The organism is Acidocella facilis ATCC 35904 (assembly GCF_000687875.1).
GTDB classification, from domain to species: domain Bacteria; phylum Pseudomonadota; class Alphaproteobacteria; order Acetobacterales; family Acetobacteraceae; genus Acidocella; species Acidocella facilis.
In genome coordinates, this window is sequence record NZ_JHYG01000003.1 from 112,166 (window position 1) to 168,043 (window position 55,878).

The following is a 55,878-nucleotide window of genomic DNA, read 5'->3' on the forward strand; positions in this document are numbered from 1 at the left end:
GCGGGGATATCATCTTCCGCGGCTACCGGGATGGGGTGGTCAGCCTGAAGATGCAGGGGGCCTGCGCCGGCTGCCCCTCCTCCACCGCGACGCTGAAGCATGGCATCGAGAACATGCTCAAGCACTATATTCCGGAAGTGACCTCGGTTACACAGGCGGCGTAACCTTAAGGAGGCACAATGGCTCTGGATGACGCGGCGCTGGCGGCGCTGTTTACCAACGCGCGCACCCATTCATCCTTCAGCGCCGAGCCGGTCTCCGACGAGTCGCTGAAAGCGCTCTATGATCTGGCGAAATGGGGGCCGACCTCGGCGAATTGCTCGCCGGCGCGGTTCCTGTTCGTGCGCACGCCGGAGGGCAAGGAGAAGCTGCGCCCTTGCTTGTCGGGCGGGAATATCGAGCCGGTGATGGCCGCCCCGGTGACGGTGGTGGTGGCGTTCGACCCGCATTTTTATCTCAAGCTGCCCGAGCTTTACCCGGAGGCGGATGTGAAGCCCTGGTTCTCCGGCAATCCGGACCTGGCGGAAGAGACCGCGATGCGCAATTCCTCGATGCAGGGGGCGTATGTCCTGCTGGCGGCGCGCGCCATGGGCTTTGCCACCGGGGCGATGTCCGGCTTTGACCGCACCAAGCTGGACCGGGTGTTTTTCAATGAAAATGGCTGGAAGTCGAATTTCCTGATCAATCTGGGCCATCCAGCCGGGGAAGAGCTGCCAGCGCGCCGGCCGCGCCTGGGCTTTGGCGAGGCGGCTGATTTCGCGTGAGTCTGATCGCGCTTGACGCGTCCGGCCCGCGCGCCGTGCTGGCGCGGCTGGCGCCGGACGGGGCGGTGCAGGCGCGCTGGAGCGCGCCGCTGAAACCCGGCCTGATCGAGACGCTGCCGCTGCTGCTGCAGGAGGCGGCGGCGGGCCAGGAGATAACGGACATCGCCATTTGCACCGGGCCGGGCAGCTTTACAGGCTTGCGCACCTCCATCGCGCTGGCGCAGGGCTTTGCGGCGGGGCGCGGGGCGAGGCTCTGGGGCATCGGCGCGGCGCAGGCTTATGCGCAAGGCGCGCCGGATTTGCGCCGGGCTTTATGGATTGCGATTCGCGCCCGGCGCGGGCGGCTGTTTCTGCTGCGCGACGGGCAGGCGCTGGCTTGCGCGGATGATGAGCTTCCCAGCCCGGACCAGCCGGTCGCCCTTGGCGGGCCGGAGGCGCCTTTGGCCGCCGCCATCCTGGCCGCGCGCGGGGCGGATGTGGTGCTGACCGAGCTGCGGCTGCTGGAGGCCGAATGGGTGGGCCGCGCGGCTTTGGCGCAGCGCGCGGCGGGGCAGGCGCCGGCCCCCGCCTTGCCGCTTTATGTCGATCCGCCGGAGGCCAAGCTGCCGGCCGCCGGGTTGCGCCCGGCCCCGCTATGAGCGCCATCTTCCAAGCCGGACCGGCCCAGGCCGCGATCATGGCGGCGCTGCACGCCCAGGCCTTCGCGCATGACCCGTGGGACGAGGCGGCCTTTGCCGCGCTGCTGCCGCAGCCGGGGATGCTGGCGCTGCTGCATGAGGCAGGCGGGCTGCTGCTGATCCGCCAGGTGCTGGATGAGGCGGAGATCATCACCATCGGCGCCGCGCGCAAGCGCCAGGGCATCGGCCGGGCCTTGCTGGCGGAGGGGCTGGCGCGGTTGCGGGCCCTGGGTGTCGCCACCTTGTTTCTGGAGGTGGCGGTGGAGAATGAGGCCGCCATCGCGCTCTATGCCGGGTTCGGCTTTGTGGAAAGCGGGCGCCGCCGGGCCTATTATGAGACTGGTGGGGATGCGTTGATGATGCGGCGTGACGAGCCGGGCGGGCAGTCATGAAAGCTTATCTTTGTCCCGCCGCCGCGTTGAGGGAGAGTGATCCATGGACCAGATGAGCCGATCCGAGCAGAATGCCGCGCCCTTCCGGCGGGCAGTGGTGGATCTCGGCTCCAACTCGGTGCGGCTGGTGGTCTATGAGGGCGAGCTGCGCAACCCGCTGCAGATTTTCAACGAGCGCGCGGTGCTGCGGCTGGCCAAGGGCATGACCAGCACCGGGCGGCTGAAGGATGAGGCGCTGGCGCAGGCGGAGACGGTGCTGCACCGCTACGCCGCCATCGCCCGCGCGATGGGGGCAAGCCCGGTGGAGGTGCTGGCCACCTCGGCGGTGCGCGATGCCGAGAATGGCCGCGATTTCGTGCAGGCGGTGATGAAGCGCCTGCCGGATCTGCGGATTTCCGTGCTCTCCGGCGAGCAGGAGGCGGCGCTTTCGGCCGAGGGCGTGCTCTGCGGCATTCCCGGCGCGGATGGGATTCTGGCGGATCTGGGCGGCGGCTCGCTGGAGCTGATCCGGCTGCAGGCCGGGCAGGTGGGCGAGGCGGCGACGCTGCCGGTGGGCGTGATCCGGCTGGCGGAGCGGGCGGGCGAGGATATCGGCCGGGCGCGGGCGGTGATGATCGAGGCGCTGCAGAGCGTGCCCTTCACCGCCGAGGCGGCGGGGAAGGATCTGTTCCTCTCCGGCGGCGCCTTCCGGGCGCTGGCGCGGATTCACATCGCCCAGACCGGCTATCCGCTGAATATCGTACATCATTACACCATCAACCGGGACGAGGCGCGGGATCTGGCCGGGGTGGTGAGCGAGGGCGGGCGCAAGCTGATCGAGCGCATGCCCGGGGTGCCGCGCCGGCGCATCGAGGATCTGCCCTATGCGGCGGTGATTTTGCGCCGGCTGCTGCGCGCAACCGGCGCGGCGCGGGTGGTGTTTTCCGCCAATGGGCTGCGCGAGGGCTGGTTCTCCCGGCTGCTGCCGGCGCAGATCCGCGCCGAGGACCCGCTGCTGGCGGCCTCGCGGGATCTGGTGCGGGGCATGATCCGGGATGTGAATCTGCCCAAGGCGCTGGTGATCTGGACCCAGCCTTTGTTCCCGGACGAGACCCCGGCGCAGAAGCGGCTGCGCGAGGCGGCGTGCTGGCTTTCGGACATTGGCAGCCACGAGCACCCGGAATATCGCGCCGAGCAGGCCTTCATGCGGGTGCTGCGCCAGGCCGGGATGAGCCTGGACCACCATGCCCGCGCCTTTCTGGCGCTGGCGACGGCGGTGCGTTACGAGGCGCCGCCGGAAGCGGGCTTCCTGGCCCCGGCGCGGGCATTGCTGGATATGGGGGCGGCGCAACGGGCGGAGACGCTGGGGACGGCGTTGCGCCTGGCTTACACGCTCTCGGCGGGCACGCCGCATCTGCTGGCGGGCACCGGGCTGGAGCTGACGCCGGGCCGGCTGATGCTGAGCCTGGCGGCGGCGAACGGGGTGTTTGCCGGAGAGGCGGTGCTAAGGCGGCTGGAGCGGCTGGCGCTGCTGCTGGGCCGCGAAGCGGATACCGTTATTCAATAGAGCAAAAGTTTTTGGTGCAGCTTTTTTCAAAAAGCTGCGAAAAACGCTGGGGGGTTCGCAAGAACGCCCCCAGATACGCCGACCTTACGGCTCGGAGGCGAGGGCCGGGCTGCCATGGCTGGAAGAGCCGAGGCTCGGCCCGCCATTATCGCTCAGCATCTCGATGCGGCCGGTGATCTGGCCGCCATCCTCAACCTGCAAACGGCGGCAGCGGGCGGTGCCCAGCACCCGGCCGGTGGCGCGCACGATCAGCGTGGCGCGGGCGACCAGCGTGCCATCGATGGTGCCGGCGACTTCGGCGTCGTCCACCTCGACCTCGCCCTTGAACACACCGCCCGGGGCGATGGAGAGTTCATTGGCGTTGATCATCGTGGCTTCGACCGTGCCTTCAACCACCAGCCGCTCGGCATCCTGCACCGTGCCCTGCACGGAAATGCCACGGCCAACGACCAGGGTGCGGCGCTCGGCGACCTCACGGCTGGGGCTACCCATCAGCGGGCGCGGGGCGGCGGCCGGCATGCCGGACGGGGTGGACGGGGTGGCGGGGACCGGCGGCGGCGCGAAAGGTGAGCGGGCCATGGGAGACTCCTTGAAGCTGGGGGGAATGAAACTGCTGGCCGGGGAGGTGTCTTCATCCGGGGGAAAGATCGAGGAGGGTTCCTCTTCCACCGTCGGCGCGGGGTTAAGCGGTTTTGGCTCTTCCATTTTGCGCTTGTTGAACACAAATCCTCCGTGCTGGCTCGTCGCGATAATGCCGGGCTAGCATGCGCGTTAAAGGCGAACAACAGCTTTGCTCATTTGCCGCTGCGGTGTGGCGATGCTAACCCGTCCGCGCTGTAATCTGTTGCGAATGTCTGGGGGGCTTGCCGAATGGCCGTGTCACAATTCGATATCACCGGCATCGGGAATGCCATCGTCGATTTTCTCCTACAAACTGATGAAGAATTTTTAAAACGCCACGACATGCCAAAGGGCGCGATGTCGTTGATCGACGCGGATACCGCCACCAGGCTGACCGGTGCGATGCAGGGCGGGCACACGGCGTCCGGCGGCTCGGCGGCGAATAGCTGCGCGGTGGCGGCGGCGCTGGGGGCCCGGGTGGCGTTTCTCGGCAAGGTGGCGAAGGATGAGATGGGCGAGGTGTTTCGCCGCGAGATCGCCGGTGTCGGGGTGCATTACGCCACCCCGGCGCTGGAGGCGCCGGTTCCCACCGCGCGCTGCCTGATTCTGGTGACGCCGGATGGCCAGCGCACGATGAACACCTATCTCGGCGCCGGCGGCGAGTTCGCGCTGCATGACATCGACGAGACCATCATCGCCGCCTCCAAGGTCACCTATCTGGAAGGCTATCTGTTCGATCCGCCGGCGGCGCAGAGCGCCTTCATCGAGGCGGCGCGCATGGCCCGCGCGGCGGGGCAGGAGGTGGCGCTGTCGCTCTCCGACGCGTTCTGCGTGGATCGCCATCGCGAGGGCTTCAAGCGGCTGATCGCCGAGGGGGTGGATATTCTCTTCGCCAACGAGACCGAGATTTGCAGCCTCTATGAGGTGAACAGCTTCGAGGAAGCCGCGACCAGGGCGGCGCTGGATGTTAAGATCGCGGTGCTGACCCGCAGCGAGCAGGGCAGCCTGATCCTGCGGGGCGAGGAGAGCGTGTTGATCCCGGCCGAGGAGGTGGCGCTGGTGGACAGCACCGGGGCGGGCGATGCCTATGCCGCCGGCTTCCTCACCGCCTATACGCGCGGCGAGGGGCTGGAAGCGGCCGGCAAGCTCGGCACCAAGGCGGCGGCGCTGGCGATTGCGCGCATCGGCGCCCGCCCGCCGGCGCATGAGCTGCGGGCGCTGCTCGGTTGAGCTGGCAGCTGCTGGTGCTGGCCCTGGCGGGGTTTCTCGCCGGGGCGCAGAACGCGGTGGCGGGCGGCGGCTCCTTCCTGACCTTCCCGGCTTTGCTCTTCGCCGGGCTGGACCCGCGCGCGGCGAACATCACCTCCACCATCGCGCTCTTCCCCGGCCAGGCCACCACCGGCTGGACCGGACGGCACATGGCCGGGGGGGCGGCGGGGCTTTCGCTGCGGACCCTGTTCACCGTCTCCGTCATCGGCGGGGCGATCGGCGCAATTCTGCTGCTGGCCACCCCGGTTTCGGTGTTCACCCATCTGGTGCCCTGGCTGATCGCCTTCGCCACCTTCGTCTTCATCTGGGGCAGTTTTTTCCGCAAGCCGCGAAGCGAGGATGAGGCGCCGCCGATCTCCCCGCGCATGGGCGTGGTGATGCAGTTCATCATCGCCATCTATGGCGGCTATTTCGGCGGCGGCATCGGGATTTTGATGATGGCGGCGCTCACCGCCGTCGGGCTCGCGGTGCGCCATGCCGGAGCGACCAAGAATGTGCTGGCCGGGGTGGTGAATGTCGCCGCGGTGGTGATTTTTCTGGTCGAGAGCAAGCAGAACTGGCTGCTGGTCGGGGTGCTGGCGGTCACCGCGATCATTGGCGGGCAGGTCGGCGTGCTGATTTTGCGGCATGTGCCGGAGAAGGTTCTGCGGGTTGTCGTCAGCCTGATCGGGATCGCGCTGACCATCGGCATGTTTTTGAAAGCCTGAGATTTGAGCTACCAGCTTCGTCCCTTCCGGCCTGCCGATACGCAAGGCGTGGTCGATCTCATCATCCCCATCCAGCAGGGCGAGTTCGGCGTCCCGGTGACGCTGCAGGACCAGCCGGACCTGCTGGATATCGAGAATTTCTACCAGCGCCAGGGCGGGTTCTGGGTGGCGGAAGCGGAAGGGCGGATCATCGGCAGCATCGCGCTGATCCGCTTCGGCACGGCGCAGGCGGCGCTGCGCAAAATGTTCGTCGCCGCCCCCTGGCGCGGGCGCGCCCATGGTGTGGGGCAGGCGCTGCTGGAGACGCTGCTGGCGCAGGCGCGCGGGCAGGGGATTGTGGAGATTACCCTCGGTACGGTGGAAATCCTGCGCGCCGCTTGCCGGTTTTATGAGAGGAACGGGTTTGTGGCGGTGGCGAAGGCGGATCTGCCGCCGGCCTATCCGCGCATGGCGGTGGATACGTTGTTCTATCAGCTCAGGCTGAGCTAGCGCGCTTTCAGTCTGATCGTAACCGGTCAGCGCGCTCCAGCTTTTTGTCTGTGGCTGTCCCAGATAACTTTCAGGCCTAATCCTTCAACGCCTTGAGGGATCAGCATTATTTCGATCATTGCAGGGTTTCGCCCTTTGCCCGTGGCGTCAAGGGCGCGCGGCTTCGCCGCGCGTCGCCGAAGGCGAGTAAACCCCTTGACGCCGCGGGCAAAAGGCGAAGAGACTCGGGATCGACATAATGGCCAGATGAATGAAGATCTGGGACAGCCTCTTTTGTTTTGGCGAGCAACATGATCCTGACTGAGTCCAGTCAGGATCATGTTGCTCCCGGCGCCGGCTCCAGCCCGAACGGCGCCACCAAGGGCGTCGCCACCGGCGCGCCGGTAAAGCGTATGGTGCGCGGGGCGGCGCTGATCGCCAAGGTCTCGGCGATGCGCAAACTCTGCTTGGCCACCGGCATTGCCGGGTCGTGCCAGGAGATGTCTGGCCGCAGCGCCAGGAATTCCGGCAGCAGGAAGGTGTAATGGGTGCAGCCCAGGGCGACCGCGTCGATCGCCGCGCCGCCGGCTTGCGCGAAGAGCGGGGCCACGGCGGGGGCGATATCCACCGTCGCGCCGCGAAACTTCTCCTCCGCCAGCTCCGCCAGATCCGGCGTGCCGAGCGAGAGCACCCGGCAATCCGGGGCGAATTTTTCGATCAGCCCGTTCAGATAAGGCCGGCGCACCGTCGCCTTGGTCGCCAGCACGCCGATGGTGCGGCTGGCGGAGGCGCTCGCGGCGGGTTTGATCGGCGGCACGCAGCCGATGAAGGGCAGCGGGAAGGCTTCGCGCAAGGCGGTCAGCGCGATGGTGGAGGCGGTGTTGCAGGCCACCACCACCGCTTCCGGGCGCTGCCGGGCGATCGCCTCGCCGAGCAAAGCGATCAGATGCGGCAGCAGGATCTCGTCCGGCTTTTCGCCGTAAGGGAAGAAGCCGGTATCGGCCAGGTAGGTGAGCGGCAGATCCGGGGCAAGCTGGTTCAGCGCCGCCACCACGCCCAAGCCGCCGATGCCGGAATCGAACACCAAAAGCGCCATCTCAGAAATCCCCCGGCTCGGCAAATTCCACGTCGCGGTGCACATGGATCGACATCAGCACGCCAAAGCCCAGCATCACCGCGGTCAGCGCCGAGCCGCCATAGGAGATCAGCGGCAGCGGCACCCCGCCCACCGGGATCAGCCCCATCACCATCGAGAGATTGACGAAGCAATAGAGGAAGAAATTGGTGGCGATGCCCAGCGCCACCAGCCGGCCATAGACATGCGAGCAGGACAAGGCGGTGTAATAGGCCAGCGCCACGATCATCATCAGCAGCCCCAGCACCGCGACCGAGCCGAAGAAGCCGAATTCCTCGGCGACGATGGTGAAGACGAAATCCGTCTGTTTCTCGGGCAGGAAGTTGAGCTGGTTCTGGGTGCCGTGCAGATAGCCCTGGCCGAAAAACCCGCCGGAGCCGAGCGCGATCTTGCTCTGGATGATGTTGTAGCCCGCCCCCAGCGGGTCGGAGCCGGGATTGAGGAAGATGTCGATCCGGGCTTTCTGATAGGCGTGCAGATGGTGATAGATCACCGGCGCGGACACGGCGATCACCACCACCACCAGCGCGAACCACCACCAGCGCACCCCCGCCCCCAGCATCACCGTGGCGCCGATGGTGCCGGTGATGACGGCGGTGCCGAGATTGGGCTCTTTCAGGATCAGCCCCATCGGCACCAGAATCGCCAGGATGGCGGGCATCACGAACAGCAGATTGCCGGTCTGCTCGGGTGTGGCGCGCTTGAAATAATGCCCGAGCGCCATCGCCAGAAACAGCTTCATCAGTTCCGAGGGCTGCACTTCCACGCCGCCCACGGTCATCCAGCGTTTCGCGCCCAGCCCGACATGGCCGAATTTCATCACCGCGATCAGCAGCAATATGCCGAAAATCCAGGCCGGCCAGGAGAGCTTGGCGATGAAGCGGATGTCCACCATGGCGATGCAGATCATCAGCACCAGCGCCCCGCAGAAGCGGATCAGCTGGCTTTGCGCGTAAGGCTGCGGCGAGCCGCCGGCGGCGGAATAGAGCGCCGCATAGCCCACCCCCGCCAGCGCGCAGACGCATAGCACGAACAGCCAGTTCACCCGCATCAGCTTGCGGGCGAGGCCGAAGGAGCGCTCCCGGAAGGGGCGGCGATAGCTCAGGCTGGCATGTTCGATCACGCTTTGAGTCCGGTCGGTACGGTCGGCGGGGGTTCCGGCGGCGGGTTGGCGAGCGGGGTGTCGCGCCCGGCCGGGTCGTGCAGGAGGGCGTAGGTCATCAGGTCATGGGCGATCGGGGCGGCGGTCTGGGCGCCGTAATTGCCGTGCTCGATCAGCACCGCGATGGCGTAGCGCGGCGCGTCGGCGGGCGCGTAGGCGACGAACCAGGCATTCGGGCGCTGCTCCCAGGCCATGGTCATATCATTGAAGTTTTTGGCTTTTTCGGCGGCGGTGTTGTTGTGCACCTGGGCTGTGCCGGTTTTGCCGGCCATCTGCACGTTGGGGATGGTCAGGCGTGCGCCATAGCCGGTGCCGGCGGGGTCGTTCACCACCTCGAACAGCCCCTGGCGGACCACCGCCAGATGCGCGGGATCGACATCCAGGGGCGCCGCGCCGCCGGGCAGCGAGTCCGGCTGCAGCGTGCCGCCGATCCGCCGGGTGAGATGCGGGGTGACGGCGAGGCCGGAGGCGAGGCGGGCGATCATCGTCGCCTGCGCCATCGGGGTGAGCTGGGTGTAGCCCTGGCCGATGCCCTGCACGACGGTATTGCCCTGGGCCCAATGGATGCCGTGCCGGCGCGCCCATTCCAAAGTCGGCACCAGCCCGGCCTGGGTGTGGGGGATGTCCGAATTGAGATCCACGCCCTGGCCCATGATCGTCGCCATCGCGGCGATCCTGTCGATGCCGGTATCCAGCGCGGTTTTATAGAAAAACACGTCGCAGCTGACCTTCAGCGCGGAGACGACATTGATGTTGCCATGGGCATCGTGATTGTCGCACCAGAAGATATGGTCGCCGAGCTTGAGGAAGCCGGGGCAGTTATGGATGGTGGTCGGGGTGAGGGCGCCGCATTTCAGCGCCGCCAGCGCCACGGTGGGCTTGAAGGTGGAGCCGGGCGCGAACAGCCCCGCCGTCGCCTTGTTGAGCAGCGGGTGTTTCGGGTCCTCCATCCAGCCTTTCCAGACATCGCTGGGCACGCCTTTGTCGAACAAGGACGGATCGAAGGAGGGGGTGCTGGCCATGGCGAGGATCTCGCCATTGGTCGCATCCATCATCACCACCGCGCCGGTCTGCGCCCCCAGGCTCTGCACCGCCAGCTGCTGCAGCCCGGCATCCATGCCCAGCGCCACGGTCTGGCCCGGGGTGCCGGCATCCTGCGCCACCACGCGCATCACCTCGCCATGCACGTTGGTTTCAGTCTGCACGAAGCCGGGATCGCCGCGCAGAGAGAGATCGTCGGCATCTTCCGCGCCGGTGCGGCCCACCCGCATGCCCGGCAGCGCCAGCACCGCATCCTGCTTCGCCTCCTGCTGGTTCGGCCGGCCGACATAGCCCACCGCATGCGCCGCCACCGGCCCCAGCGGGTAGGTGCGGCTGGCCCCTTCCTCGACGATGACGCCGGGCAGGTTCGGGGTGTTGACCTCGATCGCGGCCATGTCCGGCCAGTCCAGCCAATCCTTCAGCAGCACCGGGATATAGCCGGGATGGTCGGCGAGATCCTGGGTAATGCGGGCCTTTTCCTCGTCCGAGAGCGGCACCAGCCGGTAGAAATTCTCCAGCACCACGTCCGGCTCCGGCGCCATCGCCTTCATGAACAAGGCGCGCCAATGCTGCTGGTTGCCGGCGAGGATGGCGCCGAAGCGGTCGGTGATGATGCCGCGCTCGGGCGCCACCAGCCGCTCGGAGATGGAGTTCTGCTTGGCCATCAGCGCGTATTTGCCGTGCTCGGAGACCTGCAGATGATAGAGCCGGGTGGTGATGGCGGCGAAGATCGCCGCCTGGCCGGCGCCGATCAGCAGGGCGCGGCGGGAGAAGCCGGTGCGGTTCTTGGCCTGGCGGCGCATCTTCGCTCCTTACGCCTGTTCCACCGCCGCCGGGCCGCGATGGGCGCGGATCAGGAAGGCGGCCAGCAGCGGGTAGAGCCCGGCGGCCAGCAGCGCCTCCAGCAGCAGCGGTCCGAGCGGCAGCAGCCGCAGGGCGAGGGCGGACTCAATCGCCCAGGCCAGCCCGGCGCAGACCCCGGCCGCCAGCGTGAAGCTGGCCCAGACGATGAGAAACCGCGCCGGCACCAGCTTGCGGCGGGCGAGCAGCGTGCCCCATTGCAGCAGCAGCAACAGCACCGCCCAGACCCCGAAGGAGGAGAGGCCGAGCAGGTCCAGCAGCAACCCGCACAAGGCCACCAGCGGCGCGGGCAGGGAGCCCGGGCGGTAGAGCGACCAGAAATACACGCAGGCCATCGCATAGACCGGGCGCAGCGCCGCTTGGCCTTGAATGCCAAAGGGCATGCCGATGACGAACAGCCCGAACAGCAGCGTCACCACGGGGAATATCCAGCGCGAAATCGCGTCGATCTGGCGCCACAATTTCGTGGGCCGGCGCAGGGCGGAGCCGCGGGCCATGGCTCAGCGTTTCCGGTGATGCTTGGCGGCGCTGGCGGCGGCGGGTTTGAGATGCGGGATGGGGGTGAGGGCCGGCAGATTATCCGGGTAGCTGAACAGGCGCAGCACCCGCAGCGCGTCCAGATGCGCCAGCGGCAGCACCACCGGCTGGTTCTGCGCGTTGTAATGCACCACCCCCACCGGCAGGCCGGGCGGGAAGGCGCCGCCCTCGGCGCTGGTAAGCACCATCGCCCCTTCCGGCGGCGGCTGGTTCGGCGACCAGTACAGCAAAGACGGGTCCGGTCCGTTGGTGCCGGCCATCAGGGCGGGCGCGCCATTGGCGCCGATCGCCACCGGGATGCGGCTATTGATGTCGTTGATCAGCAGCACCCGGGCGGAGCGGTCCCCGGCATCCACCACCCGGCCGGCGAGGCCGCGCCCATCCATCGCCACGGCGCCGATGAGGCTTTGCGGGTTGCCATTGGCCGGCGGCACCAGCACCAGCACCGAGCGGGCATAGACGCCGCCGAGATCCGCCACCACCTCGCCGGTGGCGAATTCCGGCGTCGGGGTGGGGACGAAATGCAGCGAGGCTTTCAGCGCATCGTTCTGCGCCTGCAGCGCCATCGCCACCTCCTGCCATTGCAGCAGCTCGGCGTTCTGTTCGCGCAGCTGCTCGTTTTCCTGGCTCAGCGAGAAGAGATGGCCAATTTCCCCGGTGCCGTGCTCGGCCGCCTGGATCGGGCCGGAGACCAGCATATAGGCCGGCGCCAGCATGTCATCCAAGCCAGCGCGCAGCCGGTCGGAGAAATTCTGATCCGCCCGGCCGATGAGAACGCAGCCGAGCGAGACCATCAGCATCACCGGCAGGGTCAGACGCGACAGGGCTTGGCGGAGCGGGATCGATAATCTGATCACCGGAAACCTATCTGCAAAAAGAGGACAATGACCGCCTAGCCCTTACAGGCAAATGCGCGGGACGCACAGTGGGAATGCGCGGATTCAGCCAGGGCAGCGCGTTTAAAACATTAAAAATTGTGTCTGGCGGGCGTGGCAAAGGGTCAGCGATTGTTGAAGAAACACCCGCTAGCGCCAAAAACTTTCGATAGCGTTAATTTGCCGGCGGGGTCTCGCGCCGGCCGAACAAGGCGGTGCCGATGCGGATATGGGTGGCGCCGGCGGCGATGGCGGCGGCGTAATCGCCGGACATGCCCATCGAGCGCACCGCCAGCCCATGCGCATCGGCCATCGCGGCGAGGCGGCGGAAATAAGGTGTGGGTTCGCCTGCTGCCGGCGGGATGCACATCAGCCCTTTCAGCGCATCGCCGAAGCGCGCGTGCGCGGCGCGGATGAAACCATCCGCTTCGGCGGTGGGGATACCGGATTTCTGCGCCTCGTCGCCGATATTCACCTGCACCAGCAGCTCGGGCAGGCGCCCGGCTTTTTGCGCGGCGGCGTCGATCGCATCGAGCAGGCGCGGGCGGTCCAGGCTGTCGATCGCATCGGCTAGGCGCACCGCCTGCTCGGCCTTGTTGGTCTGCAGCCCGCCAATGATATGCAGTTTCGCGCCGGGGAGCGGGAATTTTTCCGCCGCCTCCTGCACCCGGTTCTCGCCGAATATATGAAGCCCCGCCGCCAAGGCCGCCTCCACCGCGGCGCGCGGATGGGTTTTGCTGACGGCGATCAGGGTGATCTCCTCGGGATCGCGCCCGGCGGCGCGGGCGGCTTGCGCGATCTGGGCGCGGATGATTTCGAGGTTGCGGGCAATCGGGCTAATATCGGCCATGGATTCACGGTTAATCGCCTGGGGCCGCGCGGTAAAGCGGCGCGACCCGCAGGCCCAGATCCCGCCGCTCTGGTTCTTCACCGATGCCCAGCGCACGCCCGACCCGCTGGCGGTGATTGCCCGGCTGCCTTTGGGGCTGTGCGGGGTGGTGCTGCGCCATGACCAGGACCCGGACCGCGCCCGGCTGGCGCGGCGGGCGGCGAAGATTTGCCGGGCGCGGCGGCTGGCGCTGATCATCGCCGGGGATGCGCGGCTGGCGGCGTCGCTGAAGGCGGGGCTGCATCTGCGGGGCGGGGCGGGGCGGGTGCGTTCGCATACCGGGCTGCGCAGCGCCTCGGCGCATGATGAGGCGCAGATTCGGCAGGCAAGGCGCGCGGATGTGGCGCTGGTCTTCATCTCTCCCGTGCATCCCACCGCCAGCCATCCCGGCGCGCGCGGGCTGGGGGCGGCGGGCTGGCGCCGTCTGGCGGCGCGGCTGAGTCCGGTCCGCGGCAAGGCGCCGATAAAGCCTTTTGCTCTGGGGGGAATGAGCGGCCGCCATGTCCGGAACTTGGGGCCTGAATGTGCCGGCGTGGGGGCAATCGACGCCTTTTTTTGAAGCAATTAGCTTGAAGTTTGACCCGGTTCGGGCTCGGCCCGGAGCGGCAGGCCAAGCGTGTATATAAAAATACTTAAATGGTATGAATATTATATCGCGCTGCAGCGTAAGCTGCGCATAGTCGCTGGTTTTTACAGGAAAAGCGCAGGATCGAATTTAACATTAACGTCATATACATGTGGCGTGCGTGCCACAGTCCCCCGAATAAGCTCAAGAACGGAAAGTCAGAGATTGCGCGGGCCGGCGGATGGCGATTTATAGGCTGCCGAGCGCATCGGCTGTCATCAGGCTGTCGGTGCACGCTTCTGGGGGCCTCACGGTCTTAAAAATTCCGCCGCATGGCGAATGATGGAGATGATTTGATGCGCAAACTGCTTCTGGCCACTGCGGCCACCATGCTCGCCACGGGCGCTGCCTTCGCCCAGCCGGCGAAAGAGGTTGCCGCTCCGGGCAGCATCGTCGTTCACCTGAACGGTTACTTCCAGTACGGCGTCGGCGCGTTCGGCTCCACCCACATGTCCGGCGGCTCGGGCACCAGCGCCTACAAGCTGAACAATGTCGGCACCAACGGCGATTTCCGCATTTATCCGGGCTTCGACGCGCAGACCACCAACGGCATCTGGTATGGTGTGCAGGCTGAAATCCGCACCACCGTCTCCTCCGCTGGCAAGTCCGCCGGGTCCAACACCAGCGTTTCCGCCGGCACCGAGAGTCTGTATGTGAAGCGCGCTTATGCCTATATCGGCGCGCCCGAGTACGGCTTCATCCGCGCCGGCCAGACCGACAGCGCCTGGACCCTGTCCCAGGTTGGCGCGATCGAGAGCTTCGGCGACGGCGCCGGGTTCAACTGCGATGGCGGCGCCTGCACCATGCTGCCGACCTCCCCGGGTCTGTTCATGTTCGCCGACACCTCCGGCCTCTATGCCACCAACAAGGTTGTGTATGAGTCCCCGGCCGTGGGCGTGCTCGGCGGCCAGCTGTCCGGCATCATCGGCTTCGAGCCGAACTCCAACGGCATCAAGGAAGGCAACGCCGCCAACGGCAGCGCCCTGGGCGAGTCCGCGAGCTCCATCTATGGTGGCAGCAATGTCCGCCGCCGCAACACGCTGGACATGTCCGTGTCCTACGGCGAGAAGATGAACGGCTTCGACAACAAGGTCTCCGTCTCTTACCTGCACGGCGCGCCGCTGGGCATTCTGGGCGGCACCCCGACCACCGCGCCGCATGGCTATGACGAGCTGAGCGTGATGCAGGCCGGTGCGCAGACCACTTTCGCGGGTCTGACCGTTGGCGGCAACATGAAGTGGGGCCAGGTTGAAGACGGCTACGCCTTCAAGCCGAAGGGCGCGCGTAACGCTCTGGGCTATGTGGTCGGCGCCTCCTACAATGTCGGCCCGTACACGGTCGGCGCCTCCTACTTCAACCAGCAGAGCTCCGGCAACTATGTTCCGGGTTCCACCGCCGTTGCCCGCACGCTGAGCGAGTATGGCGTTGCCGCTGGCGCGAACTACCAGATCGCCAAGCCGATGGGCCTGTATCTGGAATATCTGTATGGCCACCAGCACCAGCCGACCGCGACCTCGACCGGCAACGTCCAGGAGCAGATGATCGACCTCGGCACCACCATCAAGTGGTAATCGCTTAAAGGCCGGTCCTTCTGGGCTGATCTTGAAAGGGTGGCGGGCAACCGCCACCCTTTTTGTTTGCGCGGCCGCATTCGATCTTGTGGCCCCAGCCCTTGGCGGCGCCTTGGTTGAAGGCTAAACAGCTTGCAGTTTCGGGTTTGGAGAGCAGAATTGCGGATTATTCAACGTGTCGCCGTCCCCGCCAGCCTGGCGCTCAGCCTGCTCGGGCTCAGTGCCTGCTCAGGTGGTCTGAAGACCTCCAACCCTGACGTCGCCAATTACGAGATGGGCGGCATGGGGCCGGCCGCGCCGGGCTCTGGCTCGCTGTTCACCCTCGGCAAGGGCAGCACGGGCGGCGCCGCCTCCAACACCAATATCCAGGTGAATGCCTATCTCTGGCGGGCGACGCTGGACACGCTCTCCTTCATGCCGCTGGTCTCGGCTGATCCGTTCGGCGGGGTGATCATCACCGACTGGTACACGCCGCCCGGCCAGCCCGGCACCCGCTTCAAGGCGAATGCCTATATCCTCAGCAAGACCCTGACCGCCGATGCGATCCAGGTGAGCGTGTTCGAGCAGGTGCAGCAGAACGGCCAATGGGTGGACAGCTCGGCCGATCCCTCGCTCGCCAGCGGGTTGGAGGATCGTATCCTCGCCCGCGCCGCCGATCTGCAGGCGGCGGCGAAGAACACCAAGTAAAGCTTTTCGGGTACAAAAAACCCCTCCCGTCGCCGACGGGAGGGGTTTTTTGTTGGGGGCTGAGCCACGGGCATGGAGGGAAGATCATAAAAGTTTTTGGGGTGCAGCCCTTTTTACAAAAAGGGCTGCAAAATGTCCGGGGTGGTGACGACGGCGTTGCGCACACCCCGAACACCTTTCGCCGCTTTTTTGTAAAAAAGCGGCACCAAAAAACTTTTGATTTTTTAAGCGCTCAGCTCTTGTTGCGGCGCTCACCCAGGAAATATTCCGCCAGCGCGCCGGTGATCAGCGCCGTCAGCACCGCCTTGCGCGGGTCGCGCCGGACGATGAAGGTGCCAAAGCGCAGCGCCAGGCTCAGCGTGCTGACCGCCTCGGTGACGAGGCTGGGCTGGCGGGCGCGCATTCGCCGCAACACGGCGGTGAAGATGAGGGCGCAGAGCCCGCCCACCGCCAGCAGCAGCACGCCGCAAATGGCGGCGGCGCCCGCCATGCCGACATAATGCGCCACCCAGATCAGCAAGGCGGCCGAGAGAAAGCCCACCCCTCCCAGCCCGGTGCAGAGTAGCACCACGGCCATGCAGAGCCAGAGCGCGGCGGATTTACCGACATAGGCAGCGCGACGGCCGAGGCTCATCCTCTCTTAGCCGCGGCGCAGGAAGCCGGCGGCGAGCAGGCCGACGCCGAAGGCGATGGCCAGCGACGCCAGCGGGCGCTCGCTCACCTCCGTCTCCAGCTTGGCGACCGCATCCTTGCTCGTGCCTTTCAGCCGGGCGCCGAGAATTTCCAGCTCCTCCTCGATCGAGGCGACGCGCGAGGACAGGCCGCCGCCATTGAGGTAGGAGGTGATCTGCTCCAGCGCCGCATGCGCGTTCTCACCCAGCTTCTCCCCGGCATCGCCGAGTCCGACGCGGAATTTCTCGAATTCCTGTTTCAGCTGATCGATATCGATGGAAGACGGATCAATTCGTTTGGCGCACATCTCGAAACCCTCCTTTGCTCAAACCTCACGTCGTACGGCAGAGCGGCTTTTTCAACGCCGCCGCCGGCCGCATCACACGATAATTGCTGAGCATGCGCAACAAAGCTGCGCTTTGGCTTGCCTGTTAACCGCGCGGCTGGCAAGGCATGGCATGGTTTGAGTGAGAGACGGAAGGGGCGGCATGGGCTGGCTGGCATTGGCGCTGGGGTTGTTTCTGGCCTGTCCGGGGGTGGCGCTGGCGCAGTTCAGCCTGTTTGAGGGCGGGCCGCATTCCCTCGCCCCGCTGGTGAAGATGGTCGCCCCCGGCGTGGTCGGCATTGCCGTCACCGAGGCGTCAGGCGGCTCCGGCGCCACCCCGGCCCCGGTGCATGGCGGCAAGGCCACCCCGCCTCTGACCCAGGCCGCCGGCTCGGGATTCATCATCAGCCCGGACGGCATGATCGTCACCAACGACCATGTCATCGCCGGCGCCGCGCAGATCACCGTAACCCTGGATAATGGCGAAAAATTCACCGCCCAGTTAGTCGGCGCGGACGACCTGACGGATATCGCTGTCATTAAAATCCATCCATCCAAGCCGCTGCAACCGGCCCGTTGGGGGGATTCGTCCAAGGTCCAGGTGGGGGACTGGGTGCTGGCCGCGGGCAACCCGTTCGCGCTCGGAAATTCGTTCACACTCGGCATCGTCTCGGCCGAGGGGCGCGATATCGGCGAGGGTCCGTTCAACCATTTCCTGCAGCTGGATGCGCCGATCAATCCCGGCAATTCCGGCGGCCCGGCCTTCAACATGCAGGGCGCGGTGATTGGGATAAATTCAGCAATTGTCTCGCCTTCCGGCGGATCGGTGGGGATCGGCTTCGCCATTCCCAGCAACAGCGCGGCCCCCATCGTGGCGCAGCTGATCGCCCATGGCGCGGTGGCGCGCGGCTGGCTCGGCGTCTCCGTCGCGGACCTGAGCGATGGCGGCCCGGGGGCGGTGATCACCGGGCTGGAGGCCGGTGGCCCGGCGGACAAAGCCGGGCTCAACCAGTCCGATTTGGTGGTTTCGGTGAATGGCGAGGCGATCTCCGGCGCTGACGGTTTGACGCGGATCATTGCGTCCATGCCGCCTGGGCGGAAGGTAGTCCTTGGGGTAAGGAAAAATGGACATATATTCCACTTGCCGGTCACCGTTGGGCGGCGACCGGCGCAGATAGGGGAGTAGAGATGCGGATACTCGTCGTAGAGGACGACAAGGATGTGGCGGGCTTCGTACTGAAGGGGCTGCGCGAGGCGGGACATACGGTCGAACATGCCGATAATGGGCGTGACGGGCTGTTCCTGGCCGCCTCGGAGAATTTCGACGCCATCATCCTCGACCGCATGCTGCCGGGCGGCATCGACGGTTTGCGACTGCTGGAAACATTGCGTGGGCAGGACAATACCACGCCGGTGCTGTTCCTCTCCGCGCTCGGCCAGGTCGATGACCGGGTGAAAGGCTTGAAGGCGGGCGGTGACGATTATCTCACCAAGCCCTTCGCCTTCGCCGAGCTGCTGGCGCGCGTGGAAGCGCTGACCCGGCGCGGTAAGAGCGACGGGCCGGCGACCCGGCTGCAGGTGGGGGATCTGGAGATGGATCTGCTCTCGCGCTCGGTGCGCCGTGGCCCGACCAAGATCGATCTGCAGCCGCGGGAATTCCGCTTGCTGGAATATCTGATGCGCCATGCCGGCCAGGTCGTCACCCGCACCATGCTGCTGGAAGGCGTGTGGGATTATCATTTCGACCCGCAAACCAACGTGATCGACGTGCATATCTCGCGTCTGCGTCAGAAGATCGACAAGCCGTTCCCGACCGCGCTGCTGCATACCGTCCGCAATGCGGGCTATATGCTGCGCTCCGAAGAACCTTGATCGCGGCTTGATTTAAAACCATGGCTAAATCCAGCGTTGAGCGTGTCCGCAGGCAGCGCCCGGCCCGGCGCGGGTTGTGGCGTTCGGCCGGGGTGCGTTTCGCGCTGGTCTATGCCGTGGTGTTCGGGCTGTCCGCCTTCGTGCTGGCGCTCGCCCTCTGGTACTCGGCGCTGAATTTGCTGCAGCGCCAGGTCCAGGCCTCCATCCATGCGGATTTCCAGACGCTGATCGAGCATGACCAGATGGGCGGGCTGCCCTCGCTGGAAGCGGCGATCCAGGAACGGCTGGCAGGGTCGCTGACGCCGGATGGGATCTATCTGCTGAAGGGCCAGAACGGCCAGGTGCTGATGGGCAATCTGGACCAGTGGCCGGCGGGGATGAGCCAGGATAATGCCTGGTATCAGCTCTCGGTGCGCCGCCAGGGTGTGGCCTCCATCGCGCTGTTGCAGATGCAGAAAATGCCCGACGGGTCCAGCCTGCTGGTCGGCCGGGATGTGCGGATGCGCACCAAGCTGCGCAATGTGCTGCGCGCCGGGCTGATCTGGGCGCTGGGTCTGATGATCGCGCTCGGTATTCTCGGCGCGGTGCTGATCCGTTCGCTGTTCCAGCGCACCATTCGCGATATTTCCATCACCACCGGCGCGATCGCGCGCGGCGACATCACCCGGCGGGTGCCGGTGACCGGGGTGGGCGACGAGTTCGACGAGCTGGCGGTGACGATCAACGATATGCTGGACCGCATCGCCCGGCTGATGGATGGGGTGCGCCAGGTCTCCAACGCCATCGCGCATGATCTGCGCACGCCGGTGACGCGGGCGCGCGCACGGCTGGAGGATGCGGCCTTGCACGCGCGCAGCGCCGAGGAGATGCAGGCGGCGATCGACCGGGCGACCGAGGATCTGGATGGCATCGTCGCGGTGTTCGAGGCGCTGTTGCGGATTTCCGAGATCGAGGCCGGGGCACGGCGCGCGGCGTTCGCGTCGCTGGATCTGGCCCCGGTGCTGCTGGATCTGGACGAGCTGTACCGGGCGGTGGCGGAGGAGCGGGAGATCACGCTGGAGACCGAGATCGACGCGCCGCTGATGGTGTTTGGCGATCGCGAGCTGATGCAGCAGGCGGTGGTCAATCTGCTCGACAATGCCTTGAAATTTTCCCCGCCGGGCAGCTCGATCCGGTTCAGCGCGCGGCTGGCGCATGGGGCGGTGCAGATCGTCGTCGCGGATCGCGGGCCGGGGATCGCGGAGGCGGACCGCAAGCGCGCCACCGAGCGGTTTTTCCGCGCCGAGGCGGCGCGCAGCACGGCGGGTTCGGGGCTGGGGCTGTCGCTGGTGTCGGCGGTGGCGCAGCTGCATAATGGCACGCTGCATCTGCAGGATAACGAGCCTGGCTTGCGCGCGGTGATCTGCCTGCCGGCGGATATAAGCCCGGATTAGGAGCAAAAGTTTTTGGGGGTTGAAGGGGAGTTTTTTCAAAAACTCCCCTTCGCGACAAAGGCCGGATCGCCCCCTTTAGGGGGGGCGTCCGGCCTTTGTCCTTTCGCCGCTTTTTTGAAAAAAAGCGGCACCAAAAAACTTATGCAAATTTCAGTTAGGCGACTTTGTCTTCCGCGGCACCTATGCCCAGCTGTTTGAGCTTGCGATGCAGCGCGCTGCGCTCCATGCCGACGAAATTCGCCGTGCGCGAAATATTCCCGCCAAAGCGCAAAAGCTGCGCCTGCAGATATTGCGTCTCGAACACATCCCGCGCCTCGCGCAGCGGCAGCGCCATCACATCCGCCGCCGGGTCGATCGCCAAGGCGCGTGGCGCGTGCGCGGCCAATTCGGTGGGCAGATGCTCGGCATGGAACAGCTCGCCCGGCTCGCTCGAGCGCATGATCATCAGCCAATCCATCACATTGCGCAGCTGGCGGACATTGCCCGGCCAGTCATGCGCCTGCAAAGCCGCCACCGCGTCCGAGGCCAGGCTGCGCACCGGCAGGCCGGAAATCTCCGCCGCATGGCGCAGGAAATGGTTGGCCAGAGCGGGAATATCCTCGCGCCGTTCCTTCAATGCCGGCACCCGCAGCGGCACCACGGCGAGACGGTAATAGAGATCCTCCCGGAACCGCCCCTCGGCGATTTCCGCTGTCAGATCCTTCGCCGTGCTGGCCAAGGCGCGGATATCCACCTTTACCCTGGTATTGCCACCAACCCGCTCGAAGCTCTGGTCCTGCAGCACGCGGGCGATCTTGCTCTGCATCTCCAGCGGCAGCTCGGAGACCTCGTCCAGCAGCAGCGTGCCGCCATGGGCGCGCTCCAGCACGCCGAGCTTGCGCGGCGCCTCGGCGGTGGCCTCGGTGCCGAATAATTCCGCCTCGAATGTCTCCGGAGCCAGAATCGCGCAATTCATCACCACGAAAGGCCCATCCGCCCGGCGGGATTTGGCGTGGATCATCCGCGCCACGATCTCCTTGCCCGAGCCGGGCGGGCCGGAGATCAGCACGCGCGAGCCGGTGGGGGCCACTTTCTCGATGGCGTTGCGCAAGCTGGCGATGCCGTTGCCCTCGCCGGTTAGCTTGGTGTCGCTGCCCACGCGCAGCCGCAGCTCGGCATTCTCCCGCTCCAGCTTGGCGGCTTCCAAAGCGCGCTTGACCACCAGCAGCAGACGGTCCGAGTTGAACGGCTTCTCGATGAAATCATAGGCGCCGCGCTGGATCGCCGCCACCGCGGTCTCGATGGTGCCATGCCCGGAGAACATGATGACGGGCACGCGCGGTACCTCCTGGTGCAGCACGTCGAGAATGCCGATCCCGTCCAGCTTGGAGCCTTGCAGCCACACATCCAGGATGACGAGTGCTGGGCGCCGGGCGCGATAGGCCGCCAGCGCCTCGTCCGAGGTGCCGGCGCTGCGCGCCTCATAGCCTTCATCCTTCAAAATCGCTTCGACCAACATCCGGATATCCGGCTCGTCATCCACGATCAAAATTTCAGTCATCGTGCAGGCAACTCCCTCGCATCCTCTACGGCGGCGCCCTCCGGCAGCACCGGCAAAATCAACGACACCTCAGCCCCGACGCCTCCCGGTGCCTCGCGCAATGCCAGCCGTCCGCCATGGTCCTCCATGATCTTGGCGACGATGGCAAGGCCAAGCCCGGTGCCTTTCGGCTTATGCGTCACGTAAGGCTCGGTCAGCCGGTCGCGCCCGGCTTCCGGCAGCCCCACCCCGTCATCGGTGACGCTGAGCACCGCCATGCCGTTTTCCTCGCGCAGCCGCAGTGTCACGTGGCTGGCGCCGGGGCGCATCTCCACCGCATCGGCGGCGTTCTGCAGCAAATTGGTCAGCGCCTGGCCGATCAGCCGGCGGTCGCATTTGGCGCGCAGCTTCGCCTCGATCTCGACCTGCCAGTCAATGTCCCGCTTCGCCACACGTTGCAGCACCATCGCCTCGCGCGCCAGCCGCTCCAGGCTCTCCGCGCGCATCACCGGCTGCGGCATCCGGGCGAAGGCGGAGAATTCATCCACCATCCGGCCGATATCGCCCACATGCCGCACGATGGTCTCGGCGCATTGGGTGAAGCTTTCCGGATCAGAGGTGATCTCCTTGGCGAAGCGGCGTTTCAGCCGCTCGGCGGAGAGCTGGATCGGGGTCAGCGGATTCTTGATCTCATGCGCGATGCGCCGCGCCACATCGGCCCAGGCGGCCTTGCGCTGGGCGGACATCAGCTCCGTCACGTCATCGAAGGTCACGATGAACCCATCCGCCACGCCTTCCTTCATCTCCGCGCCGATGCGCACCAGCAGCACCCGCTTGGCTGAGCCCTGCCCATGCTCGATCTGCGCCGTCGCCGGGCGCTCGGGGGTGGCGCTCACCTGCGCGATCAGAGCAGCGAATTCAGGCACCAACAAGGCAAGATACTGGCCGACCTGCGGTGTCAGATCGAGGCGCAGCAGCTCGGAGGCGGCGCGGTTGGCCAGCTCCATGCGCCCGGCGGCATCCAGCCCGATGACGCCGGCGGAGACGCCGGCCAGCACGGTTTCGGTGAAGCGCCGGCGTTCATCGAGCTGGTTGTTCACATCCATCAGCTCGGAATGCTGGGCGGCGAGCTGGGTGGTCATGCGGTTGAAGGCGCGCGAGAGCCCTTCCATCTCGTCGCCGGTGGCGCGCTCGGGCACGCGCACATCGAGATCCCCCTGGCGCACGCTCTCGGCGGCGCGGATCAGATGGCCGAGCGGCTTGGCGATCTGGTTGGCGATGACGAGGCCGAATCCGACCAGGGCGGAGAGCACCAGCAGGGTCAGCACCGCGATGATCAGCGCGAAGGAGATCTCCAGCTGCGCCCGGTTCTTCGCCAGGCGCTGATATTCCTCCACCGCCTGCTGGGTGCGGTTGACGTGATCCAGGATCGCCGGGTCCACCGGCTTTTCCAGCATCAGCATCAAAGGCGGGGTGATGTCGAGCTTGATCACCGCCTGCTCGGCGGTGCTGCCCGGCGGGCTGATCACCGGCACCTGCCCGGCATTGGCCTGGGCGATCACGGCGCGGTCCGGCACGGTATTGACCATGCCGGCGAACAGCCCGGCGGAGGCGATGACCTGGCCGCTGCGCGGGTCGAAAATCTCCGCCTCGGTCAGGCCGCGAATGGTGGTCTGGCTGACCAGATAATTGGCGAACTCGTTGGGGTTGCCGAAAAACACCGAGCCGGAGAGATCGTTGGCCATGGCCAGCGCATCCAGCCGGATATCGTTCTCATGCTCGGTCAGGTAGCCCTGGGCGACCTGGTTGCTCTCGGCCAGGGCGGTTTGCACCCTGGTGTTGAACCAGGCCTGGACACCGAAATTGAAGAAGACGATGGCGAAGATGGCGACCAGCACGGCCGGCACCGCGGCCACGCCGCCGAACAGGAACACTAGCCGCACATGCAGCCGGGCCCCGGCGGCGCCGCGCCGATGCTCCAGCATCACCCGCGTCACCCGCCCGGCCAGCACCAGGATCAGCAGCAGCAGGGCGGCGAAGTCGGAGACCATCAGCGCCAGCGCGCCGCCGGAATGCAGCGAGAGATGCACCCGCCCCGCCAGCAGCCCGAAGGTGAGGATGCCCAGCACCAGCGCCACCGAGGCGACCAGCAGGGTGGAGACGCGCCCCAGCATCAGATCCACCGCCCAGGTGAGACCCGAGCGGCGGGGGCGTTTTTCAGCGATGTCCCGAGCCCCGCTCATCCAACACGGCGCTGCACGAGGTTATCCCACACGGCGTTGCACGCCGATGCCATGCTCGCGGATCTTCTTGCGCAGCGTGTTGCGGTTGAGCCCGAGCAGGGCGGCGGCGCGGATCTGGTTGCCGCGCGTCTCCGCCAGGGTCATGCGGATCAGCGGGCGCTCCAGCTCGGCCAGAGCACGCTCATACAGCACGCCTTCCTCACCGGATTCGCGCAAGCTCGCCAGCAGCCGGGCGATATGGCGCTCGACCACGCTGGTCATGTTGTCGCTCTCCTCGCCACCGCTCATCGCCATCGCCGGCTCCTCCACCGGGGTATGGTCGGCCAGCTCCTGGGCGATCACCTCCTCGGTGATCACCGGCTGCGGCACCAGGGCGGTGAGGCGGCGGATCACGTTTTCCAGCTCGCGCACATTGCCCGGCCAGCGATAGGCGGAGAGCAGCGCCATCGCCGCCGGGTCGATGCTCTTCGCCGGCAGCCCCTCGGCCTGCGCCTTCCCCAGGAAATGCTGGGCCAGCACGGGGATGTCATCCGGCCGCTCGCGCAGAGGCGGCAGCCGGATCGGCACCACGTTGAGCCGGTAGAACAGATCCTCGCGGAACTGGCCGGAGCGGATCAGCGCGCGCAGATCCCGGTGGGTGGCGGCGACGATGCGAACATTGGCGCGGATCGGCTGGCGCCCGCCGACGGTGGTGAACTCGCCCTCCTGCAGCACGCGCAGCAGCCGGGTCTGCGCCTCGGGCGGCATGTCGCCGATCTCATCCAGAAACAAAGTGCCGCCGGCGGCCTGCTCGAAGCGGCCGATATGCCGGTTGGTGGCGCCGGTGAAGGCGCCACGCTCATGCCCGAACAGCTCGCTCTCGATCAGCTCGCGCGGGATCGCCGCCATGTTGATGGCCACGAACGGCCCTTGCCGCCGGCGGCCGAAATCATGCAAGGCGCGCGCCACCAGCTCCTTGCCGGCACCGGATTCGCCGTTGATCATTACCGTCAGGTCGGTGGTCGTGAGCCGGGCGATGATGCGGTAGATTTCCTGCATCGCCGGGCTGCGGCCGATCAGCGGCATCGCCTCGTCGGGGTTGGGCTTCTGCGCGTCCGGCGCCGCCGCCAGCGCGATCGGCTGCTTCAGCGCCCGGTCCACCACCGCCAGCAGATCGGTCAGGTCGAACGGCTTGGGCAGATAGTCGAAGGCGCCGCGCTGGGTCGCCTGCACCGCCGTGGTCAGCGTGCTTTGCGCGCTCATCACGATCACCGGCAGCTCTGGGCGGATGCGCCGGATGCGCGGGATCAGATCCAGCCCGTTTTCATCCGGCATGATGACATCGGTGATGGCGACATCGCCTTCCCCATCCTCCACCCAGCGCCAGAGTGTGGCGGCGGAGGAGGTGGCGCGCACCTGATACCCGGCGCGCCCCAGAGCCTGGGTGAGCACGGTGCGGATCGAACGGTCGTCATCGGCGACGAGTACGGTGGGAAGCGTCATGGGCTTAATTCACGCCTTCTTCGGGATCTTCAAAAACGGGCAGATGGATGCGGAATTCGGTGCGGCCGGGATGGCTGTCGACATCGATGAGCCCGCCATGATCGGCGACGATCTTCGCCACCAGCGCCAGACCCAGCCCGGAGCCCGCCGCCTTGGTGGAGACGAAGGGCTCGAACAGATGTCGGCGGATATCCTCCGGGATACCGGGGCCGTTATCGCGCACCGCGACGAAGATCGGCAGATTCGGGCGCGAGCGCCCGGCCGAGGCGGAGAGCCGCACCCCGTGCTGGAAGCCGGTGGTGAGATGGATCTCGCCATCCTGGCGGTCGCCGCCCTCGATCGCCTCGGCGGCGTTCTTGACCAGGTTCAGCAGCACCTGGATCAGCTGGTCGCGGTCCCCCAGCACATGCGGCAGCGAGGGGTCGTAGCTCTCGATGAATTTCACCTTGGCGGCGAAGCCGGAGGCGGAGAGCTTGCGGACATGCTCCAGCACACGATGGATATTCACCGCCTGGCGCTCCAGCGTCTTCTCGCCGAAGGTCTCCATCCGCTCGACCATGGCGCGGATGCGGTCGGCCTCGTCGCGGATCAGCACCGCCAGCTCGCGGTCCTGCGGTGGGGAGCTCAGCTCCAGCAGCTGGGCGGCGCCGCGAATGCCCGAGAGCGGGTTCTTCACCTCATGCGCCAGAATGGCGGCCATGCCGGTGATCGAGCGCGCCGCGTTGCGCGCCGACATTTGCTGGCCGAGCGCCTTGGCGGCGGATTCGTCCTGCAAGGTGAGCACGACGAAGCCCGGCTGGTCCAGAAGCGGGGCGGCCAGCACGGCGCAGCCGCGCCTGGTCATGCGCGGGCCTTCCATGATCAGATCATGCTCGGCGATGGTGACCCCGGCCGAGCGGGCGCGTTCCATCATCAGGAAAATCGGATGGTCCACCGGCAGCAATTCGCTGAGATTGGTCATCTGCAGCATGGTTTTGGAGGCGCCAAAAAACTCCTCGGCGGCGTAATTCACCTCGGCGATGATATCCTGCTCATCCACCACCACCACGGCGATGGGCATGGCCTCCAGGATCTGCGCGGGGTCGAGCTTGACCTGCGTTTCCCGCGGCGCCCGGCGCACCAGCTTGAAGGCTTTCCGAAACCCGCTCATACGTTAAAGCCTTCCTGAATATCGTCTCGTGCGCGGCTTATGGTCATGCCGCCATCGCCATTTCGTCCTGGCGGATGAAGCCCTGTTCGATCAGCGGGTCGTAGAATTCATGGATCAGCGCCTCCACCGCGGCGCCGTCATCCAGCCGGTTGATCCGGGCGCGGAAACCGGCCGAGCTGTGCAGCCCCTGGCTGTACCAGGCGACATGCTTGCGCCCCAGCCGCACCCCGGCCTGCTCGCCGAAATGCGCGCGGATGGCGCGGTAATGCCGCAGCAAGATCTCTTTCTGCGCGGCCAGGCTGGGCGGTGGGGTGCGGGTGCCGGTGGTGAGATAATCGATCACCTGCTGCAGGAACCAGGGCCGGCCATAAGAGCCACGGCCGATCATCACCCCATCCGCCTGGGCGCGGCGCAGCGCCTCGGCGGCCTTGTCCACGCTGGTGATGTCGCCATTGACGATCACCGGCAGGCTGGTGGCGGCCTTCACCTCGGCGATGAAATCCCAGTTCGCGACGCCCTCATAGAATTGCTGGCGTGTGCGGCCATGCACGGTGAGCAGCGCGATGCCCGCCTGCTCGGCGATGCGCGCCAGGCTGGGCGCGTTCAGGCTGTTATGGTCCCAGCCCATGCGCATTTTCAGCGTCACCGGCACATTCACCGCGCGCACGGTGCTCTCCAGAATCCGCCCGGCCAAAATCTCGTCACGCATCAGCGCCGAGCCGGCGGTCTGGCCGATCGCCACTTTTTTCACCGGGCAGCCGAAATTGATGTCGATGAGGTTGGCGCCCAGCCCGACGGCGATACGCGCCGCCTCGGCCATCGCCTCCGGGTCGCAGCCGGCCAGCTGCACCGAATTCGGACCGCCGGCGGAGACCACTTCGGCCATGCGCAGCGTGTTGCGGTTCTCGCGCACCATCGCCCAGCTGGCGATCATCTCGGAGACGACCAGCCCGGCCCCTTGCTCTTTCACCAAAGCGCGAAAGGGCAGATCCGTCACCCCCGAGAGCGGGGCGAGGATGACAGGGTGATCCAACCGCACGGCCAGGGGGCCCTGGCCGATGGTGATCGGTTTGATCATGGGGAAAACGTCGTTGCTCATGATTTGGGCAAATTATTCCGCCTTGCCGCGCCGCGCAATGCGTCAGCCCTTCTTTTTAGGCGAAGCCGCCCTCAGATCTCCCTTATTGACGCTCCGGCCTTGGCGCGTGCATTCCAGGCCGGAGCATTATCAGGAGAAACAGGGCATGATTCCGCGCATCGGCACCGGCTATGACGTTCACGCGATGGCGGAGAACCGCGACATGATCATCTGCGGGGTGAAGCTCCCGCATGAGATGGGCCTGGCCGGCCATTCGGACGCCGATGTCGGCATCCATGCGCTGTGCGACGCGATTTATGGCGCGCTGGCGGAAGGCGATATCGGCCGGCATTTCCCGCCCTCCGAGACTGAGTGGAAGGACATGGACAGCGCCCGCTTCCTGCGCCACGCCGCCGAGCGGATCAAGGCGCGTGGCGGCAAGCTGGCGAATGCGGACATCACCATCATCTGCGAACGCCCGAAAATCACCCCGCACGCCCCGGCCATGCGCCAGCGCCTGGCGGATCTGTTGGGGGTGTCGATCGATCTGATCTCGGTGAAGGCCACCACCTCCGAGCGCCTGGGCTTCACCGGCCGTGGCGAGGGCATTGCCGCGCAGGCGGCGGTGATCGTGCTGGTGCCGGAGGGCTGAGGCCCAACCCGCTTTGGCGGACTGCATGAAAAAGCGCCGGAAGCCTGCTTCCGGCGCTTTTTGTTTGCGCACCATGAAGCATTTTGCATGCGCCGGGAGGGGGTAAATTAATCTATACTAAGCTTATGAAGAAAACTTCATTAGCCCAGCTTTTTGGTATTGCTGCGCTGCGAATTGGCCGGTTTCGCCGTTTCATCAGGCCAGTTATATACTCCACCCATAGGATGAGTGTTCTCTCCTATTTCTTGGACGTTTCCTCCCTAAACTTGGCGGTGCTTTTGGCACCGCCTTTTTTTTGCGCTGTTGGCGGCGCGCGCCGGATCATCAGGGCCTCAGGCGTTTTGCGTGAGGCCCTGATCGGCCGGTCAGGCGATTTGCTTGGCGGCGATGATCACCGGCGGGCTGCCGAGCAGCGGGCCGGCGGCGGACAGGGCGGCTTTCAGATGCGCGCTGGCCATATGCGCGTCCACCGCCGCCTGGTCGGCATAGGCCTCATAGACGATGAAGGTGCCGGGCGCGTCGGTGGCTTCGTGCAGGGTGTAGGTGACATTGCCCGGTTCCTGGCGGGTGGCGGTGACCAGCTCTTCCAGGGTCAGGCGCAGTTCGGTTCCGCGTCCGGGGGCGGCGGTCAGGGTCGCGAAGACATAGACGATTTTATTGTCCACCATGAGGGGTTCCTCTGTCTGTTTTGGGTCTGTTCTGTCTGCGGGTGGCGCGCGGCCCCAGATCTGGCAGGGCCGGGATGCGCGGGAGGGATGATATCGCGGCGGGGATTGCGGGCAAGGTTGCGCCGCTCTGGCACAATGCGGGCTGAAACGCCGATCCGCGGAGTGGGGGGCTTCTGTTGCCCGGCGCCCCCCGAGCCGCGCTTTAGCTACTGATTAGGCAGCTGCAGCGAATGCAACGTTGTTATCGTTCGCATTTAAAAATTAGCCCGATAACGGCGGTACAATGCCGGGCAAAAGATGGGTCTTTACCACGCGTGTCGAGTCTATTTCGCCCCCGTAGATTTCTCTGGTCGCGTCCTGATGACGAAGCGGCGAACGCCGCGAAGTCTGAATCAGGCCGCAGCGGCCCCGAGGGGCCGCAAGAAATATGGAGGCGCCGGGTACCGCCCCCGGGTCCACAACGCTTATTCCACGCACCGTTTATCGCCATAGTCAGCAAGCTGACGAGGCTGATATAGGCGCCCTTCGCGGTTTGTGAAAGAGCCCCCGTGCTGGCCAGACTCGGCCCGGTATGGGAGAGAGGGGGATGATACGCCGCGCTTTGGGATGCGGCCCGCGCGCAAAGAGTGAGGTGAGCCTTGCAGCAATATCACGACGCCCTCCGCACGGTGCTGGAGCTGGGCGAGATGTCGAGTGACCGCACCGGCACCGGCACAATCTCCTATTTCGGGCTGCAATCGCGCTATCGCCTGGCGGACGGGTTTCCGCTGGTGACGACGAAGAAGCTGCATATCCGCTCGATCATCCATGAGCTGCTCTGGTTCCTCGCCGGGGACACCAATATCCGCTACCTCAACGAGAATGGCGTGACGATCTGGGACGAGTGGGCCGATGAGAACGGTGATCTCGGCCCGGTCTATGGCCGCCAGTGGCGCGCCTTTCCGGCGCTGGAGCCGGCGGGGCTGGCGCAGGATGGCGCCCCGCTCTACCGCGCCCGCGAGATCGACCAGATCGCGCAGCTGGTCGAGATGATCAAGAAAACCCCGGATAGCCGCCGGCTGATCGTCTCCGCCTGGAATCCCGGCGATGTGCCGCAAATGGCGCTGCCGCCCTGCCATACGATGTGGCAGGTCCGGGTGCTCAACGGCAAGCTGCATCTGCAGCTCTATCAACGCTCGGCGGATATGTTCCTGGGGGTGCCGTTCAACATCGCCTCCTACGCGCTGCTGCTGGTGATGCTGGCGCATGTCACCGGCTATGAGCCGGGGGATTTCGTGCATACGCTGGGCGACGCGCATATCTATTCCAACCATATGGAGCAGGTGAAATTGCAGCTCTCGCGCACGCTCAAGCCATTGCCCAGCTTGCGGATCAAGCGCCAGGTCAGCTCGATTTTCGATTTCCGCTACGAGGATTTCGAGATCACCGGCTATGAGCCAGCCCCGGCGATCCGCGCCCCGGTGGCGGTCTGATGCTGACGCTGATCGTCGCCCGGGCGCGCAACGGCGCCATTGGCCGGGCGGGTGCCATCCCCTGGGATGTGCCGGAGGATCTGAAATCCTTCCAGCGCGAGACGCTGGGCGGGGCGGTGATCATGGGCCGCAAGACCTGGGAGAGCCTGCCGGTGAAGCCGCTGCCCAGGCGGCTCAACATCGTCGTCTCGGCGCGGCCGGATGCGGCGGAGCTGGTGGCGCCGGATGTCGGCGCGGCGATCGCGCTGGCCTATGAGCGTGGCCATGACCGGGTTTACGGCATTGGCGGGGCGCGGATCTATCAGGAGATGCTGCCGCTTGCCGACCGTCTGGTGATCTCCGAGGTCGCGCTGGATGTTCCGGATGCCGACACGTTCTTTCCGGATTTCCCGGCGCAAGCGTGGCGGCTGGTGCATGAGCGGGTGTTGCGGGCGCAGGCGCCGGGCTGCGTCCTGCGCGACTATCTGCGCCGCGCCTGAGACGCCAGGGCAAGTGCGACTCAGACCGGGACCAGCGCCCCGTCTTTCCAGATCTGCAGGGTCACGAAGCTGGCAATGTTCTGGCCGCTGACGTCGAACTGCGCGCCGAAGCCATTGGCCAGCGCGCCCGGCGCCAGCTTGAGCTGGCGCAGCGCCGCGAGCAGCTTCGCCGGGTCGCCGCCGGCCGCGTTCAGCGTGTCGAAGGTCAGCTTGGCGCCGACATAGGCGGTGCAGCTTTCCGCCGAGCGCGGCGGCACCGCGAAGCGGGTTTCATAGGCTTTCGCCACCGCCTGGGCGGGGCCGGGGAAAAACGGCGCGGCGATGACGAAGGTGCCGTTCAGCGCCCCGCCCAGCGCCACCTGGGTATCGCGCAGCCCGTAGCCGTTGCCGCAGCCCAGCAGCGCATCCGGCCGCCAATCCAGGCTTTTCATCGCCTGGAACAAAGCCAGCGTATCATCCGGCCCGGCGGCGTGCAGCAGCACCTCCACCTTGGCGCGCATCATCCGCCCCACCTGCTCGTAAAGCCCGGCCGCATCCGTCGGATAGCCGGCGGAGAGCGCCACGCTCTGTCCCGCCTTGCCCAAGGCCGTCAGCGTCGCCGCCGCGATCGCCCCGTCAGTGGCGCCGGTATTGAACAGCAGCCCGAGCTTGCGCTTGGCGAAGCGCGCCTGCACCGTCGCCGCCGCCAACCCGCCGATCATGCTGGTGGTGGGCGCGGTGCGCAGCAGGAATTTGAAGCCGCGGGTCATGATGCCATCCGCCGGGGCGGTCAGCTCGATGAACGGCGTCTGCGCCAGCTCCGCCGCCGCCGTCGCCGGGTAGGAGAGGGCGGAGCTGCCGCTGCCCAGCAGCAGATTGGCGTGGGATTGGGTGAGCAGCCCGTTCACCGCGGTGGCGGCGCTGGCCTGGGTGGACATATCCGCGCTGGTGAAGGCGACAGGCTGGCCGGCCACCCCGCCGGCCGCGTTCACATCCGCGATGGCCAGCAAAATCCCGCGCAACGCCTCATCTCCCTGCAGCGCCTCGGCGCCGGTCAAGGGCAGGGCGGCGCCGAAGCGCGCTTTCGGCGGGGTGGGGGCGGGCGGCTTCTGGGCGGTGCTGGCGGCGCGGCCCAAAGCGGGCAGGGCCAGGGCCAGACCAGTGCCCAGCAGGGCGCGGCGGGGAAGGGGGCTCATGCGCCGCCTACCTTGCACCGGCGATGGCTTGACGCAAGCCGGGCGAAGGCGTCGATATGGCGCCATGATGCTTCCCGAGACGATGCGCTTTGTCGATCTTCCCACCCCCGGCGGTCCGGAGGCGATGGTGATCGCCCATGGCCCGGTGCCTGTGCCGGGGCCGGATGAGGTGTTGATCCGCGTGCAGGCGGCCGGGGTGAACCGGCCGGATGTGCAGCAGCGCAAGGGGCTCTACCCGCCCCCGCCCGGTGCCAGCCCGATTCTGGGGCTGGAAGTGGCCGGCGAGGTGGTGGCGCTGGGTGAGATGGCGAGCGGGTTTTATCCCGGTCATAAGGTGACGGCGCTGTGCAATGGCGGCGGCTATGCCGAATATGTCGCGGTGCCGGCGGGCCAGTGCCTGCCCTGGCCGGACGGGTATGATGCCTTCAGGGCCGCCGCGATTCCGGAGAATTTTTTCACCGTCTGGGCCAATCTGTTCGACATGGCGCAGCTCGCCCCGCAGGAGAGCCTGCTGGTGCATGGCGGCACCTCCGGCATCGGCCTCACCGCCTTGCAGCTGGCCCGCGCCCAGGGGTCGCGCGTCTTCGCCACCGCCGGCTCGGACGAGAAATGCGCGGTGATCGAGCGCTACGGCGCCACCGCGATCAATTACAAGACCCAGGATTTCCAGGAGGTCATCGCCCAGGCGACCGAGGGGCGCGGGGTGGATGTGGTGCTGGACATGGTCGGCGCGCCTTATACCCAGCGCAACATCAAATCCCTCGCCCCGCGCGGGCGGCTGGTGCAGGTGGCCTTCATGCAGGGCGCCAAGGCGGAGATCGATCTGCTGCCGGTGATGATTAAGCGCCTGACCATCACCGGCTCCACCATGCGCCCGCGCAGCGCCGAGGAGAAGGCGCATATCGCCGCGTCGCTGAAGCATCATGTCTGGCCGCTGCTGGCCAAGGGCAAGGTCTCCCCGGTGATCGACAAGGTGTTTCCCCTGGCGCAGGTGGCGCAGGCGCACGCGCTGATGGAGGCCAGCACCCATATCGGCAAGATTTTGCTGGACCTGGCCGGTTGAGTTTTCCGGCAAAGCCGATATGGCTGGCGCAGACCAACGGAAGCCTTATCGCATGAAACCGCATCTTGCCGCGCTGGCGGCCGCCCTGCTTCTGGCCGGCTGCGCCAGCCCGCCGCAAAGCCAGGCCGACGCCGCCAACCGGGCCGCCTGCACCGCCAGCGCCAACCAGGCCTATCAGAACAGCACGGTCAATCTGCAGGCCCGCACCTTGCAGGATGGCCAGCGCTTCGGCGCGCCGACCCAGCTGTTCCAGTCCGAGCAGATGGGGGCGATGAATGACCGCTATCAGCAGATTCAGCGTTGCGTGCAGTTCGGCAACCAGAATGGCGGCCCCAGCGTGAACAACGTGCCGGTCGTCACCCCGCATATCGTCAACTAACGGAGTTTTTCATGAGCCGTATCATCCGCACCGAGGCCGGCCCGGTTCTCGCCAAGGCCGTCGAATATCACGGATTCGTCTACACCATGGGCGTCGGCCCGCTGGATAATAGCGGCGACATCAAGGCCCAGACCAAGGACGTGCTGGACCAGATCGATGCCCTGCTGGAAGCGCATGGCACCGACAATACCCGCCTGCTCCAGGCGCATATCTGGCTAAAGGATATTTCAGATCGCGCCGCGCTTAATGAAGTCTGGACCGCATGGCTGCCGGAAGGCCAGGCCCCGGTGCGCGCCTGCGTCGAGGCCAAGCTGGCCGATCCGGCCTGGCTGGTGGAGATCATGGTCACGGCCTGCCGCTGATTTTTACCGGCCGTTCATTCTTTTTTAGAATGAAGGATTTGGGGAGCGTTCCACGCTCCCTTTTTTGTTAAGACTCGCTTAAAAAACCCGGTTCTGGCCTGGAAAGATTGCGTTTTCGGCGTTTAGGAAAATTGTCTTAAACATAACAGCCAGATGACACTCAGATCATCGAATTTATGTATCTGTTGTAATTTTGTCGCAGTCATGGGTTGCGCCTCCTGCAATCCACCCGTAGCAAATCGTCATAGTTTGTTTGCGTCTCGTACGGATCGGGTGGACACGAAATGGCTGGGAACAAGGCGAACAGGATGATGACAAAGGGCGTTGCCGCCTGGGCTGCGGGTGTTTCCGTGGCCGCGATAACCGCCCTCTGCCCCGCCGCCGCCAAGGCTTCCACCCATCACAGCGTCTCCCATGTCTCCCATATCGCCCACAGCACGGTGCACCATACCAGCAGCCGCGTCGCGCATGAGACCCATCACATCAACACCCATGTGGCCGCGCGCGAAACCCACCACGTGATCCGCCATGTGGCGCAGAGCCGCCACGAGATCAGCCACACCCACGAAGCCAGCCGCCGCAGCGCGCATGAGCTGCATTATGTCGCCAGCCGGCATCTCTCGCACCGCGCCCGAATCGCCGCCGAATATCGCCATTCCTATATTCAGTGCGTGCCTTATGCCCGCGAGGTTTCGCATATCCAGCTCTCCGGCGATGCTTTCCTCTGGTGGGCCGAAGCCGCCGGCCGTTATGAGCGCGGCGACACCCCGAAGGTCGGCGCTGTGCTGAATTTCCGCTCCATCGGCCGCATGCCGCTCGGCCATGTCGCCGTCGTCACCGCCGTGCTCGACCCGCGCACCATCCTGGTGACGCAGGCGAATTGGGTTCCGGGCTCGATCACCAATGACGTCACCGTCCAGGACGTTTCCCCTGATAATAACTGGTCGGCGGTGCAGGTTGAGCTGGGCGATACCCGCACCATGGGCTCCACCTACCCGACCTACGGCTTCATCTATAACCATGCCGATACCGGCACGGTGATCGCCTCCACCAGCAATGGCCGCAACGAGGTCGCGGAAGCCCCGGTGGCCCGCCCGGTCGCCGCCGAAGCCCCCAACCGCAACCTGCAATAAGGCAGCGTTTTTGCCTCTCATCTGAGGTTCGGCTAAGCTCGCCCCGCGTCTTAGAGGCTGTTTCAAAAGTCGCTATGGTGAGTCGCCACGTGGTGATTTGCGAGCACCGGAGCGGAGCGTACTTGAAGTACGTGAGCACCGGCGCGCAGCAAATCGCTGCTTGGCGGCCGCCAGAGTGGCTTTTGAAACAGCCTCGTACTTATAGGAGCGATGCATGAGCCTGACCGCCAATTCCCGTACCGCCGACCACCCGATCGAGCCGGTTTTCCTCGAGCGCTGGTCGCCGCGCGCCTTCAATGGCGAGGGTATTTCCGAACATGATCTGCGCACCATGTTCGAGGCCGCGCGCTGGGCCCCGTCCTCCTATAATTCCCAGCCCTGGCGCTTCCTCTATGCCCGCCGCGACAATGCGCATTGGGACAAGTTCCTGGGCCTGCTGAACCCGTTCAACCAGAGCTGGGCAAAGACCGGCTCGGCCATCGTCTTCATCGTCTCCTCCGAGACCATGATGGTGCCGGGCAAGGAAACGCCGGTACCCTCCTACAGCCATTCCTTCGATGCCGGCGCCGCCTGGGCCTGCCTGGCGCTGCAGGCCACCGCCATGGGCTGGTTCGCGCACGGCATGGTCGGCATCGAGCTGGAGAAGATCTATACCGAGCTGAAGGTTCCGGCCGGCTACAAGGTCGAGATGGGGCTGGTGATCGGCAAGCAGGGGCCGAAGGACCAGCTGCCGGAAGCGTTGCAGGCGCGCGAGGCGCCGAGCCCGCGCAAGCCGGTGACGGAATTGGCCTTCGAAGGCGGGTTCTGAAGGCAAGAGTTGGGGGGATTTTTGAAAAAATCCCCCCAAACCCCCTAAAAACTTTTGCTCTGTTACGCGGGGAGTTTCGCGGTTAGCGAAACGGGGAGCAGGCGCAGCAGCGCGGCCCGTACGCGGTGCCAGAAGGCTGATAATAACAGCAGCGCACAGCCGGCGATCAGCGCTGTCACCGCCAGGCTCTGCGCCTCGCTGCCGGACTGGCGCAGCACATGCGCCAGCGCATAGATCACATAGCCAAGCGCGGAGACCAGCAAGGCCCGCCGGTCCACCAGCAGCGCCACCATTGCCAGCACCGCGTACAGCGCCACCGCCATCGCCGCATCGCCACCGCCCTGCAACAGCCCCAGCAGATAAAACGCCGGATGCACCAGCATGGGGGCGGCCAGCAGATGCAGCCAGAACGCCACATCCGCCCGGCGGGTGATCCTGGCGCGGTCCGACATGTCCCACCACAGCGCCACCGCGAACACCGCCAGCCCGCCCGCGATCATCAGCCAGGGCCAGTAAGGCAGCAGCCCCGGCGCGAAGCCCAGCGCCAGAAACACCACCAGCCCAACCAAGGCCCCACACCCGGCCGCCACCGTGATCGGCACCTTGAACCGCCACCAATGCGCGTAAATCGCCAGCGCCTCGAACCCGGCGGTAAAGCCGGTTGTGAGATACAGCCCGCTCTTGGTTCCCACCCGCCCATAAGGCAGAAACGCCAGCAAATGATCGGCCACATAAACCCCGATCACATGCATCAGCAGCAGCGCGACACCCTGCGCATACATCAGCAGCAGCAAAATACTCGGCAGCGCCATGCGCCGGCGGCGGGTGAAATACTCCGCCATCACCCAGGCTTCCGCCGCCATCGCCAGCCCGCGTGACCAGGCATCCCCTGCCAGCACGAAGGTGGCGATGCCGACCAGCGCGATGGCGATGGAGACGAAAATATCGTTGAAGCCGCTCAACAGCCGGACATATTCCTCATCCACCGCCGGCAGCTGCCGCCGCGCCGCGACGAACTCGCGCAGCGCCGCCGCATTTTGCGCGGTGATCGCCCCGTGTTGAACCGCCTCGTTCAGATCCTGTTCGGAATACATCAGACCAAAGCGGGCTTCAGATCCGCCTCGCGCTGCTTGCCCCGGAAGCCGTCGAACAGGCTCATCTGGTGCACGCAGCTCAGCGTGCAGGTCGGCGCGCAATCCTTCTTGGTATGGTATTCGCGCTTAATGTCCTCGCGGGTATATTCCAGCAGCGGCTTGGCCGGATATCCGCGCTGCTGCGAGCAATAATGCACCCGCCCATCCTCGGTGATGTAGAGATAGCGCGCCCCCGCCCGGCATTTCCAGTCGTTCGGCTTGCCCTGCATCAGGTTCTTCTGGAACAGCTTGTAGTTCAGCGTGTGCACCATCGAGGGCGAAATCTCCGTCACCCTCCGGTACGCCGCCATCTGCGCGTCCGAGAGCGCCTTCAGCGCCCCGGAATGGTCGTGCAGCACGCCCACCGAATGTTGGAACCCGTATTTCGCCGCGGTCTCGGCGATGGTGATCACATCCTGCGTGCGCTCACCGGTGACACCCAGCACCGAGTTCACATTCACATTGAACTTCGCATGCTCCTGCAGCAGCTTCAGCCGCCCTTCCACCGACGAGAGGCTCTTCATCGAAATATCGTCGGCGATCAGATTATCGATGCTGATCTGCATGCCCTGCAGCTTCGCCGCGTTCAGCCGCTCGATCCAGCTTTTGGAGAGCTTGAAGCCGTTGGTGATCATGGTCACGATCATGCCCTTGTCGCGGGCATGGCGGATCACCTTGTCCAGCTCCGGGTGCAGCAGCGTCTCGCCGCCGGTGACGGTGAGCGAGGCGCAGCCCAGATCCGCCAGGTGGTCCACCTGCGCCAGCAAAGTCGCCAGCGGCACGGGGGCCGAAAAATCGTCATACTCATTGCAATAGCCGCAGGCCAGGTTGCAGCGCCGCGTCACCACCATCTGCGCCAGGAGCGGCGTATAGCGCGTGAAAATCGCCTTGCCGGCGAAGCGCAGGCCCGCTCCTAAAGTATCGAGGCGCTCGGGAAGGGTCGGTTTATCCACGCGGAGGGGCTTTCTGGCTGGTGAAATACCAAGACAATAAAGAAAACGGTGAAAAACTCAAATTGTGACGCTCTGTCGTCTCTCTTGTTCATCAGCTTTGGCCGTGAGATGAACCGGCGATCGAAACAAGAGAAAGCTCGATGGGATCACCTGTTACATCGCTTTTTACGATGCCGATTTCGACGACCGACGCCGGCGCAATGGCAAATCTGTTCCTCAATGAGGCGGCTGGCCCGCACAAAGAGGCGACATTAACGCTCAAGGCGATGGGTTGGATGCGGTGCGTTCTGGAAAATCGCTTGCGCCACCCGGGGATGTTTGGGGCGCCGGGTGCGACCACGCTGACGCAGATCATCAAAGCGGCGGGCTTTGGGGTACAGTTTGCCGGGTTTAACACCTACCCGACTTTACCTGCGTCCATACAGGCTAATATTGATGCGAAGTTGAGCATTACGGCCGATTTATCGGACCCACGGCAGGCGCGTTATCTTGCGTTTGTGAAGGCGGCAATCACCGCGGCCACCCAACCAGCGCCTGCCGATCCATGTCCGACAGGGCTATATTTCTGGCGCACGGCAGGTGCGTCAGGTCCTGGCGGCAAATCCTCCCTCTACCAAAGCCTCGATGGGAATGACTTTTACACCTTGCCGGCAGGCTTTTTCCCCGCGTCCCATAAGCGCCGCTAAGGTGATGTTTGTCTTGCTGGCGTCCGCGAAGGCTGACTCACGGATTGGCGGCGTCGGCTATAATCAGCTTCATGGCGTCGGCGTGAAGCTGAAGCCCAGGGCGGCTACCCTCCGCACGCGACCCGCACCCACGTCACCGCCTGGCTCAAATCCGGATAGGCGTCGGATTTATCGAAAAATCGCATCGCCATCATCGCAGGATCGGATTTAGCAAACACCCAATTTGCAGCGGCGAAGCCGGGTAGGATGATGGCGTAGGGGGCGTTCTCTTGCATGTTGGCGGGGCTGAAATCGCGATGTAACGTCACGATGGCGGAGGATGTCCCCGCATCCCCCGAAATCCCAAGTTGGCACAGCCCTTTGCCGTTCGGGCAGGTCTCGTCCATGGCGAGTTCGGTCTGCAAGGTTTTGCCGTTGGGGGTGTAGAGCTGGAACACCCAACGCGCCCCCGCCGCAGCCGCCGTCTGGTGTCGGATGGTCAGCCGATAGAAGGCTGGCTGCTCCGGATCGTGCAGGGCGGGTTGCGGCCTGGGCTCATAAACCGCGCCATATATCCCGCAAGACGCCGCCCGCGCCTGCAACGGCCCCAGCAGGCATGTCAGCACCAACCCTGCTCTCAACGATGCGCCACGCCACGCCGCCACGCTCATCTCCTCGCTCGATGTGTCTTGTCTAACAGCGCCGCGCCCAACAAAAAACCCCGGCATCGCTGCCGGGGTTTCCTGTTTCAACCTGGAGGGCTGGATTAGAAATCCATGCCGCCCATGCCGCCCATGCCGCCCATGTCGGGGGCGCCCATCGGGGCCTTCTTCTCGGGGCGCTCAACAACACCGGCTTCGGTGGTGATGATCAGAGCGGCCACGGAGGCGGCGTCCTGCAGGGCGGTGCGCACAACCTTGGTCGGGTCGATGATGCCGGCGGCGACCATGTCCTTGAATTCGCCGGACTGGGCGTCGTAGCCATACACGTACTCGTTATTATCGAGCACCTTGCCGGCGATGACCGCACCGTCTTCACCAGCGTTCTCGGCGATCTGGCGCAGCGGCACCTGGATGGCGCGGCGGATGATCTCGATGCCGGTCTGCTGGTCGTTATTCTCGGCCTTCAGCCCGTCCAGCACCTTGGAGGCGCGGGCCAGTGCGACGCCGCCGCCCGGCACGATGCCTTCTTCAACGGCGGCGCGGGTCGCATGCAGCGCGTCGTCGACGCGGTCCTTGCGCTCCTTCACCTCAACCTCGGACGAACCGCCGACGCGGATGACGGCAACGCCGCCGGCCAGCTTCGCCAGACGCTCCTGCAGCTTCTCACGGTCGTAGTCCGAGGTGGTCTCCTCGATCTGCGCGCGGATCTGGTTGACGCGGCCGGTGATGTCCTCCTTGGCGCCCACACCCTCGACGATCGTGGTGTTTTCCTTCTCGATGAGGACCTTCTTGGCGCGGCCCAGCATGTTCAGGGTCACGGTCTCGAGCTTGATGCCCAGATCCTCGGAGATCACCTGGCCACCGGTCAGGATGGCGATGTCTTCCAGCATGGCCTTGCGGCGGTCACCGAAGCCCGGCGCCTTCACGGCGGCGATCTTCAGGCCACCACGCAGCTTGTTCACCACCAGGGTGGCCAGGGCTTCGCCCTCGACATCCTCGGCGATGATCAGCAGCGGCTTGCCGGTCTGCACCACGGCTTCCAGCAGCGGCAGCATCGGCTGCAGCTGGGAGAGCTTCTTCTCGAAGATCAGGATGTACGGGCTCTCAAGGTCCGCAACCATCTTCTCCGGGTTGGTGATGAAGTACGGGGAGACATAGCCGCGGTCGAACTGCATGCCCTCGACGACATCGAGCTCGGTCTGGATGCCCTTGGCTTCCTCAACCGTGATCACGCCCTCATTGCCGACCTTCTGCATCGCCTTGGAGATCATCTCGCCGATCTCGGTCTCGCCATTGGCGGAGATGGTGCCAACCTGCGCGGTCTCGGACGGGTTGGTGATCTTCTTGGTGCGGGCCTTCAGCTCTTCCACGACGGCGGTAACCGCCTTGTCGATGCCGCGGCGCAGATCCATCGGGTTCAGGCCAGCAGCCACGGCCTTGACACCCTCGCGCACGATGGCCTGAGCCAGCACGGTCGCGGTGGTGGTGCCGTCGCCGGCCAGGTCGTTGGTCTTGGAGGCGACTTCGCGGATCAGCTGCGCGCCCAGATTCTCGAACTTATCGGACAGCTCGATTTCCTTGGCGACGGACACGCCGTCCTTGGTAATGCGCGGGGCGCCGAAGGATTTCTCGATGACGACGTTACGGCCCTTCGGGCCCAGCGTCACCTTGACGGCGTTGGCGAGGGTGTCGACGCCGCGCAGCATGCGGTCGCGCGCGTCGGAACCAAAACGGACATCTTTAGCAGCCATGTGTTTAGCTCCTTGAATTGAATTGAGCGTCTGATGACGGCGGCCTCAAGGCCACCATTCAAAATCAGGCCGCGACGATCCCGAGAATATCGGATTCTTTCATGATCAGCAGGTCTTCGCCGTTCAGCTTGACCTCGGTGCCGGACCATTTGCCGAACAGCACGCGGTCACCCGCCTTGACGTCCAGCGCGACCAGCACGCCGGCCTCGTTGCGCACGCCGGAACCGGCAGCGACAACTTCACCTTCCTGCGGCTTTTCCTTGGCGGTGTCGGGGATGATGATGCCGCCCGCGGTCTTTTCCTCGGGGGTGATGCGACGAACGACGACGCGGTCGTGCAGGGGGCGGAAATTCGCCATATGATCGCTCCTAAACATTATGTCTTAAAAGCTTCCCAGCCTGTCCGGCCCAATCGTGCGGCACCGCGGCTGTTAGCACTCCCTTGGAAGGAGTGCCAGAGATGTAGCCTGTGCCGGCAGTGTAAGTCAAGAACGGCAGCACTTCGCGGTTTTGAGTGCCAAGTTGCTGGTTTCGTTGAAGATTATAGTTGCGCAGCAGGGGGCTGTGTGTGGCAGTCTGGTGAAACCCCGGGGATTGCCAACACTGACTTCGAGAGAGAGTGCCAAGCATGTCCCTTGCCTTGCAGATGCGCGACTACCGCCTGACCACCGCTGAGATCCTCTATCATCTGCCGGACCATCCGGGCCTGTTGCAGAGCTATATCTGGCAGGAGCTTGATCTCGCGCCGAAATTCCCCGCCTTGCATAAATTCCTGGATTTCTGGGCCGCCAACCTGGATGGCAAGCTGCATTCGGTCCGCGTCGGCCAGGCGGAGCTGATCAAGCCCGCCGGCTGGCGCAACGCCCAGCTGCTGACGCTGCATTAGCTTTATTGGCCGCCGCAGCTGACATCGCCCTCCTGGCAGTGCAGCTGCGCTTCCAGCCGCCTGGTCTGGGCCTGGGTCAACGCCGTTTCGCACTGATTGAGCACCAGCGGGTGGATGCTCCCGCCTTGCGTGCCCATCGTTTCGAAGCCGCATTGCGCGTCGCGGTAAGCAGCCCAGTCGCGCTCGGCCTCACGCAGGCCGGTCTGGCCGGCCGGGGAGAGTTTCGCCATCAGCGTGCGGTAGCTGGCATTCAGCGCCGCATCCGCGGTCTGGAACGCCTGATAGGAGCAGATATTCAGATCCGTCTGTGTCTGCGTGTCGGCGCAGTTCTGCGCCAAAGCCGGGCCGGTCAGCAGCAGGCCAGCCACCAGGATGATGCCGCGCATGGCGGTTAGCGCACCAGCTCCACCAGCCGGAACAGCCCGATCGGCCGCATATCCGTGATCCGCGCCTGGGCGAGGTCGGCGGCCTTGAACATATGGTCCAGCCGGAAATCCGGGTGCCAGCCCAGCGGCTTCGAGGCCGGGGCCATGGCGCGCTCGATCCACCAGATCGGCCCCGACTCGCGGGCGAAATGGTTGACGAACAAAATCCGCCCGCCCGGCTTCACCACCCGGCGCAGCTCCGCCACCAAAGCCCGCGGGTCCGGCACCACGGAGGCGACGAACATCGCCACCGCGACATCGAAGCTGCCATCCTCGAAGCTGGTCGCCTGCGCGTCCATCTCTTCCAGCGCCTCGACATGGCGCAGCCCCATCTCGGCCACGCGGTCGCGGGCGATGTTCAGCATGTCGTGGGAGAGATCGATGCCGGTGATGCGCTTGGCCGGGCTGTAGAGCGGCAGCGCCAGCCCGGTGCCCACCCCCACCTCCAGCACCTTGGCGCCGGGGGCCGCGTTCACCGCCGCCACCGCCGCGCGGCGCGCGTGGCCCGAGACCAGCCCGAACCAGCTGTCATAGGATTTCGCGTAGCGTGAATAGGTGGCTTTGATGCTGTCAGCATCCAGTTTCGCGCGCGGGCCGGACAGCGCCGCGCCGGAGACATCCTGCATCCTCAAGTCCTTGACGCCTGTCATTTTATCGTAACCGAATTTTGCGCGGATTGGGCTCAGGCGCAATGGCCGTAAAGGTTTTTTAACCTTGCAGCGCCGCTTTCACGATGCCGGGGGTGAGGATTTGCGGCAAAATCGCCGCCGCGCCGCCCGGCGGATAATAGAGATAGAGCGGCACGCCGGCGCGGTGGCTGGCCGTCAGCAAGGCGGTGATGGCCGGGTCGCGGTTGGTCCAGTCCCCCACCAGCAGCGCGACATGCTCGTCCTTGAACAGATCCCGCACTGGCGCGGCTTCCAGCGTGGTGCGCTCATTCACCTGGCAGGTGATGCACCAGGCGGCGGTGAGGTCGATGAAGACCGGCCGGTGCTGCGCCCGCAGCTGCGCCAGCAGCGCGGCGCTGTAAGGCTGCGCGCCGGGCAGGGTGAGGCTGGCGCCGGCCGGGGCGCTGGGCAGGAAGGGCAGCAGCACCAGCGCCAGCAGCGCGAAAACCGGCTTGCGTGCCAGGCTGAACCCCAGCAGCAGCCCGCCCAGCCCCAGCAGCGCCAGCCCCAGCGGGCCGGATTGCCGGAACAGCACCCAGCCCAGCCAGAGGCAGGTGGCGAACATCGGGAGGGAGAGGAGCTTCTGCACCCATGCCATCCAGCGCCCGGGGCGGGGCAGGGCAGCGGCCAGGGCCGGGATGAAGGCGAGGATCAAAATCGGCAGCGCCAGCCCCAGCCCCAGCGCCAGGAACAGCCCCATGGCGGGCAATGCCGGCATCGCCAAAGCGGCGGCGATGGCAGCCCCCATGAAGGGCGCGGTGCAGGGTGTGGCCACCAGCACCGCCAGCAGCCCGGTGAGCACGCTATGCTGCGCCGGCAGCCGGCCGATGAAGCCCGGCATCGAGAGATGGAACAGCCCGGCCATGCTCAGCCCCGCCGCCAGGATCACCCAGGCCGCCAGAGCGACGAAAATTGGCGACTGGAACTGAAAACCCCAGAACGCCGCCACCCCGGCGGCGCGCAGCCCCAGCAGCACCCCGCCCAGCACGGCCATCGAGCCCAGCACGCCCAGCGTATAACCCAGCGCCTCGCGCCGGATATGCGCGTGCGCGGCGCCGCCCATGCGGGCAAAGGCGGCGGCCTTCATCGCGAGAATCGGGAACACGCAGGGCATCAGGTTCAGAATCAGCCCGCCGGCCAGGGCCAGCAGCCACCAGGGGGCGTGCGCGGCGGGTGGGGCCGGGCTGGTGGCGATGGCGAGCGCCTGCATCCGCCCGCTCGGGTCGGTGAGTTCCAGCAGGCCGGTCAGCCGCGCCGGGGCCGGGCCGGCCAGTTTCAGGTGCAGCGTCAGATCATGCGCGCCGAAGCCCAATGTTTGCGGCGCGCTGTTCACCAGGGCGCTGGCCGAGCCGGGGAAGAAATGCGCGGCTTTCACCTGCTGCGCCCCCACCCCGTCCAGGCGCAGCGTGCCATCCGGCGTCAGCGTCGCTTTATAGGGGGAGGGGACGATGCTGGGCGCGGCGGGGAACAGCCCGGCCTCGGCCGAAGCCCCGCCCGTCAGGGGCAGGGTAAAGCTGGCATGTTCGGGCACGCAGATATCCGCACAGACCAGCCAGCGTGCATTCACGCTAAGGCTGTCGCCGCTGATCCCGCTGGCGGTGAAGGGCAGCAGCGCCTCGCCCGAGAGCACATAGGCGGCGATCCCGTCCTGCAGGAAATAATCGGGCGGCGGGTCATCGAGGGCGCCCAGCGTCACCGGCGCGGCGGCGCTGACGGCGGGGGGAAAGCCGGCATCGCCGGGGTTTTTCCAATAGATATGCCAGCCGGGTGCCAGCTTGAACTGCAGCGCCAGCTGCAATTTGCCATCCGTGGCGCTGTTGGTTGCCGAGACCAGCCGCACCTGATCGCGCGGCGTTACATAAGGCGCGCTGGCCGCCGCTTGGGCGAAATGCGGCAGGAACAGCAAGACGAGCAGGGCGAGGCAGCGCATGGCCGGGAATATCGCATGGGCGCGCGCTCTCTGCTATCCGGGCGCGATGATGACCGATCTGCCCGTCGCCGAAGCCCTGCCCGCCCTGCTGCAAGCGCTGGGCCAGCCGGGCGGCAATGCCGTGCTGGTGGCCCCGCCGGGGGCGGGCAAAACCACCACGGTACCGCTGGCCGCACTTGAAGCGGGCGTGGATGGCAAAATCCTGCTTCTGGAACCCCGGCGCCTCGCCGCCCGCGCCGCGGCGATGCGCATGGCCGAGCTGCTGGGCGAGGTCGCGGGCGAGACGGTGGGCTTCCGCACCCGGCTGGAAAGCGCGGTCGGCCCGAAAACCCGCATCGAGGTGATCACCGAGGGCCTGCTTACCTCCCGCCTGCTCTCTGACCCGGGGCTGGACGGTATCGGGCTGGTGATTTTCGACGAGGTGCATGAGCGCAGCCTGGAGGCGGATCTGGCGCTGGCGCTGGTGCGCGATTTGCAGCGCGGCCTGCGCCCGGAGCTGCGCATCCTGGCGATGTCCGCCACCGCCGAGGCCGAAAAACTCTCGGCCTTGCTGGCGGCGCCGGTGATCACCAGCGAGGGCAAGATGTTCCCGGTTGAGGTGATCCACGCCAAGCGGGACATCATGTCCCCGCGCGATCTGCCGGAGGCGGCGGCGAAGGCGGTGCGCGAGGCGCTGGTGGCGCATCCGGGCGATATTCTCGTCTTCCTGCCCGGCATGGCCGAGATCCGCCGCACCGCGCAGGCGCTGGAGCGCTGCCCGGCCCTGGTGCTGCCGCTGCATGGGGATCTCTCGCGTGAGGCGCAGGACAAGGCGCTGCGCCAGCATGAGGAGCGCCGCGTGGTGCTCTCCACCTCCATCGCCGAGACATCGCTCACCGTGCCCGGCGTGCGCATCGTCATCGATGGTGGCTATCGCCGCGCGCCGGTGCTGGACACGAATTCCGGCCTGACCCGCCTGACCACCCAGCGCATCTCGCGGGCCGCCGCCGCGCAGCGTGCCGGCCGCGCCGGGCGGCTGGGGCCGGGTGTGGCGATCAGGCTCTGGTCGGACGCGCTGAATCGCGGCCTGCCGCCCTTCGACCGGCCGGAGATGTTCGCCGCCGAGCTTTCCGGCCTGGCGCTGGCCTGTGCTGCCTGGGGCGAGGCGCCGGGCGATCTGCCGTTCCTCGACGCCCCGCCCGAGGGCGCGTTGAAGGCCGCCCAGGCGCTGCTGGCGCAGCTGGGGGCGCTGGATGAGGCGGGCAGGATCACGGCTTTGGGCCGGGAGATGGCGCGGCTGCGGGCCGAACCGCGTTTGGCCGCGATGATGCTGGCCGCCCCCGACAAACCTACCCGCGCCTTGGCTGCCGATATCGCCGCCATCCTGGAAGAGCGCGATTTCCTCGCCCAGACCGCCAGCGCGGATCTGCAATTGCGCCTGGACGTACTGGCCGGGCGCGGCGAGGGCGACCGCGCCATCCTTTCGCGCGTGCGCCAGGCCGCGAAACTCTACCGCAACCGGCTGGGGCTGGGGAGCCTGCCGGGCTTTGGCGCGCCGGGGCCGGTCATCGCCGCCGGGTTCCCGGACCGCATCGCCCAGGCGCGCGGGGCGGATGGCTCTTACCGGCTCTCCGGGGGCGGCGCCGGCAATCTCCCGGCCGCCGACCCGCTGGCCCGCAACCGGCTGCTGGCCGTGGCGTCGCTGGATGGCAAGGGCGCGAAAATCCGCCTGGGCGCGGCTTTGGATGCGGATGATCTGCCGGATTTCCTGCGCGCCCGCTGCAAGACCACGCGCGAGACCGGGTTCGATCCGGTGAGCAATAATGTCTCGGTGCGCGAGCGGGTGCGGCTGGGCAATCTGGTGTTGCGCGACCGCGCGGCAGCACCCAACCCCGAGGAAATCCAGGCCGCCCTGGCGCAGGCGCTCTCCACCCGGCTGGAGCAGCTGGACTGGACCGACGCGGCGGAAAATCTCTGCGCCCGCGTCGCGGTGATGCGCGGGGTGGATGACAGCTATCCGGACCTCTCCCGCGCCGCGCTGGCCGCCACCGTGCAGGACTGGCTGGCCCCCTATCTCGCCGGAATGACGACGCTGAGAGAGGCAAAAAGCCTGGACCTCTATAACCTGCTGCGCGGGTTGATGAGCCATGAGCAGGCCACGCGGCTGGACAAGGAGCTGCCCGCCGAACTCAACCTGAAACATGGAAGGGTGCGGATCGATTATTCCGGCCCGCTGCCCGTCGCCTCCGCCCGGGCGCATGTGTTTTACGGCACGGACGCGACGCCGAAACTGGCCGGGGGCGAAATCCCTCTGCAACTGGCGCTGCTCTCCCCGGCGCAACGGCCGATCGCCATCACCGCCGACCTCGCCGGCTTCTGGCGCGGCGGCTGGGCCGATGCCAGGCGCGATATGCGCGGGCGCTATCCCAAGCATGACTGGCCGGAGGAGCCCTGGCGCGGCTAAGATTTCATCGCCTCATTTCGGCCAGGCCCGGTGGCCGCGGTTGCGGCGCAGTGTATCGATGCGCTGGCGCCGGCAGCCTCACAGCCGCCAGTTTGGCCGAACCGGTTGCAGGCAGATTTCGCCCTGCATGGCCCAGCGCACCCGCACCTGCAAGGTTTCGCCATTCGGCAGCTCCAGGCTGAACTGGTCGCACAGGCTCGGCTCATCGGGAATGGTGACGCGGAACAGCTCCCCATGAACGCCCAGCAGATCGCAAGCATGCGGCTCGGGCTCGCCATTTTCGCGGGGGATGATGATTCGGGTGACCGGGTTGAGGATTTCCAGGCCAAGCACATTGCCGTTCACCCAGCGCACGCCGACCATGCGGCGCCAGCCATCGGCATGTTCCAGTTCCACCTCCTGGCCGGTGGAGAAATGCCGCCCGGCATCCGGACGGGGGGAGAGGATGACGGCGCGGTAGCCGGCCACCGAACAATCGGTGATGCGGCATGGATGTCGGAAGGGCTGCCCGGGAATGCGCAGCAGCGTGCGGCGGGATAGATAGGAGCCGGTTTCCACCGGATGGCGCGGCGCATGCCGCTGCTCCCAGGGCGTGGAAGTCTGGAGGTCCATGAACGGTTTCCATCCTTGGCGATGTTTAAGCTGCAAAGGATGATGCGCGGGACGGGCTAACAAAAAGTTTCGAAAAGTGATGCCTTACAGCTTCGTAATCTATTGTTTCGAATAGCGTTCGTTTTCAAAAACGTCATGCAAAACCAAAAAATTTTGGGGTTGTCCCAGATCGTCATTCATCTGGCCATTATATCGATCCCGAGCCTCTTCGCCTTTTGCCCGTGGCGTCAAGGGGTTTACTCGCCTTCGGCGAAGCCGCGCGCCCTTGACGCCACGGGCAAAAGGCGAAACCCTGCAATGATCGAAATAATGCTGATCCTTCAAGGCGTTGAAGGTATAAGCTGGAAGGTTATCTGGGACAGCCCCAAAACTTTTGCGAATTTCCCAAATCGCCTCTTACGGGTTCAGCGCCGCCCAGATCGCTTCCACCGCCAGCGCCAGATCCGCCTCGTCCATGGCTTCATCCGGATTATGGCTGCCATTCCAGTTGCGGATGAAGATCATCGTGCTCTCCCAGCCGGCCATCGCGAACGCCGCGGCATCATGGCCGCCGCCGGCGCGCATGCGCCGGGGGGCATGGCCCAGCCGCGCCGCGCCGGAAGCCGCCAGCGCCACCATCGCCTCGGAAAGCTGCGCCGGCTGGCTGCGGCTTTGCGCGCCGAGCTGGAAACCTATGCCAGGCCGGGCGATTTCGATGCGGGCGATTTCCGCGCGCAGCCGCCGCTCCGCCTCGTCCAGCGTGGCGTTGTTTTCGGAGCGCAGATCGACACAGAATCCCAGCGTCCCGGCCACCTTGGCCATGGCATGGACCGGGCTGGCGGCGTCCACCCGGCCGAAGGTCACGGTCAGGTCATGGCCCTGCGCCAGCATCTCGTCCCAGACCCGCTCCATCGCCATCGCCAGATCGGCGAAGGCGATCACCGCATCCGCGCGCCCTTCGCGCGGGGCGCCGCCGGAATGCGCCCAGACGCCATCGATGCGCGCGTTACGGTAGCGCAGCCCGCCGCGAATCGCGGTGACCAGCCCGTAAGGCTCGCCGGCGCTGTGCAGGACCGGCCCCTGCTCGATATGGAATTCCAGGAACTGCGCCGGGGGCGGCGGGGTCCGCGCCAGCGCCGCTTCCGGGTCGTAGCCCTGGGCGCGCATATGTTCGGCCAAGCTCTGCCCGGTATCGGCGCGCGTCACCTCCATATCCTGCCGGGTCAGCCGGCCCAACGCCCCGCGCGAGCCGATATAGGAGGCCGGAAACCAGACGCTCTCTTCCGCGCGGGTGACGGTGACGACGAAATCCATCTTCGGGCGGCTGCCGGTGGCGTGGAAGCAGGCGGCGAGCGCCATGGCGGCGGCGACACCGGCCTGGCCGTCATAGGCGCCGCCCTGGCTCACCGTATCCAGATGCGAGCCGACATAAAGCGGGGTCGCCGCCGGGGCGCTGCCCCGCAGCCGGGCGAAAAGATTGCCGGCTTCATCGCGCGAGACCTCCAGCCCGAGGCGTAGCACCTCTTCCTCGATCAGGGCGTGGGCGCTGGATTCCAGGTCACTGTAGGAAGGGCGGGTCCAGCCCGGGCCGCCGGCGGAGAGGGCATTCACCCGCGTCAAAATCCGGCTGATCGTCTCGCGGATGGTGGCTTGGATGGCGGTGGGGGCGGGCTGGGTCATGGGGGTGGGGTCCAGGCGTTATCGTGGGTGGCGGCAGGGCGCCGGAGAGGTGCGGGGGACGATGGCGGTGCGACAAGCGGATATGCTTCGGCCTGGCATCCAGCATCGCCGTCACGGACAATCAGTGACGGCTGGAAAAATACAGGAATTTCAGGGGTTTTTCAACCGTCGGCGAGCATCGCAGGACGGGAAATTGGAGCGGGTAGCGGGAATCGAACCCGCGCATCGAGCTTGGGAAGCTAGCAGGCTACCATTACATCATACCCGCCCGTGAGGGCGTACATAGTCGAGCCCGTCTGGCTGCGCAAGCCATGTTGGAGCATTGACCGCGCTCCCCCGGAGGGCTAGGCGTTGGGGCACCTCGTGATTTGTCCGGCCGGATTGCGGCGAGGCGTCCCCTGGCGGGACGGAGCAAAATAAGCGCTAAAGAGGCCCGGCGGAGGGTTGCGCGCGCCCCGCCTGGCCCCGGGCCGGACAGAGTTTGTCCGCACCGCGCTTGAAAGATGGGCCACCGAAGATGTCCGACACGCCGAAAACCCGCCTTGCCACGGACCTGATCCATGCCGGGCGCATCCGCACCAATCTGGACGAGAATGGCGAGGCCTTGTTCCTCACCTCCGGCTTTACCTATGAAAGCGCTGACCTGGCCGAGGCGGTGTTCGCCAACCAGGTCGAGCATTTCCAGTATTCGCGCTTCGCCAACCCGACGGTGACGATGCTGCAGGATTGCCTGGCCAAGATCGAGGGCGCGGAGGCGTGCCGCGCCACCGCCACCGGCATGGCGGCGGTGCATAGCGCGGTGATGTGCGGCTTGAAGACCGGCGACCGGGTGGTGGCCTCGCGCGCTCTGTTCGGCTCCTGCCACTGGATCATCTCCACCCTGCTGCCGCAATTCGGGATTGAAGGCGTGTTCGTGGATGGCGCCGACATGGAAGGCTGGAAGGCGGCGCTGAGCCAGCCCACCGCTTTGGTGCTGCTGGAGAGCCCCTCCAACCCGATGCTCGATATTGTCGATCTGCGCGCCGTCTCCAAGCTGGCGCATGCGGCCGGGGCGATCGTGGTGGTGGATAACGTCTTCGCCACCCCGCTGCTGCAGAAGCCGCTGGAGCTGGGCGCGGATGTGGTGGTGTATTCCGCCACCAAACATATGGACGGGCAGGGGCGGGTGCTGGGCGGCGCCGTGCTTGGCTCGAAAAAATGGATCGAGGAGGTGTTCCAGCCCTTCTTCCGCAATACCGGCCCGTCGCTCTCGCCCTTCAATGCCTGGGTGATCCTGAAGGGTCTGGAGACGATGGCGCTGCGGGTGAAGGCGCAGAGCGAGACTGCCGAAAAGGTGGCGCAGTTCCTGGATGGCCATCCGAAGATCAAGCGCGCCTTGTACCCGACCCTGGCGAGCTTCGCGCAGCGTGAGCTGGCGATGAGCCAGATGAGCGGCGGCGGCACGCTGGTGGCGTTCGAGCTGCAAGGCGGCAAGGCGGAGGCGTTCCGCATGATGAACGCGTTCCGGGTTATCACGATTTCTAATAACCTGGGTGACACCAAATCGCTGGCGACGCATCCGGCGACGACGACGCATATGAAGATCGGCGCGCAGGAGCGGGCGAAGCTTGGTATCACTGACGGCACGATCCGGCTGTCGGTGGGGCTGGAGGATGCCCAGGATCTGGTCGAGGACCTCGCCCAGGCATTGGATAAGGTCTAAAAAGTTTTTAGGGGGTGTGGGGGGGATTTTTACAAAAATCCCCCCACGACTTTCTTAGCTAGACCAGCTGCCGATCCCCGCCCGTCGCGCCCGCCCGGCGACGTAAAACGTCCACAGCACCTGTACCACCAGCGGCAGCAGCCCGATCCAGAGTTTCGAGGCCGAATTCGCCGCGACGAAGCCAATCGCCGTCACCCCGCCCAGCAGCGCGAACAGCCAATGGATCACCGCCACCAGCCGCGCATCCATCCCGGCCCGGCGCACCACTTGATAAAGATGGCCATGATGCGCCCGGGCGATGTTCTCGCGCGCCAGGGTGCGGCGGATCAGGGTGAAGGTCACATCATAGAGCACGCCGGAGAGCAGCAGCGGCACCAGCAGGAAAGAGAGCTGCACCTGCTCGAACCGCGCCGCCGCCACCCCGAACAGAGCCAGCATGAAGCCGCAGAACTGGCTGCCGACATCGCCCATGAAAATCCGGCCCTTGGGAAAGTTGAAGGGCAGAAACCCCAGCACCCCACCGGCCAGCAGCAGGGAGGCGGTATAGATGAAAAACCCGCCCAGCGCCCCGGCGATGCCGGCCAGGAACAAACAGGCGATGAGGGTGACACCGCCGGCCAGACCGTTCAGCCCGTCGATGAAATTCATCGCGTTGGTGACATAGAGCAGAAACCCCAGCGTCAGCGGCAGGCCGAGCCAGCCAAGCGGGGTCAGCCCGAATCCCGGCAGCGCCAGATCATGCAGATACAGCCCCGAGGCCACGGCGGCGATGGCGGCCAGCAGCTGGGTGCCGAGCTTCACTGTGAAGGGCATGTTCAACAGATCGTCGGCCATCGAGACCAGGGCGATCAGCACCGACGCGGCGATGACGCCGATGAAATACCCCTCCGCCAGGCGCGAGACCTGGCCGTAGCGATAGAGCAGCAGCACCCCCAGCAGAAAGGCGAAGACGATGCCGACCCCGCCGGATTTCGGCGTGGTCTGGGCGTGCGCCTTGCGCGCATCCGGATGGTCCGGCACGCCGATGGAGATCATCACCCGGACGATCATGCCGGAAAAGATCGCCAGCCCGCCCATGAGGGCGAGATGACGGGGGAGTGACAAGGCGGAAAGGGTGGTGAGGCTCATCTGGCGCGGACCATGGCTGAAACCGGAGGGAATTTGAAGATCTCTTGTTTTCCGCCGGCCAGGGCTTGTGCTGGCCTGCCGGCCACGCCAGAAGCAGGGAGCAGGACAAACCGGTGCGGAGGGTTTGGGGGTTGAGGATCGCGATTATCGGCGGCGGCTATGTCGGGCTTGTCTCGGGGGCCTGCTTCGCTGAATTCGGCGTCTCCGTGGCGGTGGTCGAGGCGGATGCCGCCAAGCGCCAGATGCTGCTGGAGGGCCGCATCCCCATCTATGAACCGGGCCTGGACAAGCTGGTGGCCGATAACGCCGCCGCCGGGCGCCTGACTTTCCCCGAGACGCTGGAAGTGGGCATCGCCGAGGCGGAGGCGATCTTCATCGCCGTCGGCACCCCGACAAGGCGCGGCGATGGCCATGCCGATCTCACTTATGTCTATGCCGCTGTCGAGCAGGTGCTGAAGGCGCTGGACCATCCGGCGGTCATCGTCACCAAATCCACCGTGCCGGTCGGCACCGGGCGGACGATCCTGGAAATGGCCCGCCGGCTGCGGCCGGACCTGGCGGTGGAGGTGGCCTCCAACCCGGAATTTTTGCGCGAGGGCAGCGCCATCCCGGATTTCATGCGGCCGGACCGCGTCGTCGTCGGCGCCGAGAGCGAGCGCGCCCGCGCGGTGCTGCGCCAGCTCTATCGACCGCTTTATCTGATCGAAACCCCGATTCTGTTCACCGGGCTGGAGACGGCGGAGCTGATCAAATACGCCGCCAACGGCTTCCTGGCGATGAAGATCACCTTCATCAACGAGATGGCCGATCTCTGCGAGAAGGTCGGGGCGGATGTGAATGATGTCGCCCGCGGCATCGGGCTGGATGGGCGGATCGGGCGGAAATTCCTGCATGCCGGGCCGGGCTTCGGCGGCTCCTGCTTTCCCAAGGATACGCTGGCGCTGATGCGCATCGCCGAGGAGGCGGGCGCGCCCTCGCGGCTGATCCAGTCGGTGGTGGCGGTGAATGACCATCGCAAGGATGGGTTGGCGGCGCGTGTGGTCGCGGCTTGCGGCGGCGATGTCGCCGGCAAGGTGATCGCCGTCCTCGGCCTCGCCTTCAAGCCGGAAACCGATGATATGCGCGAAAGCCCGGCGCTGCCGCTGGTGCGCGGGCTGGTCTCGCGCGGGGCGCAGATCCAGGCCTTCGACCCGGAGGCGATGGAAACCGCCCGGCCGCTGCTGCCCGCGCGCGTCACCCTGGCGGCGGATGCCGCTGGCGCCCTCACCGGCGCGGATGCGCTGGTGCTGGTCACGGAATGGAACGAATTCCGGGTGCTGCCCCCGGCCCGGCTGCGCGAGCTGATGCGCGGCGACGTGGTGGTGGATCTGCGCAATGTCTTCGACCCCGCGCCGCTGCGCGCGGCGGGCTTCACCTATACCGGCATCGGGCGCCCGCTGCCGTGACCAAACGACCGCCCCAACCGCGAGGAATGATCGCTTGAACGCCGTGCACGCCAAATATCCGGATTTTGCCAATCCCGAATTGCTGGAAAAGATTCCGCTGACGGCGAAAACCGTGCTGGATGTCGGCTGTGCGCAAGGCGCGCTGGGAGCGAATTATCTGCGCCGCAACCCGAATTGCCGCTATCTCGGGATCGATATCGACGAGGACGCGGCCGTCCAGGCCCGCACCCGGCTGACGGAAGTGTTCGTCGGCGATGTCGAGGCTGATCCGAATCCCTTCGGGCTGGCGGAAGGCAGCCTCGACTGCATCGTCTATGGCGATGTGCTGGAGCATCTGCGCGATCCTTGGGCGCTGTTGCAGGCGCATGCCAAGCTGCTCTCCCCGGAGGGCACGGTGGTCGTCTGCACGCCGAATATCGAGCATTGGAGCGTGGTGGCGCGGCTGCTCGTCGGCAAATTCCAGTACGAGGAGAACGGGCTGTTCGATCGCACCCATCTGCGCTGGTTCAGCCCGCGCACGATGATCGAGGCGCTGGGGCAGGCCGGGCTGGAGCTGGTGGACGCGGCGCCGCGCCCGAATACCGAGATGGAGCGCGCCGAGCAGTTCGCCACGCTCGCGGCGCCGCTGTTGCAGGCGCTGGGCGTTGATGTCGAGGAGTATAAGCGCCGCTGTGCCCCGATTCAGGTGATCCTGCGCGCCCGCAAGGCCGCCCCGGCCTGGCTGGACATCGCCGCGACGATGCTGACGCCGCAGGGCGGTGTTTCCGATGTGCGGGTGCTGGAGCCGATGCGCGCCTTGCGCACCGAGAGCAGCGTGCTGGCGACGGTGATGCCGGAGGCGGAGCTGCGCCCGCGCCTGAACAATGTGCCGCGCATCGCCATGCTGCACCGCCCGCTGCTGCTGGGCGAGGAAGGGCTGGCGCGGGTGCGCGCGCTGCTGGCGCAGGATTATCTGGTGGTCAGCGAATTCGACGATCACCCGATGTTCATGGAAGAGCGCGGGGTGGATCTGAGCCAGCTGCTCACCTTCCGCGGCGTGCATGCGGTGCAGACCAGCACCCCGGTGCTGGGCGAGGCGCTGCGCGCGCAGAACCCGGAGCTGGCGGTGTTCCCCAACGGCGTGTTCGAGCTGCCGCAGGTGCAAAATTTCCAGGACGCCGAGCATCTCACCCTGTTCTTCGGCGCGCTCAACCGCCAGCGGGACTGGGCGCCGCTGGTGCCGGTGCTCAACGAGGTGGCGCGCGCCGTCGGCGACCGGCTGCGCTTCCGGGTGCTGTTCGATGAGGGCTTCTTCCAGGCGCTGGAGACCCCGCATAAAAGCTTCGAGCCGGCGCTGGTGGATTATGCCACCTATCTGCGCGAGCTCGCCGCCGCCGAGATCAGCTTCATGCCGCTGGAGGATACCCCCTTCAACCGCGCCAAGTCGGATCTGAAATTCATCGAGGCCGGCGCGGCCCGGGTCTGCGCCCTGGCCAGCCATACCGTCTATGCCGCCTCCATCCAGGACGGCAAAACCGGGGTGCTGTTCCGCGATGCGGCGGAGCTGCGCGCGGCGCTGCTGCGCCTGCTGGCCTATCCGGAAGCGACCCGCCGCATCGCCGATAATGCCCGCGCCTATGTCGCGGAAAACCGCATGCTGGCCTATCAGGTGCAGGCGCGCATGGAATGGTATCGCAGCCTGTGGGCGCGGCGTGAGGAGCTGAACGCGGCGCTGCGCGAACGCGCCCCGGAGCTGTTCGCCTGATGAGTTCGACCGGTCGATATCGGATCAGCGCTTACACCGAGGCGGAATGGCTGCACGGGCGCAGCCAGGCGGGGCATTGCCCGAATTGCGGGCATGAGGGCAGCGCCGAGGCGGCTTTGGCGGTGTTTCACCACCCGCCGGGGCTGGATCTGGATTATAACCTGCTGCGCTGCCCGGCCTGCACGGTGCTGTTCGTCGATACGCTGCCGGTGGTGGATTATGGGCGTGACGAGCTGATCGAGATCGGCTGGCCGCCTTATTATGCGCAGATGGGGGCCGGC

Annotated in this window: 55 protein-coding genes, 1 tRNA gene, 1 other RNA gene and 1 pseudogene (2 of these 58 only partly in view); 29 read left to right on the top strand and 29 right to left on the bottom strand. The window is 66.1% G+C overall.

Annotated elements, in window-relative coordinates; genetic code table 11:
- The 5 genes in view from T331_RS0105190 to T331_RS0105210 are tightly spaced (at most 43 nt apart) and all read left to right on the top strand, a layout consistent with a single transcriptional unit that may run on beyond the window.
- Positions 1–164, top strand: the end of a protein-coding gene (locus tag T331_RS0105190; RefSeq protein ID WP_026439270.1) for a NifU family protein. Its footprint begins 391 nt before the window's first position; the window shows 164 of its 555 coding nt (coding positions 392–555); its start codon lies off the left edge, out of view; it ends in the stop codon at positions 162–164.
- Positions 165–179: 15 nt separating this feature from the next.
- On the top strand, positions 180–764 hold the full coding sequence (locus T331_RS0105195) for a malonic semialdehyde reductase (RefSeq protein ID WP_026439271.1): 585 nt from the start codon (positions 180–182) through the stop codon (positions 762–764).
- Positions 761–1,402 (top strand): tRNA (adenosine(37)-N6)-threonylcarbamoyltransferase complex dimerization subunit type 1 TsaB, encoded by a 642-nt coding sequence (tsaB, locus tag T331_RS0105200; protein WP_026439272.1) that lies wholly within the window; start codon positions 761–763, stop codon positions 1,400–1,402. The genes T331_RS0105195 and tsaB overlap by 4 nt, the downstream gene beginning before the upstream one ends.
- On the top strand, positions 1,399–1,833 hold the full coding sequence (locus T331_RS0105205) for a GNAT family N-acetyltransferase (RefSeq protein WP_008494079.1): 435 nt from the start codon (positions 1,399–1,401) through the stop codon (positions 1,831–1,833). The genes tsaB and T331_RS0105205 overlap by 4 nt, the downstream gene beginning before the upstream one ends.
- 43 nt (positions 1,834–1,876) lie before the next feature.
- Positions 1,877–3,379, top strand: a complete 1,503-nt coding sequence (locus T331_RS0105210) for a Ppx/GppA family phosphatase (protein ID WP_026439273.1) — start codon at positions 1,877–1,879, stop codon at positions 3,377–3,379.
- Positions 3,380–3,463: 84 nt separating this feature from the next.
- Here T331_RS0105210 and T331_RS0105215 read toward each other — a convergent pair whose 3' ends face one another.
- Positions 3,464–3,958, bottom strand: a complete 495-nt coding sequence (locus tag T331_RS0105215) for a bactofilin family protein (RefSeq protein ID WP_026439274.1) — start codon at positions 3,956–3,958, stop codon at positions 3,464–3,466.
- A gap of 291 nt (positions 3,959–4,249) precedes the next feature.
- Here T331_RS0105215 and T331_RS0105220 point away from each other — a divergent pair, with 291 nt between their 5' ends.
- The 3 genes from T331_RS0105220 to T331_RS0105230 are packed head-to-tail and all read left to right on the top strand — an operon-like array spanning position 4,250 to position 6,465.
- Entirely contained in the window at positions 4,250–5,230 is a 981-nt protein-coding gene (locus T331_RS0105220; RefSeq protein WP_026439275.1) for an adenosine kinase, read from the top strand.
- Positions 5,227–5,976 carry a sulfite exporter TauE/SafE family protein gene (locus T331_RS0105225; protein ID WP_081822131.1) on the top strand — a complete coding sequence of 250 codons (750 nt, stop codon included), beginning with the start codon at positions 5,227–5,229 and terminating at the stop codon, positions 5,974–5,976. Before T331_RS0105220 ends, T331_RS0105225 begins: the two co-directional genes overlap by 4 nt.
- A 3-nt stretch (positions 5,977–5,979) precedes the next feature.
- Positions 5,980–6,465, top strand: a complete 486-nt coding sequence (locus T331_RS0105230; protein WP_026439277.1) for a GNAT family N-acetyltransferase — start codon at positions 5,980–5,982, stop codon at positions 6,463–6,465.
- A 316-nt stretch (positions 6,466–6,781) separates the two neighbouring features.
- Here the strand turns inward: T331_RS0105230 and murI are convergent, their stop codons facing one another.
- The 6 genes from murI to T331_RS0105260 form a co-directional block, all read right to left on the bottom strand.
- Positions 6,782–7,540, bottom strand: coding sequence for a glutamate racemase (gene murI, locus T331_RS0105235; protein ID WP_026439278.1), 759 nt, complete (start codon positions 7,538–7,540; stop codon positions 6,782–6,784).
- Position 7,541: 1 nt separating this feature from the next.
- On the bottom strand, positions 7,542–8,702 hold the full coding sequence (gene rodA / locus T331_RS0105240) for a rod shape-determining protein RodA (protein ID WP_081822132.1): 1,161 nt from the start codon (positions 8,700–8,702) through the stop codon (positions 7,542–7,544).
- On the bottom strand, positions 8,699–10,585 hold the full coding sequence (mrdA, locus tag T331_RS0105245; protein WP_026439280.1) for a penicillin-binding protein 2: 1,887 nt from the start codon (positions 10,583–10,585) through the stop codon (positions 8,699–8,701). The genes rodA and mrdA overlap by 4 nt, the downstream gene beginning before the upstream one ends.
- Positions 10,586–10,594: 9 nt before the next feature.
- A complete protein-coding gene (gene mreD, locus T331_RS0105250; RefSeq protein ID WP_051622179.1) occupies positions 10,595–11,140 on the bottom strand; it encodes a rod shape-determining protein MreD in 546 nt (181 codons plus the stop codon).
- 3 nt (positions 11,141–11,143) lie between these two features.
- Positions 11,144–12,037: a rod shape-determining protein MreC gene (gene mreC, locus T331_RS0105255; protein ID WP_008494091.1), complete on the bottom strand. Its 894-nt coding sequence runs from the start codon at positions 12,035–12,037 to the stop codon at positions 11,144–11,146.
- Positions 12,038–12,230: 193 nt separating this feature from the next.
- Positions 12,231–12,905: a YggS family pyridoxal phosphate-dependent enzyme gene (locus T331_RS0105260; protein ID WP_026439282.1), complete on the bottom strand. Its 675-nt coding sequence runs from the start codon at positions 12,903–12,905 to the stop codon at positions 12,231–12,233.
- On the opposite strand from T331_RS0105260, the gene T331_RS0105265 reads away from it, so the two are divergent.
- From T331_RS0105265 to T331_RS0105275, 3 genes are all read left to right on the top strand, one after another.
- A complete protein-coding gene (locus tag T331_RS0105265) occupies positions 12,904–13,503 on the top strand; it encodes a thiamine phosphate synthase (protein WP_026439283.1) in 600 nt (199 codons plus the stop codon). The genes T331_RS0105260 and T331_RS0105265 overlap by 2 nt on opposite strands.
- A gap of 362 nt (positions 13,504–13,865) precedes the next feature.
- Positions 13,866–15,140 carry a porin family protein gene (locus tag T331_RS0105270; protein WP_026439284.1) on the top strand — a complete coding sequence of 425 codons (1,275 nt, stop codon included), beginning with the start codon at positions 13,866–13,868 and terminating at the stop codon, positions 15,138–15,140.
- Positions 15,141–15,299: 159 nt separating this feature from the next.
- The gene (locus T331_RS0105275) at positions 15,300–15,827 is read left to right on the top strand and encodes a DUF3576 domain-containing protein (protein WP_026439285.1); all 528 of its coding nucleotides are present in this window, start codon (positions 15,300–15,302) and stop codon (positions 15,825–15,827) included.
- Positions 15,828–16,059: 232 nt separating this feature from the next.
- On the opposite strand, the gene T331_RS0105285 is transcribed toward T331_RS0105275, so the two are convergent.
- A complete protein-coding gene (locus T331_RS0105285; RefSeq protein ID WP_026439286.1) occupies positions 16,060–16,461 on the bottom strand; it encodes a hypothetical protein in 402 nt (133 codons plus the stop codon).
- Positions 16,462–16,467: 6 nt separating this feature from the next.
- A complete protein-coding gene (locus T331_RS17410; RefSeq protein WP_035179290.1) occupies positions 16,468–16,806 on the bottom strand; it encodes a hypothetical protein in 339 nt (112 codons plus the stop codon).
- A gap of 160 nt (positions 16,807–16,966) precedes the next feature.
- On the opposite strand from T331_RS17410, the gene T331_RS0105295 reads away from it, so the two are divergent.
- Genes T331_RS0105295 through T331_RS17415 form a run of 3 tightly spaced genes read left to right on the top strand, consistent with a single transcriptional unit; the run spans position 16,967 to position 20,129 of the window.
- A complete protein-coding gene (locus T331_RS0105295; RefSeq protein WP_244876893.1) occupies positions 16,967–18,010 on the top strand; it encodes a S1C family serine protease in 1,044 nt (347 codons plus the stop codon).
- Positions 18,011–18,012: 2 nt separating this feature from the next.
- Complete coding sequence (locus tag T331_RS0105300) at positions 18,013–18,696, top strand: winged helix-turn-helix domain-containing protein (protein WP_008494101.1); 684 nt, start codon at positions 18,013–18,015, stop codon at positions 18,694–18,696.
- A gap of 20 nt (positions 18,697–18,716) precedes the next feature.
- Complete coding sequence (locus T331_RS17415; protein ID WP_244876894.1) at positions 18,717–20,129, top strand: sensor histidine kinase; 1,413 nt, start codon at positions 18,717–18,719, stop codon at positions 20,127–20,129.
- Between the two features lie 154 nt (positions 20,130–20,283).
- Here the strand turns inward: T331_RS17415 and ntrX are convergent, their stop codons facing one another.
- From ntrX to dusB, 5 genes are read right to left on the bottom strand one after another with little or no spacing between them, the layout of a single operon-like run.
- A complete protein-coding gene (ntrX, locus tag T331_RS0105310) occupies positions 20,284–21,669 on the bottom strand; it encodes a nitrogen assimilation response regulator NtrX (RefSeq protein ID WP_008494103.1) in 1,386 nt (461 codons plus the stop codon).
- Positions 21,666–23,891 (bottom strand): sensor histidine kinase NtrY-like, encoded by a 2,226-nt coding sequence (locus T331_RS17420; RefSeq protein WP_035179296.1) that lies wholly within the window; start codon positions 23,889–23,891, stop codon positions 21,666–21,668. The genes ntrX and T331_RS17420 overlap by 4 nt, the downstream gene beginning before the upstream one ends.
- 21 nt (positions 23,892–23,912) lie before the next feature.
- Entirely contained in the window at positions 23,913–25,373 is a 1,461-nt protein-coding gene (gene ntrC / locus T331_RS0105320; RefSeq protein ID WP_026439288.1) for a nitrogen regulation protein NR(I), read from the bottom strand.
- Between the two features lie 4 nt (positions 25,374–25,377).
- Entirely contained in the window at positions 25,378–26,523 is a 1,146-nt protein-coding gene (locus tag T331_RS0105325; RefSeq protein WP_008494106.1) for a two-component system sensor histidine kinase NtrB, read from the bottom strand.
- A 43-nt stretch (positions 26,524–26,566) separates the two neighbouring features.
- Positions 26,567–27,622: a tRNA dihydrouridine synthase DusB gene (dusB, locus tag T331_RS0105330; RefSeq protein WP_008494107.1), complete on the bottom strand. Its 1,056-nt coding sequence runs from the start codon at positions 27,620–27,622 to the stop codon at positions 26,567–26,569.
- A gap of 145 nt (positions 27,623–27,767) precedes the next feature.
- On the opposite strand from dusB, the pseudogene ispF reads away from it, so the two are divergent.
- Positions 27,768–28,253 (top strand): annotated as a pseudogene (ispF, locus tag T331_RS0105335) (2-C-methyl-D-erythritol 2,4-cyclodiphosphate synthase); the annotation flags it as partial.
- 365 nt (positions 28,254–28,618) lie between these two features.
- Here the strand turns inward: ispF and T331_RS0105340 are convergent.
- Together T331_RS0105340 and ssrA are read right to left on the bottom strand one after the other, a co-directional pair.
- The gene (locus T331_RS0105340; RefSeq protein ID WP_008494109.1) at positions 28,619–28,921 is read right to left on the bottom strand and encodes a putative quinol monooxygenase; all 303 of its coding nucleotides are present in this window, start codon (positions 28,919–28,921) and stop codon (positions 28,619–28,621) included.
- A 161-nt stretch (positions 28,922–29,082) separates the two neighbouring features.
- Positions 29,083–29,465: a transfer-messenger RNA gene (ssrA, locus tag T331_RS19400) on the bottom strand.
- Positions 29,466–29,559: 94 nt separating this feature from the next.
- On the opposite strand from ssrA, the gene T331_RS0105345 reads away from it, so the two are divergent.
- Positions 29,560–30,393: a thymidylate synthase gene (locus tag T331_RS0105345; protein WP_026439289.1), complete on the top strand. Its 834-nt coding sequence runs from the start codon at positions 29,560–29,562 to the stop codon at positions 30,391–30,393.
- Positions 30,393–30,872: a dihydrofolate reductase gene (locus T331_RS0105350; protein WP_026439290.1), complete on the top strand. Its 480-nt coding sequence runs from the start codon at positions 30,393–30,395 to the stop codon at positions 30,870–30,872. The genes T331_RS0105345 and T331_RS0105350 overlap by 1 nt, the downstream gene beginning before the upstream one ends.
- 20 nt (positions 30,873–30,892) lie before the next feature.
- On the opposite strand, the gene T331_RS17425 is transcribed toward T331_RS0105350, so the two are convergent.
- Positions 30,893–32,047, bottom strand: a complete 1,155-nt coding sequence (locus tag T331_RS17425; RefSeq protein WP_051622184.1) for an ABC transporter substrate-binding protein — start codon at positions 32,045–32,047, stop codon at positions 30,893–30,895.
- A gap of 64 nt (positions 32,048–32,111) precedes the next feature.
- Between T331_RS17425 and T331_RS0105360 the strand changes: the two genes are divergently transcribed.
- The 5 genes from T331_RS0105360 to T331_RS0105380 all read left to right on the top strand — a co-directional run bounded on the left by T331_RS0105360 (position 32,112) and on the right by T331_RS0105380 (position 35,792).
- Complete coding sequence (locus T331_RS0105360) at positions 32,112–33,110, top strand: NAD(P)H-quinone oxidoreductase (RefSeq protein ID WP_026439291.1); 999 nt, start codon at positions 32,112–32,114, stop codon at positions 33,108–33,110.
- 52 nt (positions 33,111–33,162) lie between these two features.
- Complete coding sequence (locus tag T331_RS0105365) at positions 33,163–33,489, top strand: hypothetical protein (RefSeq protein WP_008494116.1); 327 nt, start codon at positions 33,163–33,165, stop codon at positions 33,487–33,489.
- Positions 33,490–33,500: 11 nt separating this feature from the next.
- The gene (locus T331_RS0105370) at positions 33,501–33,851 is read left to right on the top strand and encodes a RidA family protein (RefSeq protein WP_008494117.1); all 351 of its coding nucleotides are present in this window, start codon (positions 33,501–33,503) and stop codon (positions 33,849–33,851) included.
- A 350-nt stretch (positions 33,852–34,201) separates the two neighbouring features.
- Positions 34,202–34,984, top strand: a complete 783-nt coding sequence (locus T331_RS19060) for a CHAP domain-containing protein (RefSeq protein ID WP_162173878.1) — start codon at positions 34,202–34,204, stop codon at positions 34,982–34,984.
- Between the two features lie 214 nt (positions 34,985–35,198).
- Positions 35,199–35,792, top strand: coding sequence for a nitroreductase family protein (locus tag T331_RS0105380; RefSeq protein WP_008494119.1), 594 nt, complete (start codon positions 35,199–35,201; stop codon positions 35,790–35,792).
- Positions 35,793–35,854: 62 nt separating this feature from the next.
- Here the strand turns inward: T331_RS0105380 and T331_RS0105385 are convergent, their stop codons facing one another.
- Together T331_RS0105385 and T331_RS0105390 are read right to left on the bottom strand one after the other, a co-directional pair.
- Entirely contained in the window at positions 35,855–36,886 is a 1,032-nt protein-coding gene (locus T331_RS0105385) for a hypothetical protein (RefSeq protein WP_026439293.1), read from the bottom strand.
- Positions 36,886–37,878, bottom strand: a complete 993-nt coding sequence (locus T331_RS0105390) for a radical SAM protein (RefSeq protein WP_026439294.1) — start codon at positions 37,876–37,878, stop codon at positions 36,886–36,888. The genes T331_RS0105385 and T331_RS0105390 overlap by 1 nt, the downstream gene beginning before the upstream one ends.
- Positions 37,879–38,048: 170 nt before the next feature.
- Here T331_RS0105390 and T331_RS17435 point away from each other — a divergent pair, with 170 nt between their 5' ends.
- Positions 38,049–38,564, top strand: a complete 516-nt coding sequence (locus T331_RS17435) for a hypothetical protein (protein ID WP_051622186.1) — start codon at positions 38,049–38,051, stop codon at positions 38,562–38,564.
- Between the two features lie 104 nt (positions 38,565–38,668).
- Here the strand turns inward: T331_RS17435 and T331_RS0105400 are convergent, their stop codons facing one another.
- From T331_RS0105400 to groES, 3 genes are all read right to left on the bottom strand, one after another.
- Complete coding sequence (locus tag T331_RS0105400; RefSeq protein ID WP_155992620.1) at positions 38,669–39,208, bottom strand: hypothetical protein; 540 nt, start codon at positions 39,206–39,208, stop codon at positions 38,669–38,671.
- Positions 39,209–39,309: 101 nt separating this feature from the next.
- Positions 39,310–40,956, bottom strand: a complete 1,647-nt coding sequence (gene groL, locus T331_RS0105405) for a chaperonin GroEL (protein WP_008494125.1) — start codon at positions 40,954–40,956, stop codon at positions 39,310–39,312.
- Between the two features lie 64 nt (positions 40,957–41,020).
- The gene (gene groES, locus T331_RS0105410; RefSeq protein WP_008494126.1) at positions 41,021–41,314 is read right to left on the bottom strand and encodes a co-chaperone GroES; all 294 of its coding nucleotides are present in this window, start codon (positions 41,312–41,314) and stop codon (positions 41,021–41,023) included.
- 269 nt (positions 41,315–41,583) lie between these two features.
- Here groES and T331_RS0105415 point away from each other — a divergent pair, with 269 nt between their 5' ends.
- Positions 41,584–41,841: an usg protein gene (locus T331_RS0105415; RefSeq protein WP_008494127.1), complete on the top strand. Its 258-nt coding sequence runs from the start codon at positions 41,584–41,586 to the stop codon at positions 41,839–41,841.
- A 2-nt stretch (positions 41,842–41,843) separates the two neighbouring features.
- Here the strand turns inward: T331_RS0105415 and T331_RS0105420 are convergent, their stop codons facing one another.
- The 3 genes from T331_RS0105420 to T331_RS0105430 form a co-directional block, all read right to left on the bottom strand.
- On the bottom strand, positions 41,844–42,227 hold the full coding sequence (locus T331_RS0105420) for a lysozyme inhibitor LprI family protein (protein ID WP_026439296.1): 384 nt from the start codon (positions 42,225–42,227) through the stop codon (positions 41,844–41,846).
- Between the two features lie 5 nt (positions 42,228–42,232).
- Complete coding sequence (locus tag T331_RS0105425) at positions 42,233–42,892, bottom strand: class I SAM-dependent methyltransferase (RefSeq protein WP_026439297.1); 660 nt, start codon at positions 42,890–42,892, stop codon at positions 42,233–42,235.
- Positions 42,893–42,974: 82 nt separating this feature from the next.
- The gene (locus tag T331_RS0105430) at positions 42,975–44,864 is read right to left on the bottom strand and encodes a protein-disulfide reductase DsbD family protein (RefSeq protein WP_035179300.1); all 1,890 of its coding nucleotides are present in this window, start codon (positions 44,862–44,864) and stop codon (positions 42,975–42,977) included.
- A gap of 49 nt (positions 44,865–44,913) precedes the next feature.
- Between T331_RS0105430 and hrpB the strand changes: the two genes are divergently transcribed.
- On the top strand, positions 44,914–47,307 hold the full coding sequence (gene hrpB / locus T331_RS0105435) for an ATP-dependent helicase HrpB (protein WP_035179378.1): 2,394 nt from the start codon (positions 44,914–44,916) through the stop codon (positions 47,305–47,307).
- 78 nt (positions 47,308–47,385) lie between these two features.
- On the opposite strand, the gene T331_RS0105440 is transcribed toward hrpB, so the two are convergent.
- From T331_RS0105440 to T331_RS0105450, 3 genes are all read right to left on the bottom strand, one after another.
- The gene (locus T331_RS0105440) at positions 47,386–47,919 is read right to left on the bottom strand and encodes a hypothetical protein (protein ID WP_026439300.1); all 534 of its coding nucleotides are present in this window, start codon (positions 47,917–47,919) and stop codon (positions 47,386–47,388) included.
- A 396-nt stretch (positions 47,920–48,315) separates the two neighbouring features.
- Positions 48,316–49,578, bottom strand: a complete 1,263-nt coding sequence (locus tag T331_RS0105445; RefSeq protein ID WP_026439301.1) for a hydantoinase/carbamoylase family amidase — start codon at positions 49,576–49,578, stop codon at positions 48,316–48,318.
- A 194-nt stretch (positions 49,579–49,772) separates the two neighbouring features.
- A tRNA-Gly gene (locus T331_RS0105450) sits at positions 49,773–49,846 on the bottom strand.
- A 249-nt stretch (positions 49,847–50,095) separates the two neighbouring features.
- On the opposite strand from T331_RS0105450, the gene metZ reads away from it, so the two are divergent.
- Entirely contained in the window at positions 50,096–51,280 is a 1,185-nt protein-coding gene (gene metZ, locus T331_RS0105455) for an O-succinylhomoserine sulfhydrylase (RefSeq protein WP_026439302.1), read from the top strand.
- Between the two features lie 54 nt (positions 51,281–51,334).
- On the opposite strand, the gene T331_RS0105460 is transcribed toward metZ, so the two are convergent.
- Positions 51,335–52,408, bottom strand: coding sequence for a glycosyltransferase family 4 protein (locus T331_RS0105460; RefSeq protein ID WP_026439303.1), 1,074 nt, complete (start codon positions 52,406–52,408; stop codon positions 51,335–51,337).
- A gap of 131 nt (positions 52,409–52,539) precedes the next feature.
- Here T331_RS0105460 and T331_RS0105465 point away from each other — a divergent pair, with 131 nt between their 5' ends.
- The 3 genes in view from T331_RS0105465 to T331_RS0105475 are tightly spaced (at most 43 nt apart) and all read left to right on the top strand, a layout consistent with a single transcriptional unit that may run on beyond the window.
- Positions 52,540–53,853, top strand: a complete 1,314-nt coding sequence (locus tag T331_RS0105465) for a UDP-glucose dehydrogenase family protein (RefSeq protein ID WP_026439304.1) — start codon at positions 52,540–52,542, stop codon at positions 53,851–53,853.
- Positions 53,854–53,896: 43 nt separating this feature from the next.
- Positions 53,897–55,597 (top strand): methyltransferase domain-containing protein, encoded by a 1,701-nt coding sequence (locus tag T331_RS0105470; protein ID WP_244876902.1) that lies wholly within the window; start codon positions 53,897–53,899, stop codon positions 55,595–55,597.
- A protein-coding gene (locus T331_RS0105475) for a class I SAM-dependent methyltransferase (RefSeq protein WP_026439306.1) crosses the window boundary here: on the top strand, positions 55,597–55,878 show its start. It continues 1,695 nt past the right edge of the window; the window shows 282 of its 1,977 coding nt (coding positions 1–282); the start codon lies at positions 55,597–55,599; its stop codon lies beyond the right edge, outside the window. The genes T331_RS0105470 and T331_RS0105475 overlap by 1 nt, the downstream gene beginning before the upstream one ends.

Bases quoted from the DNA above. Each gene is read 5' to 3' on its own strand.
- T331_RS0105195 (WP_026439271.1), top strand. From the start codon at position 180: ATGGCTCTGGATGACGCGGCGCTGGCGGCGCTGTTTACCAACGCGCGC.
- T331_RS0105205 (WP_008494079.1), top strand. From the start codon at position 1,399: ATGAGCGCCATCTTCCAAGCCGGACCGGCCCAGGCCGCGATCATGGCG.
- T331_RS0105210 (WP_026439273.1), top strand. From the start codon at position 1,877: ATGGACCAGATGAGCCGATCCGAGCAGAATGCCGCGCCCTTCCGGCGG.
- T331_RS0105215 (WP_026439274.1), bottom strand. From the start codon at position 3,958: ATGGCCCGCTCACCTTTCGCGCCGCCGCCGGTCCCCGCCACCCCGTCC.
- T331_RS0105220 (WP_026439275.1), top strand. From the start codon at position 4,250: ATGGCCGTGTCACAATTCGATATCACCGGCATCGGGAATGCCATCGTC.
- murI (WP_026439278.1), bottom strand. From the start codon at position 7,540: ATGGCGCTTTTGGTGTTCGATTCCGGCATCGGCGGCTTGGGCGTGGTG.
- mrdA (WP_026439280.1), bottom strand. From the start codon at position 10,585: ATGCGCCGCCAGGCCAAGAACCGCACCGGCTTCTCCCGCCGCGCCCTG.
- mreD (WP_051622179.1), bottom strand. From the start codon at position 11,140: ATGGCCCGCGGCTCCGCCCTGCGCCGGCCCACGAAATTGTGGCGCCAG.
- T331_RS0105265 (WP_026439283.1), top strand. From the start codon at position 12,904: ATGGATTCACGGTTAATCGCCTGGGGCCGCGCGGTAAAGCGGCGCGAC.
- T331_RS0105260 (WP_026439282.1), bottom strand. From the start codon at position 12,905: ATGGCCGATATTAGCCCGATTGCCCGCAACCTCGAAATCATCCGCGCC.
- T331_RS0105270 (WP_026439284.1), top strand. From the start codon at position 13,866: ATGCGCAAACTGCTTCTGGCCACTGCGGCCACCATGCTCGCCACGGGC.
- T331_RS0105285 (WP_026439286.1), bottom strand. From the start codon at position 16,461: ATGAGCCTCGGCCGTCGCGCTGCCTATGTCGGTAAATCCGCCGCGCTC.
- T331_RS17410 (WP_035179290.1), bottom strand. From the start codon at position 16,806: ATGTGCGCCAAACGAATTGATCCGTCTTCCATCGATATCGATCAGCTG.
- T331_RS0105300 (WP_008494101.1), top strand. From the start codon at position 18,013: ATGCGGATACTCGTCGTAGAGGACGACAAGGATGTGGCGGGCTTCGTA.
- T331_RS17415 (WP_244876894.1), top strand. From the start codon at position 18,717: ATGGCTAAATCCAGCGTTGAGCGTGTCCGCAGGCAGCGCCCGGCCCGG.
- ntrX (WP_008494103.1), bottom strand. From the start codon at position 21,669: ATGACTGAAATTTTGATCGTGGATGACGAGCCGGATATCCGGATGTTG.
- T331_RS17420 (WP_035179296.1), bottom strand. From the start codon at position 23,891: ATGAGCGGGGCTCGGGACATCGCTGAAAAACGCCCCCGCCGCTCGGGT.
- ntrC (WP_026439288.1), bottom strand. From the start codon at position 25,373: ATGACGCTTCCCACCGTACTCGTCGCCGATGACGACCGTTCGATCCGC.
- T331_RS0105325 (WP_008494106.1), bottom strand. From the start codon at position 26,523: ATGAGCGGGTTTCGGAAAGCCTTCAAGCTGGTGCGCCGGGCGCCGCGG.
- dusB (WP_008494107.1), bottom strand. From the start codon at position 27,622: ATGAGCAACGACGTTTTCCCCATGATCAAACCGATCACCATCGGCCAG.
- T331_RS0105340 (WP_008494109.1), bottom strand. From the start codon at position 28,921: ATGGTGGACAATAAAATCGTCTATGTCTTCGCGACCCTGACCGCCGCC.
- T331_RS0105350 (WP_026439290.1), top strand. From the start codon at position 30,393: ATGCTGACGCTGATCGTCGCCCGGGCGCGCAACGGCGCCATTGGCCGG.
- T331_RS17425 (WP_051622184.1), bottom strand. From the start codon at position 32,047: ATGAGCCCCCTTCCCCGCCGCGCCCTGCTGGGCACTGGTCTGGCCCTG.
- T331_RS0105360 (WP_026439291.1), top strand. From the start codon at position 32,112: ATGATGCTTCCCGAGACGATGCGCTTTGTCGATCTTCCCACCCCCGGC.
- T331_RS0105365 (WP_008494116.1), top strand. From the start codon at position 33,163: ATGAAACCGCATCTTGCCGCGCTGGCGGCCGCCCTGCTTCTGGCCGGC.
- T331_RS0105370 (WP_008494117.1), top strand. From the start codon at position 33,501: ATGAGCCGTATCATCCGCACCGAGGCCGGCCCGGTTCTCGCCAAGGCC.
- T331_RS0105380 (WP_008494119.1), top strand. From the start codon at position 35,199: ATGAGCCTGACCGCCAATTCCCGTACCGCCGACCACCCGATCGAGCCG.
- T331_RS0105385 (WP_026439293.1), bottom strand. From the start codon at position 36,886: ATGTATTCCGAACAGGATCTGAACGAGGCGGTTCAACACGGGGCGATC.
- T331_RS17435 (WP_051622186.1), top strand. From the start codon at position 38,049: ATGCCGATTTCGACGACCGACGCCGGCGCAATGGCAAATCTGTTCCTC.
- groL (WP_008494125.1), bottom strand. From the start codon at position 40,956: ATGGCTGCTAAAGATGTCCGTTTTGGTTCCGACGCGCGCGACCGCATG.
- groES (WP_008494126.1), bottom strand. From the start codon at position 41,314: ATGGCGAATTTCCGCCCCCTGCACGACCGCGTCGTCGTTCGTCGCATC.
- T331_RS0105415 (WP_008494127.1), top strand. From the start codon at position 41,584: ATGTCCCTTGCCTTGCAGATGCGCGACTACCGCCTGACCACCGCTGAG.
- T331_RS0105420 (WP_026439296.1), bottom strand. From the start codon at position 42,227: ATGCGCGGCATCATCCTGGTGGCTGGCCTGCTGCTGACCGGCCCGGCT.
- T331_RS0105425 (WP_026439297.1), bottom strand. From the start codon at position 42,892: ATGCAGGATGTCTCCGGCGCGGCGCTGTCCGGCCCGCGCGCGAAACTG.
- T331_RS0105430 (WP_035179300.1), bottom strand. From the start codon at position 44,864: ATGCGCTGCCTCGCCCTGCTCGTCTTGCTGTTCCTGCCGCATTTCGCC.
- hrpB (WP_035179378.1), top strand. From the start codon at position 44,914: ATGACCGATCTGCCCGTCGCCGAAGCCCTGCCCGCCCTGCTGCAAGCG.
- T331_RS0105440 (WP_026439300.1), bottom strand. From the start codon at position 47,919: ATGGACCTCCAGACTTCCACGCCCTGGGAGCAGCGGCATGCGCCGCGC.
- T331_RS0105445 (WP_026439301.1), bottom strand. From the start codon at position 49,578: ATGACCCAGCCCGCCCCCACCGCCATCCAAGCCACCATCCGCGAGACG.
- metZ (WP_026439302.1), top strand. From the start codon at position 50,096: ATGTCCGACACGCCGAAAACCCGCCTTGCCACGGACCTGATCCATGCC.
- T331_RS0105460 (WP_026439303.1), bottom strand. From the start codon at position 52,408: ATGAGCCTCACCACCCTTTCCGCCTTGTCACTCCCCCGTCATCTCGCC.